General features: G+C 70.6%; 48 protein-coding genes and 4 pseudogenes (1 of these 52 cut by a window edge). 23 read left to right on the top strand and 29 right to left on the bottom strand.

The window, feature by feature from the left end; all coding sequences use genetic code 11:
- Window positions 1–918, top strand: partial view of an RNA-guided endonuclease InsQ/TnpB family protein gene (locus ACYVO6_RS38700; protein ID WP_461069741.1) — the 3' portion only. Its footprint begins 291 nt before the window's first position; 918 of the gene's 1,209 nt are visible here — the last part of the coding sequence; its start codon lies off the left edge, out of view; the stop codon is at window positions 916–918.
- A gap of 42 nt (window positions 919–960) precedes the next feature.
- On the opposite strand, the pseudogene ACYVO6_RS38695 reads toward ACYVO6_RS38700, so the two are convergent.
- Window positions 961–1,119: pseudogene (locus tag ACYVO6_RS38695) on the bottom strand (amidohydrolase); the annotation flags it as partial.
- Between the two features lie 312 nt (window positions 1,120–1,431).
- Here ACYVO6_RS38695 and ACYVO6_RS38690 point away from each other — a divergent pair.
- Complete coding sequence (locus tag ACYVO6_RS38690; protein ID WP_461069739.1) at window positions 1,432–2,817, top strand: FAD-binding oxidoreductase; 1,386 nt, start codon at window positions 1,432–1,434, stop codon at window positions 2,815–2,817.
- Between the two features lie 350 nt (window positions 2,818–3,167).
- On the opposite strand, the gene ACYVO6_RS38685 is transcribed toward ACYVO6_RS38690, so the two are convergent.
- Window positions 3,168–4,652 carry an FAD-binding oxidoreductase gene (locus tag ACYVO6_RS38685; protein WP_461069737.1) on the bottom strand — a complete coding sequence of 495 codons (1,485 nt, stop codon included), beginning with the start codon at window positions 4,650–4,652 and terminating at the stop codon, window positions 3,168–3,170.
- A gap of 176 nt (window positions 4,653–4,828) precedes the next feature.
- On the opposite strand from ACYVO6_RS38685, the gene ACYVO6_RS38680 reads away from it, so the two are divergent.
- Entirely contained in the window at window positions 4,829–5,638 is an 810-nt protein-coding gene (locus ACYVO6_RS38680) for an alpha/beta fold hydrolase (RefSeq protein WP_461069735.1), read from the top strand.
- Window positions 5,639–6,341: 703 nt separating this feature from the next.
- A pseudogene (locus tag ACYVO6_RS38675) lies at window positions 6,342–6,446 on the top strand (transposase family protein); the annotation flags it as partial.
- Between the two features lie 86 nt (window positions 6,447–6,532).
- Here the strand turns inward: ACYVO6_RS38675 and ACYVO6_RS38670 are convergent.
- A complete protein-coding gene (locus tag ACYVO6_RS38670) occupies window positions 6,533–6,976 on the bottom strand; it encodes a hotdog family protein (RefSeq protein ID WP_461069733.1) in 444 nt (147 codons plus the stop codon).
- Window positions 6,973–7,452, bottom strand: coding sequence for an FAS1-like dehydratase domain-containing protein (locus tag ACYVO6_RS38665; protein WP_461069731.1), 480 nt, complete (start codon window positions 7,450–7,452; stop codon window positions 6,973–6,975). The genes ACYVO6_RS38670 and ACYVO6_RS38665 overlap by 4 nt, the downstream gene beginning before the upstream one ends.
- 124 nt (window positions 7,453–7,576) lie before the next feature.
- Between ACYVO6_RS38665 and ACYVO6_RS38660 the strand changes: the two genes are divergently transcribed.
- The 3 genes from ACYVO6_RS38660 to ACYVO6_RS38650 are packed head-to-tail and all read left to right on the top strand — an operon-like array spanning window position 7,577 to window position 12,322.
- Complete coding sequence (locus tag ACYVO6_RS38660; RefSeq protein WP_461069729.1) at window positions 7,577–8,443, top strand: alpha/beta fold hydrolase; 867 nt, start codon at window positions 7,577–7,579, stop codon at window positions 8,441–8,443.
- Window positions 8,444–8,471: 28 nt separating this feature from the next.
- Window positions 8,472–10,796, top strand: coding sequence for a CaiB/BaiF CoA-transferase family protein (locus ACYVO6_RS38655; RefSeq protein ID WP_461069727.1), 2,325 nt, complete (start codon window positions 8,472–8,474; stop codon window positions 10,794–10,796).
- Entirely contained in the window at window positions 10,793–12,322 is a 1,530-nt protein-coding gene (locus ACYVO6_RS38650) for an AMP-binding protein (protein ID WP_461069725.1), read from the top strand. The genes ACYVO6_RS38655 and ACYVO6_RS38650 overlap by 4 nt, the downstream gene beginning before the upstream one ends.
- 122 nt (window positions 12,323–12,444) lie before the next feature.
- Here the strand turns inward: ACYVO6_RS38650 and ACYVO6_RS38645 are convergent, their stop codons facing one another.
- The 5 genes from ACYVO6_RS38645 to ACYVO6_RS38625 are packed head-to-tail and all read right to left on the bottom strand — an operon-like array spanning window position 12,445 to window position 17,700.
- On the bottom strand, window positions 12,445–13,482 hold the full coding sequence (locus ACYVO6_RS38645; RefSeq protein WP_461069723.1) for a Gfo/Idh/MocA family protein: 1,038 nt from the start codon (window positions 13,480–13,482) through the stop codon (window positions 12,445–12,447).
- The gene (locus ACYVO6_RS38640; protein ID WP_461069721.1) at window positions 13,479–14,504 is read right to left on the bottom strand and encodes a Gfo/Idh/MocA family protein; all 1,026 of its coding nucleotides are present in this window, start codon (window positions 14,502–14,504) and stop codon (window positions 13,479–13,481) included. Before ACYVO6_RS38640 ends, ACYVO6_RS38645 begins: the two co-directional genes overlap by 4 nt.
- Window positions 14,505–14,543: 39 nt before the next feature.
- Window positions 14,544–15,386: a carbohydrate ABC transporter permease gene (locus ACYVO6_RS38635; protein ID WP_461069719.1), complete on the bottom strand. Its 843-nt coding sequence runs from the start codon at window positions 15,384–15,386 to the stop codon at window positions 14,544–14,546.
- Complete coding sequence (locus tag ACYVO6_RS38630; protein WP_461069717.1) at window positions 15,383–16,363, bottom strand: carbohydrate ABC transporter permease; 981 nt, start codon at window positions 16,361–16,363, stop codon at window positions 15,383–15,385. Before ACYVO6_RS38630 ends, ACYVO6_RS38635 begins: the two co-directional genes overlap by 4 nt.
- Window positions 16,360–17,700 carry an ABC transporter substrate-binding protein gene (locus ACYVO6_RS38625; protein ID WP_461069715.1) on the bottom strand — a complete coding sequence of 447 codons (1,341 nt, stop codon included), beginning with the start codon at window positions 17,698–17,700 and terminating at the stop codon, window positions 16,360–16,362. Before ACYVO6_RS38625 ends, ACYVO6_RS38630 begins: the two co-directional genes overlap by 4 nt.
- Before the next feature lie 336 nt (window positions 17,701–18,036).
- Here ACYVO6_RS38625 and ACYVO6_RS38620 point away from each other — a divergent pair, with 336 nt between their 5' ends.
- Entirely contained in the window at window positions 18,037–19,377 is a 1,341-nt protein-coding gene (locus tag ACYVO6_RS38620; RefSeq protein WP_461069713.1) for an ROK family transcriptional regulator, read from the top strand.
- A 173-nt stretch (window positions 19,378–19,550) separates the two neighbouring features.
- Here the strand turns inward: ACYVO6_RS38620 and ACYVO6_RS38615 are convergent, their stop codons facing one another.
- The 4 genes from ACYVO6_RS38615 to ACYVO6_RS38600 are packed head-to-tail and all read right to left on the bottom strand — an operon-like array spanning window position 19,551 to window position 24,457.
- Complete coding sequence (locus ACYVO6_RS38615) at window positions 19,551–20,732, bottom strand: XdhC family protein (RefSeq protein WP_461069711.1); 1,182 nt, start codon at window positions 20,730–20,732, stop codon at window positions 19,551–19,553.
- Entirely contained in the window at window positions 20,725–22,905 is a 2,181-nt protein-coding gene (locus ACYVO6_RS38610; protein ID WP_461069709.1) for a xanthine dehydrogenase family protein molybdopterin-binding subunit, read from the bottom strand. The genes ACYVO6_RS38615 and ACYVO6_RS38610 overlap by 8 nt, the downstream gene beginning before the upstream one ends.
- Window positions 22,902–23,894: an FAD binding domain-containing protein gene (locus ACYVO6_RS38605; protein WP_461069707.1), complete on the bottom strand. Its 993-nt coding sequence runs from the start codon at window positions 23,892–23,894 to the stop codon at window positions 22,902–22,904. The genes ACYVO6_RS38610 and ACYVO6_RS38605 overlap by 4 nt, the downstream gene beginning before the upstream one ends.
- Window positions 23,891–24,457 (bottom strand): 2Fe-2S iron-sulfur cluster-binding protein, encoded by a 567-nt coding sequence (locus ACYVO6_RS38600; RefSeq protein ID WP_461069705.1) that lies wholly within the window; start codon window positions 24,455–24,457, stop codon window positions 23,891–23,893. The genes ACYVO6_RS38605 and ACYVO6_RS38600 overlap by 4 nt, the downstream gene beginning before the upstream one ends.
- Before the next feature lie 313 nt (window positions 24,458–24,770).
- Here ACYVO6_RS38600 and ACYVO6_RS38595 point away from each other — a divergent pair, with 313 nt between their 5' ends.
- From ACYVO6_RS38595 to ACYVO6_RS38585, 3 genes are all read left to right on the top strand, one after another.
- Complete coding sequence (locus ACYVO6_RS38595) at window positions 24,771–25,346, top strand: TetR/AcrR family transcriptional regulator (RefSeq protein ID WP_461069703.1); 576 nt, start codon at window positions 24,771–24,773, stop codon at window positions 25,344–25,346.
- A 481-nt stretch (window positions 25,347–25,827) separates the two neighbouring features.
- Complete coding sequence (locus tag ACYVO6_RS38590; protein ID WP_461069851.1) at window positions 25,828–27,882, top strand: discoidin domain-containing protein; 2,055 nt, start codon at window positions 25,828–25,830, stop codon at window positions 27,880–27,882.
- 134 nt (window positions 27,883–28,016) lie between these two features.
- Window positions 28,017–28,628, top strand: a complete 612-nt coding sequence (locus tag ACYVO6_RS38585) for a TetR/AcrR family transcriptional regulator (RefSeq protein ID WP_461069701.1) — start codon at window positions 28,017–28,019, stop codon at window positions 28,626–28,628.
- Between the two features lie 123 nt (window positions 28,629–28,751).
- On the opposite strand, the gene ACYVO6_RS38580 is transcribed toward ACYVO6_RS38585, so the two are convergent.
- The 5 genes from ACYVO6_RS38580 to ACYVO6_RS38560 all read right to left on the bottom strand — a co-directional run bounded on the left by ACYVO6_RS38580 (window position 28,752) and on the right by ACYVO6_RS38560 (window position 34,862).
- Complete coding sequence (locus ACYVO6_RS38580; protein WP_461069699.1) at window positions 28,752–30,377, bottom strand: alpha-amylase family protein; 1,626 nt, start codon at window positions 30,375–30,377, stop codon at window positions 28,752–28,754.
- A 15-nt stretch (window positions 30,378–30,392) separates the two neighbouring features.
- Entirely contained in the window at window positions 30,393–31,229 is an 837-nt protein-coding gene (locus ACYVO6_RS38575) for a carbohydrate ABC transporter permease (RefSeq protein WP_461069697.1), read from the bottom strand.
- Window positions 31,226–32,239, bottom strand: a complete 1,014-nt coding sequence (locus tag ACYVO6_RS38570; protein ID WP_461069695.1) for a carbohydrate ABC transporter permease — start codon at window positions 32,237–32,239, stop codon at window positions 31,226–31,228. Before ACYVO6_RS38570 ends, ACYVO6_RS38575 begins: the two co-directional genes overlap by 4 nt.
- A gap of 2 nt (window positions 32,240–32,241) precedes the next feature.
- The gene (locus ACYVO6_RS38565; protein ID WP_461069693.1) at window positions 32,242–33,546 is read right to left on the bottom strand and encodes an ABC transporter substrate-binding protein; all 1,305 of its coding nucleotides are present in this window, start codon (window positions 33,544–33,546) and stop codon (window positions 32,242–32,244) included.
- Between the two features lie 74 nt (window positions 33,547–33,620).
- Window positions 33,621–34,862: an aminotransferase class V-fold PLP-dependent enzyme gene (locus ACYVO6_RS38560; protein WP_461069691.1), complete on the bottom strand. Its 1,242-nt coding sequence runs from the start codon at window positions 34,860–34,862 to the stop codon at window positions 33,621–33,623.
- 229 nt (window positions 34,863–35,091) lie between these two features.
- Between ACYVO6_RS38560 and ACYVO6_RS38555 the strand changes: the two genes are divergently transcribed.
- Complete coding sequence (locus ACYVO6_RS38555; protein ID WP_461069689.1) at window positions 35,092–35,826, top strand: FadR/GntR family transcriptional regulator; 735 nt, start codon at window positions 35,092–35,094, stop codon at window positions 35,824–35,826.
- Window positions 35,827–36,135: 309 nt separating this feature from the next.
- On the opposite strand, the gene ACYVO6_RS38550 is transcribed toward ACYVO6_RS38555, so the two are convergent.
- Window positions 36,136–36,669 (bottom strand): polysaccharide deacetylase family protein, encoded by a 534-nt coding sequence (locus tag ACYVO6_RS38550; RefSeq protein WP_461069687.1) that lies wholly within the window; start codon window positions 36,667–36,669, stop codon window positions 36,136–36,138.
- A gap of 360 nt (window positions 36,670–37,029) precedes the next feature.
- Between ACYVO6_RS38550 and ACYVO6_RS38545 the strand changes: the two genes are divergently transcribed.
- From ACYVO6_RS38545 to ACYVO6_RS38515, 7 genes and pseudogenes are all read left to right on the top strand, one after another.
- Window positions 37,030–37,944 (top strand): DUF2199 domain-containing protein, encoded by a 915-nt coding sequence (locus ACYVO6_RS38545; protein ID WP_461069685.1) that lies wholly within the window; start codon window positions 37,030–37,032, stop codon window positions 37,942–37,944.
- A 55-nt stretch (window positions 37,945–37,999) separates the two neighbouring features.
- Window positions 38,000–38,470 (top strand): annotated as a pseudogene (locus ACYVO6_RS38540) (oligopeptide/dipeptide ABC transporter ATP-binding protein); the annotation flags it as partial.
- Complete coding sequence (locus ACYVO6_RS38535) at window positions 38,467–39,351, top strand: ABC transporter ATP-binding protein (RefSeq protein ID WP_461069683.1); 885 nt, start codon at window positions 38,467–38,469, stop codon at window positions 39,349–39,351. The pseudogene ACYVO6_RS38540 and the gene ACYVO6_RS38535, both read left to right, overlap by 4 nt.
- Before the next feature lie 155 nt (window positions 39,352–39,506).
- Window positions 39,507–40,181, top strand: coding sequence for a lytic polysaccharide monooxygenase auxiliary activity family 9 protein (locus ACYVO6_RS38530; protein ID WP_461069681.1), 675 nt, complete (start codon window positions 39,507–39,509; stop codon window positions 40,179–40,181).
- Window positions 40,182–40,267: 86 nt separating this feature from the next.
- On the top strand, window positions 40,268–40,888 hold the full coding sequence (locus ACYVO6_RS38525) for an L-threonylcarbamoyladenylate synthase (RefSeq protein WP_033319247.1): 621 nt from the start codon (window positions 40,268–40,270) through the stop codon (window positions 40,886–40,888).
- A gap of 108 nt (window positions 40,889–40,996) precedes the next feature.
- Entirely contained in the window at window positions 40,997–42,661 is a 1,665-nt protein-coding gene (locus ACYVO6_RS38520) for an alkaline phosphatase D family protein (protein ID WP_461069679.1), read from the top strand.
- 146 nt (window positions 42,662–42,807) lie between these two features.
- A pseudogene (locus tag ACYVO6_RS38515) lies at window positions 42,808–44,180 on the top strand (carbohydrate-binding protein).
- A 91-nt stretch (window positions 44,181–44,271) separates the two neighbouring features.
- Here ACYVO6_RS38515 and ACYVO6_RS38510 read toward each other — a convergent pair.
- From ACYVO6_RS38510 to ACYVO6_RS38500, 3 genes are all read right to left on the bottom strand, one after another.
- The gene (locus ACYVO6_RS38510; RefSeq protein WP_461069677.1) at window positions 44,272–44,649 is read right to left on the bottom strand and encodes a DoxX family protein; all 378 of its coding nucleotides are present in this window, start codon (window positions 44,647–44,649) and stop codon (window positions 44,272–44,274) included.
- A gap of 175 nt (window positions 44,650–44,824) precedes the next feature.
- Window positions 44,825–45,316: a peptidylprolyl isomerase gene (locus ACYVO6_RS38505; protein ID WP_461069675.1), complete on the bottom strand. Its 492-nt coding sequence runs from the start codon at window positions 45,314–45,316 to the stop codon at window positions 44,825–44,827.
- A gap of 72 nt (window positions 45,317–45,388) precedes the next feature.
- A complete protein-coding gene (locus tag ACYVO6_RS38500; protein ID WP_461069673.1) occupies window positions 45,389–46,357 on the bottom strand; it encodes an alpha/beta hydrolase in 969 nt (322 codons plus the stop codon).
- A 191-nt stretch (window positions 46,358–46,548) separates the two neighbouring features.
- Between ACYVO6_RS38500 and ACYVO6_RS38495 the strand changes: the two genes are divergently transcribed.
- Complete coding sequence (locus tag ACYVO6_RS38495; protein WP_461069671.1) at window positions 46,549–47,016, top strand: MarR family winged helix-turn-helix transcriptional regulator; 468 nt, start codon at window positions 46,549–46,551, stop codon at window positions 47,014–47,016.
- A gap of 114 nt (window positions 47,017–47,130) precedes the next feature.
- Window positions 47,131–47,496: a cupin domain-containing protein gene (locus ACYVO6_RS38490; RefSeq protein WP_461069669.1), complete on the top strand. Its 366-nt coding sequence runs from the start codon at window positions 47,131–47,133 to the stop codon at window positions 47,494–47,496.
- Window positions 47,497–47,525: 29 nt separating this feature from the next.
- Here the strand turns inward: ACYVO6_RS38490 and ACYVO6_RS38485 are convergent, their stop codons facing one another.
- From ACYVO6_RS38485 to ACYVO6_RS38475, 3 genes are all read right to left on the bottom strand, one after another.
- Complete coding sequence (locus ACYVO6_RS38485) at window positions 47,526–48,071, bottom strand: DUF6886 family protein (protein WP_461069667.1); 546 nt, start codon at window positions 48,069–48,071, stop codon at window positions 47,526–47,528.
- Window positions 48,072–48,115: 44 nt separating this feature from the next.
- The gene (locus ACYVO6_RS38480) at window positions 48,116–48,535 is read right to left on the bottom strand and encodes a CBS domain-containing protein (protein WP_461069665.1); all 420 of its coding nucleotides are present in this window, start codon (window positions 48,533–48,535) and stop codon (window positions 48,116–48,118) included.
- Between the two features lie 96 nt (window positions 48,536–48,631).
- Window positions 48,632–49,093 carry a TIGR03668 family PPOX class F420-dependent oxidoreductase gene (locus tag ACYVO6_RS38475; protein ID WP_461069663.1) on the bottom strand — a complete coding sequence of 154 codons (462 nt, stop codon included), beginning with the start codon at window positions 49,091–49,093 and terminating at the stop codon, window positions 48,632–48,634.
- 148 nt (window positions 49,094–49,241) lie between these two features.
- Here ACYVO6_RS38475 and ACYVO6_RS38470 point away from each other — a divergent pair, with 148 nt between their 5' ends.
- Window positions 49,242–49,460, top strand: coding sequence for a hypothetical protein (locus tag ACYVO6_RS38470; protein WP_461069661.1), 219 nt, complete (start codon window positions 49,242–49,244; stop codon window positions 49,458–49,460).
- Window positions 49,461–49,496: 36 nt separating this feature from the next.
- Here the strand turns inward: ACYVO6_RS38470 and ACYVO6_RS38465 are convergent, their stop codons facing one another.
- The 3 genes from ACYVO6_RS38465 to ACYVO6_RS38455 are packed head-to-tail and all read right to left on the bottom strand — an operon-like array spanning window position 49,497 to window position 52,092.
- The gene (locus ACYVO6_RS38465; RefSeq protein WP_461069659.1) at window positions 49,497–49,979 is read right to left on the bottom strand and encodes a hypothetical protein; all 483 of its coding nucleotides are present in this window, start codon (window positions 49,977–49,979) and stop codon (window positions 49,497–49,499) included.
- Complete coding sequence (locus ACYVO6_RS38460; protein ID WP_461069657.1) at window positions 49,976–50,650, bottom strand: RNA polymerase sigma factor; 675 nt, start codon at window positions 50,648–50,650, stop codon at window positions 49,976–49,978. The genes ACYVO6_RS38465 and ACYVO6_RS38460 overlap by 4 nt, the downstream gene beginning before the upstream one ends.
- Complete coding sequence (locus ACYVO6_RS38455; protein WP_461069655.1) at window positions 50,647–52,092, bottom strand: S8/S53 family peptidase; 1,446 nt, start codon at window positions 52,090–52,092, stop codon at window positions 50,647–50,649. Before ACYVO6_RS38455 ends, ACYVO6_RS38460 begins: the two co-directional genes overlap by 4 nt.
- 132 nt (window positions 52,093–52,224) lie before the next feature.
- Here ACYVO6_RS38455 and ACYVO6_RS38450 point away from each other — a divergent pair, with 132 nt between their 5' ends.
- Window positions 52,225–54,828 carry a CHAT domain-containing protein gene (locus ACYVO6_RS38450; RefSeq protein WP_461069653.1) on the top strand — a complete coding sequence of 868 codons (2,604 nt, stop codon included), beginning with the start codon at window positions 52,225–52,227 and terminating at the stop codon, window positions 54,826–54,828.
- Between the two features lie 35 nt (window positions 54,829–54,863).
- Here ACYVO6_RS38450 and ACYVO6_RS38445 read toward each other — a convergent pair whose 3' ends face one another.
- Window positions 54,864–56,732: a LuxR family transcriptional regulator AbsR2 gene (locus ACYVO6_RS38445; RefSeq protein WP_461069651.1), complete on the bottom strand. Its 1,869-nt coding sequence runs from the start codon at window positions 56,730–56,732 to the stop codon at window positions 54,864–54,866.
- Window positions 56,733–56,898: the final 166 nt, after the last annotated feature.

The following is a 56,898-nucleotide window of genomic DNA, read 5'->3' as shown; positions in this document are numbered from 1 at the left end:
GGCCAGAAGCCCGGCTACCCGCGCTTCAAGGGCGTCGGCCGCTTCGACACCGTCATCTTCCCCAAGGACGGCGACGGCTGCCGCTGGGACTCCACCCCGCACGACCCCGTCACCCGCGTCCGGCTGCAGGGCATCGGGCACATCCGCGTGCACCAGCACCGGCCCGTACAAGGCCGGGTGAAGACGATCGCCATCAAGCGGGAGGGCCGCCGCTGGTATGTGGTCCTGTCCTGCGACGAGGTGCCCGCCGAGCCGCTGCCCGCCACCGGCCAGGCCGTCGGCATCGACCTGGGCGTCACCCACTTCCTGACCACCTCGCACGGTGAGCACATCGCCAACCCCCGCTTCCTCCAGGAGGCGGCCGAGGAACTCGCCGCAGCGCAGCGGCACCTGGCGACCTTCCCCAAGCGCACCAAGCGGCGCACCAAGGCACATCGCGCCGCCGCCCGGAAGGTCGCCAAGATCCACGCGAAGATCCGGCGCCAGCGCCTGGACCACGCCCACAAGACCGCGCTCACCCTCATCCGCGACCACGACGCGATCGCGCACGAGCAGCTGAACACCGCGGGCATGACCAAAGCGCCCGCACCCAAGCCCGATCCCGAACAGCCCGGTGTGTTCCTGCCGAACCAGCGGGCCGCGAAGGCCGGACTCAACCGCAGCATCCTCGACGCGGGTTGGGGGGTGTTCCTCGCGATCCTCACCAGCAAGGCTGAAAGCGCCGGTCGGACCGTTATCGCGGTGGACCCCCGCAACACCTCCCGCACCTGCCCGTCCTGCGGGCACGTCGCGAAGGAGAACCGCCTCACCCAGGCGGAGTTCCAGTGCACGACGTGTGGATTCGCGGCCAACGCGGACCACGTCGGCGCGTTGAACGTCCTCAACAGGGCCGGGCTGGCCCTCTGCGAAGCTGCCTAGTCAGCGACACAGGAAGCCCGCGCGTTCACGCGTGGGTGGAGTCACGACATGGGCGCCGGTGAGGCCGGTGGCCGCCATGGCGGCCAGCAATTCGGCCAGCCGGGCGCGCCGTTCGACGGGCGACGGGCGGGGCATGACCGCGGTGACCAAGTCCATCGCTGCGTGCTCGACCAAGTGCCCGGTCAGGTGCCCCCCCGGGTCGGCAAAGCAGGATCACGCCAGGCGCCGTTGCCTTCCGTGCCGCCACGGGCACGCAGAGCACACCAGGCAGGAGCCCGCGCTGTGAATACGCCGGGCTCCTGGCGAGCAGCGATCTGTAGGAATTGCAGGGCTCGGTAGTCGGCGGGACGCTGGACAAGTCAGCCTTGCGGCATCCGATGAGCCGACGCCCGCGAAATCCCGGGTTCAGAGACAACTTGGTGAAGTCCCGGTCCAAGCAGCGGGTGATCGAGGTGACAGCCGTGGAAGGCCGAAGCCGGGGGCAAGAAATCCGCGCCTCTCGAGGAGATCACCATGGACAGTGTGACCTTGGATGCGATGCAGACCTCTCTGCGGGGGCCGGTCATAGGCCCGCAGGATCCCGAATATCCCGAGGCTCGCAGCATCTACAACGCGATGATCGACAAGCGCCCCGCCGCCATCGTGCGGTGCGCGGACGCCGCGGATGTCATGGATGCGGTCAACTTCATCCGCGACAACGGCCTGGAACTCGCCGTCCGGGGTGGCGGGCACAGCGGTCCCGGCCTGTGCCTCGTGGACGACGGCGTCACCGTCGACCTGTCGCCGATGCGCTGGGTACGGGTCGATCCCGCCGCGAGGACCGCCCAGGTGGGCGGCGGCAGCCAGCTCCGCGATCTCGACCACGCCACCCACGGCTTCGGCCTCGCGACGCCCACCGGCATTGTGTCGATGACGGGCGTGGGGGGCCTGACCCTCGGCGGTGGCCATGGATACCTCACCCGCAAGTACGGCCTGACGGTGGACAACCTGCTGGCCGCGGACGTCGTGCTGGCCGACGGCAGCTTCGTCACCGCGAGCGAGACCGAGCACCCGGACCTGTTCTGGGCCCTGCGCGGTGGCGGCGGCAACTTCGGCATCGTGACCTCGTTCACCTACCGCCTGCACCCGGTGGACACCGTCGGGGTAGGCATCACCGTGTGGCCGGTCGACCACACCCGCGAGGTGCTCACGTGGTACCGAGACTTCCTCCCGCAGGCCCCGGAGGACGTCTACGGCTTCTTCACGCTGTTCACCATCCCGCCCGGCCCACCCTTCCCCGAAGAGATCCACGGCCGGAAGGTGTGCGGCATCGTGTGGTGTCACACCGGTGACCCGGACCGCACCGAGGACGCCCTCGCGGTGGTGAACGAGCCCGCGCCGCCCGCCTTCCACTTCACGGCACCGATGCCCTATCCCGCGTTGCAGAGCCTGTTCGACGAGCTGATCCCCACCGGGTACCAGTGGTACTGGCGCGGCGACTTCTTCGACCGTATCCCGGACGCCGCCGTGGACGTGCACCTCAAGTACGGCGAGAACCTCCCCACCCCGCTGTCGCTGATGCACCTCTACCCGGTCGACGCGGCCGCCCACCGGGTGGGCCGGGAAGACACCGCGTGGAGCTACCGGGACGCCGTCTGGTCCGGCGTCTTCGCCGGCGTCGACCCCGACCCGGCCAACGCCGAGACCATCAAGCAATGGTGTGTCGACTACTGGGAGGAGACGCATCCTCACTCGATGGGCGGCTCGTACGTGAACTTCATGGGGCAGGGCGAGGACCAGGAGCGGGTCCGGGCCACCTACCGCGACCACTACGACCGGCTCGCACAGGTCAAGCGGACGTACGACCCGGACAACCTCTTCCACGCCAACCAGAACATCAAGCCCGCCCAGCAGCACTGACGGCCGGACCTTGCCGTCCGCGTCCACGGTGCTTCGGGGTGCCGCGGTCTCTGCGCACCCGCACGATGCCGGCGGGGCGTACCGCCCCCGGTGTCGCCCTGGTGGGCTGAGAAGAACCGGCCGGAGAAATCTGTGGTGGCCTGGCTGAGAAGGAGATCCGTGAGCTGTACCCATTCCAGGAAGCGGGCAGTGCGGCGATGCCCAGGAGAAATGAGCCCTCTGGGCAGCCACGGGCCGGGGCCGAAAACCAGAAAGTCAAGGCGGCTTTGGCGGAGGTGACCGGCACAGCGTCTGGACCCCGAAGCGAGTCGGACGGTGACATGATCACCGCCAGGTGATCGACGCGGGGCTCAGCTCGTCGGCTGGATGTTCGCGTTGAGGCGGAACAGATTGCCCGGGTCGTACTTCGTCTTGACCGCCGACAGCCGTTCGTAGTTCCCGCCATAGCCCTCCCGCAGGAGCTGCTCGCCCTCTTCCAGGAAGCCGGGGAAGTTGAGGTAGACACCCCCGGTGGAGAAGTGGCGCAGGTCGGCGAAGGTGTCGCGGACCCAGGCCAGGTTCCGCTCCGAGTCGGCCTGGCGGTCCCAGTTGCCCTCGATGCCGAAGAGGTAGGGTTCGCCGCGGTTGGCGAAGGCGGTCGCCTGTTCGCCCACCCGTGCCATCGCGCCGCCCTGGTACCAGACGTCGATGGTCGAGTCGGGCGAGGGAGCCGCGGCGGCGTGCTGGGTCAGGCGCTCGATCAGCTTGTCGCTGAGCTCGGGTGCGTTCACGGACTTCCAGTAGTAGAGCCTGCCGTCCGGGTAGTCGTCGTCCAGGAACTTCTGTGCTTCGGTGTAGGCGGTGTGCTCGCTGAGGTCGCAAAGAGGCTCGGTGACCTCTCGGAGCGGCCGCAGCGCGCGCTCCCCCTCTTCGGCCGCGTCCTCACCGGCACCGGTGGACACGGCGAGGATGGCTACGAAGGGTTGTCCGTGCACCGCCGCCGGATACGCCTCGGCCCTCGGTATCCGGCCGAGAACGGCGAGAGGTGCCGCCTCCTCGGGCACCTCCGCGACGTAACGCTCGCAGGCCCTGATCACCTCTCCCGCGCGTTCCAGGGGGTAGTACACGTGGCAGAGGAACACCTCGGGCCCCACGGGGTGCAGGCGGTAGTCGAAAGCGGTCACGACGCCGAAGTTTCCGCCGCCCCCGCGGATCGCCCAGAAGAGGTCCTGGTTCTCGCTCCCACTCGCGGTGAGCAGCTTCCCGTCGGCGGTGACCACCCTGGCGGAGATGAGGTTGTCGCAGCTCAGCCCGTACTTGCGCCGGAACCAGCCCATGCCGCCCGACAGGGTGAGCCCGGCGATGCCAGTTGCCGAGACCACCCCCACGGGTGCGGCGAGCCCGTGTCGCTGGGTCGCGCGGTCGAGGTCTGCCAGGGTGCAGCCGCCCTGGGCGCGGGCGGTGGAACCCTCGGGGTCGACGTCGGTGTCCGTCATCTCCGAGAGGTCGACGACCAGTCCGCCGTCGCAGACGGCCTGGCCTGCCACTCCGTGCCCGCCGCCGCGCACAGCGAGCGGCAGCCCGTTGTCACGGGCAAAGTTCACCGAGGCGACCACGTCGTCGTCACCGCGGCACCGTGCCACGAGCGCCGGCCGCCGGTCGATCATGCCGTTCCACAGCGCTCGCGCCGGCTCGTAGTCCGGGTCCTGGGGCAGGATGAGGCGTCCGTTCAGCCGTGAGGCGAAGTGGTCCAGGAGCGGGCGCGGCAGACCGGGATCGCCTGGCTTCCGGTGCTGCTCCCCGCTGATCGGCCCGCTCGATGCCGGATCCGCGCCGTGGGGGTACGTCTCGTTCATGGTGGTCACCTCCCGTCTCTTCAGCATCGCGCCGGGCGGAAGGCGACGCCATCCGGGACAGAGGAGGGCCCGGGCTGCTCAGGCCGTCGCAGCACAGGCAGCCGTCCGAGACCTGTGGGACGGTTGTGAGTACGGGGGTGTGGGCTTTCCACGGAGACCGTTCCAGGAGGCCGGGCATGGGCGAAACGATCGAAACCGACGTCGGCGGGATCTGGGTCGAGCGCCGGGGCGAGGGGCCCGACGTCCTGCTCATCGCGGGGCTCAGCGACCCCGCCGAGGCGTGGCAGGCACAGCTCGACGGGCTCGCCGACCGCTACCGTCTCACCGCCTACGACAACCGCGGCACCGGGCGTACGCCGCTGCCCGAGGGACCTCTGTCGGTGCCCGGGATGGCGGAGGACGCCGCCGCGGTGCTGCGTGCGCTGGAGATCCCGGCCGCGCATGTCATGGGCTTCTCGGGAGGCAGCCGCATCGCGCAGGAGCTGGCGCTCAACCATCCCCGGCTCGTCCGCAGCCTCGTCCTGATGAGCACATGGGCACGTCCCGACGCCTACTTCCGTTCGATGACGGACTTCTGGCACTGGATGGCCGAGCGAGCACCGAACGAGCGCGCCATGCAGGAGGCGTTCCTGCTGTGGATCTACACGCGGCGGGCGCACGACGACGGCACGGTCGACCGGATCATCGAGGAGACGCTGGCCTTCCCGCATCCGCAGTCCGTCGAAGCCTTCCAGCGCCAGCTCGCACCGTTCAGGACGCACGACACGCTCGACCGCCTGTCTGAGATCACCGCGCCGACACTGGTACTGGCCGGTGAACTCGACATCGCCACGCCACCGCGCCTCGGGCGCGCGGTGGCCGAGAGGATCCCGGGGGCGCAGTTCGAGGTGCTGCCCGGCGAGGCCCACCAGCCATTCCAGGAGGTCCCCGACGCCTTCAACGCACGGGTCGACGCCTTCTGGCAGGAAGTCCAGATCCGGGGTTGAGGAACGCCCGGCGGCCGGATGCCGACCCTGCCGGTCGGTCCAGCTGCCGGAGCCGCATCCGTATCGGCCTGGCCCCCTGCCGGTCAGGCACACAACCTGCTCACGGCCGTCTCCCATGTCGGCTGCTATGACCGGGCCCGCGGTCGTCGGCTGGTGAGGTCTTCGCGGGCAAGAGGAGGTGGTGTGGGTCGCCGGTCGCTTCCGTTCCGCGCGGCTTGTGTGTCCGTCACTGTGCGCCCTGCCGCGTGCCGGCGGGCAGGGACGAGTCATCAAGTGGCACTGTGAGGCAGGGATGGCGAGCGGCGAATTCGTGCTGTTCCAGCAGTCCGACGATCGACGGCATCCGCGACCTCCCGGGGAGCGACGACACGACAGGCCACCACTCCCACAGAATCACCGACCCTATGCCTGACCAGCGAAGACGCCGTCCTCAGGTTCGGTACGACAACAGCTGTTCAGCATGGGCGGGGCGGCAGAGACCGCGCTTCAGGCTTGCGGAGCCCGCCAGTCCCAGCGGCGCCGCGCCGGACCGGACAAACATTTCCTGAACATCATCCCTGTGCGGGAGTCCTTGGTATGCAAGGGCTCAGCGGACGCCGTCGTTTCCGTCCGCGCGCTGGAACGCTCCAGCTCGCCCGCGTCATCGATCACCGCCACCAGGTCGGCGCCGGCCAGCCGTGCGCGCGGGATACCCGTCTCCGCGAGGACGAACTTGACGATGCGGCAGCTCGCCCCACTGTTCGGCGTCTCGAAGTCCGCAGCTGACCGCGTCATCGACCACCTTGGCCCCATGCTCGGGCCGTTCCCTTGCACGGTCGGGGCCCTCTGGGCTCTGGCCCGACGGCGACTGCCCACCACATGTGCACGTGACGGTTGGTATGGAAGATGTTGGTGTCAGGCGAGCACGACCACGGCATGGCCCCGGCAGCAGATGGTGCCGGGGGCTTCGCCGCCCGGGGCTCCACACCGCTCCACGAGGTCGAGCGTGACCTCACCGCGTGCGGGATCGACCTCTCGTACCGTGCCCGTGACCACGAGCCGGTCCCCCGCGTGCGCGGGCGCCCGGTTCTGCCAGGCGACCTCGCGTACCCGCCCGGTTTCGCCGGCGAAACCCGCCGCGGCCCGGTGGAAGAGGCAGCCGTGCAACTGGGCCATGACGACCGGGCCGGCCAGCCCTTCGGACTGGGCGAAGGCGGTGTCGTAGTGGATGCGGTGAGTGTTGCGTGTGACGGCGCCGAAACGCAGCAGGGCGACCGCGTCGGGCGTGCACTCCACGGGCGGTACCGGCTGCCCGACGGTGACGGAATCGATGTGCTTACCGACCTGACTCTGACTCACCTGACGATGAACCTCTCCGTGACCTCGACGAGTGCTCCGCGCGCCGCGCTGTACGTCTTGTCGACCGTGAGCAACAGGAACCCGTCCCCTGCCCCTTTGCGCTCAACTGCCCTGAGAACCCGGAGCAGTTCGATCGTGTCCCCGGGCCGCACCTCGCCCGTCCAACGCGCCTGCTGGCCGCCCGCCATCAGCCGGACGTCGAGCCCGTCGGTGCCGGGGACCTCGTCGCGGTACATGCCGTCCGGCCGGACCTCGTCCGGGCCGGCTCCGGGCGCCCCGCGCAGCAGGCTGACGACGTACATGGGGTGGACGGTGAACCGGGAACTGCCCGGATCGACCAGGTGCGGCGCGGTCTCACCGGCCGCCCGGGCGAACTCCGCGGCGTCCTCGGCCCGTACGACACCCAGGTGCCGCCGCTCCCACCGCCCGACCAACGCCCGTGCCCGCTCCTCGGCCAGATCCAGCCCGTTCGCCATGCGCCGCCTCCGCACTCGGATGACCTGACGCTAGCCAGGGCCGCCCCATGCCACCACGGAACCGGCCCGCTCAGCGGACCGTTCCGCTTGGGCCGGGCTCCCCTCGCCGGACACCATGCGGGGCATGGAGCTCATGGACATTCAGCCGCCTCCGCCGGGCACCTACGTGGAGACGGACGGCGTCACGTATCACTACATCGAGATGGGCGAGGGAAGCCCCATCATCTTTCTGCACGGTGGCGGCCCAGGGTGCACGGGCTGGTCGGACTTCGGACAGGTGGCGCCGCTGTTCGCCGCGGACCGCCGGTGCTTCCTCGTCGACATCCTGCAGTACGGGAAGTCCGCGAAGCCGGTCATCAAGGGCCCCATGTGGGACTACCACGCCGCCAAGACCGTGGCGCTGCTCGACTCGTTGGGCGTGGAACGCGCCGACTTCATCTGCAACTCGTGGGGCGGGACCATCGCCCTCAACCTGGCCGCCAAGTACCCCGAGCGGGTGCGCTCCCTCGTCGTCACCGGCAGCATGCCGGTCTTCTACGGGCCCCTCGCGCCGCTTCCCGAGGGGGCCCGCCGCGGTCGCAACGCCCGGGATGTGTACTACGGCGGCGACGGCCCCTCGCCGGAGAAGATGCGCGAGCTGATGGCCCGCCTGGAGTGGTACGACGCGGACGCCATCCCCGAGGGCACGGTGAAGCTGCGCCACGAACAGAGCCTCGACCCCGAGGAGATGGCGCTCGCCGCCGCCTCGGACAACCCGCGCGGCGACTGGCAGGACCTCACCGGAGAACTGGGCCGGATCGAGGCGCCGTCGCTCTTCATGTGGGGCATGTACGACGCCTTCCTGACCCCGGACTACCCGCTGATGCTTGCCCGGATGGTCCCCCGGGGCAACCTCCACGTGATGAGCCGGACGTCGCATCACCTCCAGGAGGAGCGACCGTACGACTACTACACCGTCGTCACCGGTTTCCTGAACCAGCAGCACGACTGATTCCCCACCGACACTCACCGGAGGAAACGTGAGCGAGGCGGCTCCGCGCGTCGTCGAACTGTCCAGTCCCTTCGCCCGTTTCGCGGGCAGGCTCCTGGTGGGCCTCGGTCACGAAGTGGTGCTGGTCGAGCCGCCGGGAGGCGATGCGACCCGGCACGAACTCGACGGCGACGCCTTCGCCCACTGGCATGCCGGGAAGCGCTCGGTGACGCTCGATACGGGCACGCCCGAAGGTGCTGCTGAGCTGCGCCAGCTCCTTGAGGGCGCGGACGCGCTGCTCGACGGGAGCACCGAGGGCGCCGAGCCGGTCGCCGCCGGTCTCGGCCATCTCGTACATGTACGGGTCACCCCGTTCGGCCTCGTCGGCCCGCGCAGCTATTGGCAGGGCACCGATCTGGTGGTGGCCGCGCTCGGCGGCATGCTGGCGCAGGTCGGCGATCCGGACGGCCCGCCGCTGCGGCTGCCGGAGAACCAGGCGGAGCAACTCGCGGGTGTCAACGCGGCGATCGCCGTCTTGCTCGGCCTGCGGGCACGGCGCAAGGGCCCGGGGCAGCTCATCGACGTGTCCGCGCAGGCGTGCGTGGCCGCCGCGCTGGAGGCGGGCGCCCTCGCCTACCTGCACGAGGACCGGGTTCCGTCGCGCCCCGGGCGGGTGCATCCGCTGGTCCCGCACGGGTTGTTCCGGGCCGCGGACGGTCATCTGGGCGGAGGGCTCGGCGGCAGCCCCCGTATGTGGGACGCGCTGCTCGCCTGGCTGCGTGAGGAAGGCGCGGAGGCCGATCTGGCGGAGCCGCGGTGGCAGGATCCCGTCGAGCGCAAGAAGCACCAGGAGCATGTGTTCAAGGTCGTGCAGGACTTTGTGGGTACGTGGCCGAAGGCCGAGTTCGCGGAGCGGGCGCAGGCCAGGAAACTGCCGTGGGCCGCCGTCGACCTGCCCGACGAACTGCCGGACAATCCGCAGCTCGCCGCGCGCGGCTTCTTCACTCAAGTCCGAACGGAGAAGGGAGACCGGACCGACCTCGGCTTCCCGTTCGCGTTCCCCGAAGGCCGCCGCGTCACGTCGCTCACCGTGCCGGGAGCCGGTGCCGACCAGGCGCTCCTCGACGCACCTCGTCCACCGCGCCCGGTCGACGGCGACTCCGCCGGCCTTCCCTCACTGGACGGCGTACGCGTCCTCGATCTGACCTGGGTGCTCGCGGGCCCGTACTGCACAAAGATCCTGGCCGACCACGGCGCCGACGTCATCAAGGTCGAGTCCATCCGGCGCCCCGACCCGACCCGCTTCGCGCCCTTCATGCACCTCTCCCGGGGCGGCCACACGGACCCGAACACGAACGGCTACTTCAACGAGGTCAACCGGAACAAGCGCAGCATCGCACTCGACACGCGGACCGAGGAGGGCGTCGCGGTGCTCCGCGAACTCATCGCCTCCTGCGACGTCCTCGTGGAGAACTTCAGTGCCACCGTCATGACCGGGCTCGGCCTCGGCTACGAGGCGCTGCGCGAGATCAACCCGGGCCTCGTCTACGTGAGCATGTCGGGCATGGGCCACACCGGCCCGCGGTCCGGCTGGGTGTCGTACGCGGACACCGTCTCGGCCAGTGGTGGGCTGACCGGGCTCACCGGCTGGGACCCGGACGACGTGGTGGGCGTGATCTACGGGCACGGCGACATCGTCGCGGGACTTCAGGCCGCGCTGGCCACGGTGGCCGCGCTGGAGCACCGTGCGGAGACGGGCCGCGGACAGCACGTCGACCTGTCCCAACTCGAGGCGATCGCCGCCCACATGGGGACGAGCCTCCTCACGTCATCGCGGTCGCCGATGGGCAACGCACATCCGCGGTGGAGTCCTCAGGGTGTGTACCGGTGCCTGGGCGCCGACCGCTGGCTGGCCGTCAGCGTCCGGTCGGACGAGGAGTGGACGGCTCTCTGCCATGCGATCGGACGTCCCGAACTGGCCGTTGACGAACGGCTGTTGACCGCTGAGGGCCGCAGGTGGGAGAGCGCGCTGATCGACGGCGTACTCGGCGACTGGGCGCGCGGGATGCCCGCCGATGCCGCTGCCGAGCTGTTGCAGGAGCGCGGGATTCCGGCCGGTGCGGTGCAGGACGGTCGCGAACTCGTCGAGCACGACCCGCAGTTGAGGGCACGCGGCTTCTACGTCCGTGTTGAGCACCCGGCCGCAGGCGCCTTCCTCCACGAGGGCGTGCCCATCCGCCTCACCGGCACACCGGGCGGAGTACGTAAGCCCGCGCCCCTGCTCGGTGCCGACACCGACGAGGTGCTGAGCGAGGTGGCAGGCATCGGTCCCGAGCGGCTTCGGCGACTTCACGAGGCCGGAGTTCTGCGGTGAGTGGCATCGCGGATGCCCTGACAGTGCCGCAACTCGTCGACGCCGCCGCCGAGAAGTTCGGCGAGCGGACTTTCCTGCGTATGGGCGACACGACGCGGACGTACGCGGAGACTCGCGAGGCCACCGCCACCATGGCCGGGGCACTCGCGGCACGGGGCTGCCGACCGGGCGACCGGATCGCGGCCCTGTTGCCCAACCGGATCGAACTCATCGACCTGATCCTGGGCTGCGCCTGGCTCGGCGCGGTCGTGGTGCCGTTGAACACCGCTCTGCGCGGCCGCTCGCTGCGGCATGTGTTGCACGAAGCTCGGCCGCAATTCCTCTACGCCGAGGCCGAGTTGGCGGAACGTGCTGTCGAGGCGGGCCATCGGGGCACGGTGTGGGTGGCGGGCGAGGAGGACGTCCCCGCGCCCGGCACGACCGGAGCGATTCCGCCCGCCCCGGTGCGTCCGCAGGACACTGCCGCCGTTCTCTTCACCTCGGGAACCACGGGCGCGTCGCGCGGTGTTCGCTGTCCGCAGGCCCAGTTCGTGTGGTGGGGCCGCAACGTCGCGGACTCCCTGCGCCTCACCTCCGACGACGTGCTCTTCACCTGTCTGCCGCTGTTCCACACCAACGCCCTCAACACGCTCGCCCACGCCATGACGGTGGGCGCGAGCTGCGTCGTCGGCGGGCGGTTCTCCGCCACGCGGTACTGGGCGCAGGTCGCCGAATCCGGTGCGACCGCGGTGTACCTGCTCGGTGCGATGGTGCCCATGCTGCTGGCGCAGCCGCCGGGCCCCCAGGACCGGTCGCACCGGGCGTGGCGCGGGCTGTCGCCGGCGACCCCGGCCGCCGCGTGGGAGCCGTTCCGCGAGCGTTTCGGCATCGCTCTCGTCGACGGGTTCGGCTCCACGGAGACGAACCTCGTCATCGGCTCCACACCCGAGGAGGCCCGTCCCGGCTGCCTCGGCACCGTACGCGCGGGCTTCTCCGCCCGGGTGGTCGACGAAGGCCTCGCTCCTGTTGCGGACGGGACGCCCGGTGAACTCGTCGTCCGCAGCCACCGGGAGCACGCCTTCTCGACCGGCTATGTGGGCGACGCGGTGGAGCCGTCCGACTCCTGGCGCCGGACCGGCGACCGCGTGATCCGCGGGCCGGACGGCTGGTTCCGTTTCGTCGACCGGATCAAGGACGTCATTCGGCGCCGCGGTGAGAACATCTCCTCGTCCGAGGTGGAGTCGGCGGTCCGCACCCATCCGGCGGTCGCCGAGGCCGCCGCGTTCCCGGTCTCCTCCGAACTGGCCGAGGACGAGGTGATGGTCGCGATCGTCCTCCGGCCCGGCACGGTGCTGGACCCGGAGGACCTGAGCCGGCACTGCGCGCTGGAGCTGCCCGCGTTCGCCGTGCCCCGGTACATCGAGACGGTCCCGTCCCTGCCGCTCACCGAGACCGGCAAGATCCGCAAAGCGGCCCTGCGGGAACGCGGCGTCACCGCCGGCACCTGGGACCGGGCGCGCACCGCGGGACGCGCCGCCCGGACCTGACCCTGGTACTGACTGTGCCCCCCGGGCGGTGGCCCGTCAGTGGCGGACGGCATCCAGGTCGCCTCCGCCGTCCTGGACTCTCCACTGCCGACAGCCACCGTCGACGGCCATCCGCTGGGAGTTCAGCCACCGGTCATGCCATGGGCATCCGTCAGTGCGACCGGCTGTCCGGTGCGCAGCGACTCATAGGCGGCCAGCACGATCCGGAGGGTGCGCAGGCCCGTCTCACCGTCGGGAGACGGCCGCCGTCCGGTGCGTACGGTGTCGAGGAACTCCTCGAGCATGGCGGCGTCCAGGTCGGCCCCGCCCGCCTCCCAGCGGTCGCGACCGGTGACGGAGTCGAATCCGCCGAGCAGCGGGGGGAAGGCGTCGAACTCCACGATCGCCTTCTCGCCGACGCAGGTCATGGCGAGCCCGCCCCAGGTCGGGTGGTCCGGCGGATGGCTCCAACTGGCGTCCACAGCGGCGACCAACCCGCCGGGGTAGCGGATGGTGACCAGGCCCGCGGTCTCGACGGCCGGTGCGGAGCCGCCGTCGTCCAGGATGCTGTTGGCCTGGGCGTACACCTCCGCCGCCTGCTCGCCGTCCAGCAACGCGTCCACGAGGTCGGCGATATGGACGGTGTGGTCGGCCAGCGCTCCGCCGCCGGCCAGTTCCGGGTCGGCGAACCAGGGACGTGAACGGGCCGGGTTCGAGCCGTTGTTGGCTCCGTGGACGCTGATCAGCCCGCCGAGCGAGCCGTCGGCCAGCGCGCGGCGCAGGGCGGTGAAGGCGGGGCTGAACCGTACGGGATAGGCGGTCATCAGCCCGACGCCGGCGCGCTCACAGGCGTCGATCATGGCTCGTGCGTCCGCCTCCGTCGTCGCGAGGGGCTTCTCGCAGAGCACATGCGCCCCGGTCGCGGCTGCCCGCTCGACCAGGTGCCGGTGCCGGGCGTTCTCGCTGGTGACCACCACGGCGTCGGGGTGGAGGGCGAATACCTCTTCCCAGGTGTCGACGTAGGCGGCACCCAGGCTTTGTGCGAGTTGACGACCCCGTGTGGGGTCGCCCGGCGGGGCGTCGGGGTCCGCGGTGATCAGTTCGATGCCGTCGCGGTCGCGCAGCAGCCCGATGTAGGTCGCGGCGTGCACATGGGCGAAGGACAGTACGGCGACTCTCACTGGTCAATTCCCCCTGTGAGTACGGTGGTTGGCTGCGGGGTGAGCTCGACGGTCCGTCCGGTACGCGCGGACTGAGCCGCAGCCTCGGCGATGCGGACGGCCGCCACGCCGTCCTGGCCGCTCACCCGTGGTTCCGGACCGCCCGCGAACGCCTCGGCGAACTCGCGGATCTGGGTGAAGTACGGCGACTCCCCGAAGTCTCCGACGGGTATGCCGTCCGCCGGACCGCCGGACACGACACCGGTGATCCGCAGGTCGAGATGGGCCTGGGAGTCGTGCTGGACGGTACCGCCGGTGCCCGACACATGGAACGTGGTGCGGAACGGCGTTGCCGGCGGCCCCCACACCCCTACGACCTGTGTGATGGCGCCTCCCGCGTGAGTGAGTACGGCGGTACCGGTGGCGACCGCCCCTTCCGGGGCCGGGGCGGTGAGATGCCCTTGGTGCCGGGCGTGGACCCGTACGACCTCGCCGAAGAGCCAGCGGGCTATGTCCATGTCGTGGATCATCTGGTCCGTCAGAATCCCGCCGGAACGTACCGGGTCGGCGAACCAGCCGCTCCAGGTGGGATAGCGGCCGGTGCGGGTGAACCGGGCGACCGCCACCCGGCCCAGGCCGCCCCCGGCGACCAGGTCGCGAAGCCGGGCGTAGGCGGGGAAGAAGCGCACGACATGTCCCGGGTACAGCCTCACCCCGGCCTCTTCCGCCGCGTCGGCCATGTCCCCCGCCTCGGCCGCGCTGAGCGCCAGCGGCTTCTCGCACAGGACATGGGCCCCGGCCGCGACGGCGGCAAGAGTGATCTCCCGGTGGGTGTCGGTCGGGGTGCACACATCCACCACGGCGGCCCCGGCGATCGCCTCACGCAGGGAGCCCACGGACGTCGCGCCGAACTCGCGGGCCAGGGCGGGGGCGCGACCGTCGGGTGCGTACAGGCGTACCCGCGCGCCGAGGGCGACCCACGCGGGCAGATGCGTGCGGGCGATGCCGCCCGCACCGATCAGCGCGACTTCGAGTTCTGCCATGGAATTCTCCGACCTCCTGTGGGTTCAGGCCTTGTGTGGTCAGCCCTTGAGGGCGCCGCTGAGTACGCCACTGATGAAGTGCCGCTGGAAGAACAGGTAGACGAGCACCACCGGGGCGATCACGATCAGGGTGGCCGCGGCGAGCAGCGGCACATCGACGCCGAACTGCCCGGTGAAGAAACCCAGTCCGGCCGGGGCCGTACGGCGGGCCGGGTCCTGGATCAGGATGAGCGGGAGCAGGAACTGGTTCCAGCTCCAGACGAAGTACAGAACGCCCAACGTGGTAATCGCCGGGCGGGAGTTGGGCAGCAGGATCCGCCAGAGCGTCGCCCATGACGAGGCGCCGTCCAGCCGTGCGGCTTCCATCAGGCTGCGTGGCATGGTCGAGAAGTGGGCGCGCATCCAGAAGACCCCGAACGGCATGAACGCGGCGATCTCCGCAAGTGCCAGCCCCGGCACGGTGTTGGTCAGGCCGATGGCGCGCAGGTCGTAGTAGAGCGGGATGATGGTGCCCTCGGTGGGGATGGACAGGCCGAGCAGCAGATACGCGTAGAGCCTTCCCCGGCCGGGGACGTCCAGGGTCGCGAGCGCGTACCCGGCGAGGGTCGCGCACACCACCGCGGCCGGCACCACGCACAGCGCGATGACCACGCTCGACCGCAGCAGTGTGCCGAAGCCGGCCGCGGACCAGGCGCGTGAGAAGTTCTCGAAGTGCAGGCCGTCCGGCAGGGCGAAGCCGGTCAGCGGTGCGCCCGCGGGCTGAAGTGATGCCAGCAGCAGGGAGGCGAACGGCACGAGCACGGCGGCCATGAACAGCGTGAGCACGACGGGTGCCGCCAGCCGCCCGGTGACCGCTCTGGTCGACGAGGTCGGTGAGGTCACGGCGCCTCCCTGGACAGCCGGTTGATCACCAGGACGGCGAGGGAGATGACCACCGTCAGAACGATCGCCAGCGCGCTGGCCACACCGACGGCGCCGCCTCCGAAGGCCAGGCGGTAGATGAGGATTCCGGGGACGACGGTGCTGTTGCCCGGGCCCCCTCCGGTGGTGATGTAGATGAGGTCGAAGCTGGACAGGGCGGCGATCACGGTGATGGACAGTGCCACCGCGAACTCGGGTCGCAGCAGCGGGACGGTGATCGCCGTGAACTCGCGTATCGGGCCCGCCCCGTCCATCCGTGCCGCCTCGTAGATCTCCGGGTCGATGCGCTGGGTCCCGGACAGGAACAGCACCATGCACAGGCCCGAGACGACCCAGCTGCCGATCAGTCCGACGGCCGGCAGGGCCCAGGTGAAGCTGCCCAGCCAGGCGTCGGTGAGGCCGCCCAGGCCGATCGCCCGCAGCGCCTGGTTGAGGGTGCCGTCCTCGGCGTACACCCAGCGCCAGAGGATGCCGACCGCGACCAGCGGGATGACCTGGGGCAGGAACAGCACCGTGCGGACCAGGGTGGTGCCCCGGCGCCCGGCACGCCGGGACACGATCGCCGCCGAGACCAGCCCCAGGCAGATGGGCAGGACGGAGAAGAACAGGATCAGCGCACCGGCATGCCAGGCGGCGGCGCGCAGTTGCGGGTCGGTGGCGATACGGCCGTAGTTGTCGAGGCCGACGAAGGACGGGAGGGTCACCCCGTCCCAGTTGAACAGTGAGAGATAAGCGGTGTGCAGCAGCGGCAGTACGGCGAAGAGCGTGTAGGGCAGCAGAGCCGGCAGCAGGTAGAGCAACGCCACGGCCCGGCGCCGGCGGCGGCCGGACCGCGCCGGGCGGGGGTGCTTGCGTGCGGTGCCGTCCGCCGCGCGCTCCACCCGGCTCTGGGCTCCGGGAGCAGGGGCGGGGTCGGTCAGTCGGTCGGCAGTGGTCATTTGTGGTAGTTCTCGAAGTCCGTCTGGAGACCGGCCAGGAACTTCTCGGCGGTGACCTTGCCCCCGGCGAGCAGCTGCAGCTGGGTGGTGAGGGTGTCGCCCATCGTCGGGCTGGAGGAGTTCTGGATGAACGGCTGCAGACCGGCGTCCTTGACGATCGTCTGCCAGCCCTGCTGGACATCGCCCAGCAGCCCGCTCTGGCTCGGCATGGCGCCCGCGTCGGGAGCCATGAAGCCCGCCTTGGCGGTGATGGCGGCGGCCTCCGCGCCGGCGGTGAAGTCGAGGAACGCGGCGGCCGCGGCAGCGTTCTTCGACTTGCTGGACACGCAGTAGTACACCCCGGCGCCGGTGGTGCGTACCTTCCCGCCGGAGGTGACGGGCGGCATGTTGAAGTAGCCGGCCCCCTCGCCCAAGCCCTTGGCCACCGCCGCCGCGGCCCAGTTGCCGCTGATCCGGAAGACGCCCTCGCCCTTGGCGAACGCGGCGGTGGCGTCGTTGTCGCTGACGCCGTTGACCTTGGGGGTGACATACCCCTCGTCCACCCACCGCTTGAGCGTCTCGGCCGCCTTCTCGGCCTCCGGCAGCACGATGGTGGCGCTCTGGTGGCCATAGGCCCACGCCTCGCGGTCCTTCGGCGTCAGATAGGCCGAGAGCAGCACGTTGAAGGCGTGGTTGAGGCCGCCGTCGAGGTTGCCGGCGACCAGTGCGGTCTCACCGGCCGCCTTGGCCTTGGCGAACAGGGCCTCCAGCTCGTCCAGGGTGGCCGGAGGGACGGTCAGGCCCAGCTTCTGCGCCTTGGCCTTGTTGTAGTAGACGCCTTCGAACGACAGGCCCGCACCCACCCCGTACAGGTCGCCGGTGCCGACGGTCTTGCCGTCCGGGGTGAGGGTGATCTGGTCCAGGCCGGGGAACTTCTCCGCCCAGCCGTACGCCTTGCCGTACTCGCCGACCTTGAGCAGCAGCCGTCCGGGGACGAGGTTCTGCATACCGGAGGTGAACTGGGCGATGTCGGGGGCGCTGTCGGCCGACATGGTGGTGTTGATGCTCTTGAGGTAGTCGTCCCAGCCGGTGTAGTTGCGCTTGACGGTGATGTTGGGGTGCTTCTCGCGGAAGGCCGCGATGAGACCCGGGGTCATGGTGGTGTCGTCGGCGTCGGCGACCACCAGCGTGAGCTTCTCGTCGGCCGGTACCGCCGTGGAGACGGGGCCGGAGCTGCTCTTGTCGGACGACGATGCGCCGGGAGTCAGATCGCTGCACGCGGTGAGCGCCGCGGCGCCGACCGCGCCGGTGGCCGTGAGGAACGTACGTCTGGACAGGGACGACGGGCTGGGGCTCATGGGGTCTCCTGGGCGTGACGGGACAGGGAGAGCCGACGGCGGGGCCGGCCGGCGGTGGAGACGTGGTGCATGAGGCCGCGATGGTGCGCGGCGCGGCGGAGGCGGCGCGAGGAGGGTGGGAAGACGCCGTGGACGGGGCCGGATCGCGGTGGGTCCTGCGAGCGGCGAGGTTTCGACAGCTCAATGAACTCGATCAGTGAGCTCGATAGTTCGATAACGCAGTTGCGTTTTATAATCGGAGCGAGCCTGGCATGCGTCAAGGACTCATGGCTGGATTGTTATCGTCAGGGCGGTCCGCACCGGTCCCCGCCGGGCCGCTCCACAGGAGGTTGACCATTGGCCACGTCCAGGGACCGCTCCCCGTCCACGGCCCCCGCCCCGCGGGCGCTGTGGCCGCTCGGCGGGCTGCCGGAGCCGAACTCCCCCGGGCGCGAACTACCTGCGGTGGTGGGCGTCGCGGACCTGCGTGCCACGAACGCCGCGGCCATCCTCGCCGCCGTCCGCTCCGCCGACCCGCACCCCCGGCTCTCCACCCTGGCCGAGGCAACCAAGCTCTCCCGCCCCACCGTTGAGGCGATCGTCGAGGAACTCATGGACTGCGGCCTCATCGAGGTCGCCCCGGCCGTCTCCGCCCGTGGCCAGCGTTCGCCCGGCCGCCCGGCCCGCCGGTTCCGCTTCTGCCCGCGCGCGGGCTTCGTCATCGGCGTGGATGTACGGGCCCGCTCGGTGAGCGCCTGCCTGGCCGACCTCGACGGCCGGCCGGTGGCCGTCGAACGCAAGGCAGTGCGCGCCGACTTGGGCGGACGGGCCCGCGCCCGCGCCGTGACCGCGGTGGTGCAGCGCGCGATCGACCGCTCCGGAGCCGACGCCCGGCGGGTGTGGGCCGCGACGGTGGGCACCCCCGGCCTGGTGGACCGGAGCAACACCCGTATCCGGCAGGCCGACAACCTCAAGGGCTGGGCCGAGGCGGACATCGTCACCACCCTCCGAGACACCCTCGGCTGCCCGGTCGCCGTGGAGAACGACGCCAACCTCGCCGCGCTCGGCGAGCAGTGGCGCGGGGTCGGCGGCTCGGCCGACGAGATGGTCTTCGTCCTTCTCGGTGAACGCCTCGGTGCCGGTGTCATCACCGGGGGGCGCCTGCTGCGCGGACACCGCGGTGCGGCCGGTGAGATCGGCTTCATCCGCTTCCCCGGCAGCACCTCGTCGCAGCCCGGCCTCGAACCCCTGGTACCGGACAGCGTTGCCCCGGACCAGGCCGACCCCGGGCGTCGCACAGGCGCCGACGTCGTCCGTGGCGCCGCCTCGGGGGATCCGGAAGCGGTCGCGGCCATCACGTCGTACGGGCGGAGGCTGGCCGCCGGGATCGCCCCCGTGCTGCTGGCGCTCGACCCGGCGCTGGTCGTGCTCGGCACCAGCCTCTTCCCTGTCCCCGGCCTGCTTCCGGCGGGGGAACTCCTCCTGAGCGCCGCCGAGGAGGAAGCCGGCAGCCTCCTCGTCGACCTGCCGCAGTGGCGGCTGTCCGCCCTAGGCGACGAGGCCGTGATCACCGGCGCGGTCCGCTTCGCCCTCTCCTCCGTCGAAGAGGTGCTGCGCACCCGGCCCACCAGCCTTCCGTCCCAGGGCGCGCTCGGCCGGCCCACGGGCCTGGAGACGGGGGCAGAAGCCCTCCAGTGACCTGAGTCGGAGATTCGTCGTTGGTTGGGTATGGGTCGCCCAGGTCCGAAGATCCCGCCGTCGTCGTCAACTCCCGCTCAGTGTGAGGTGCTTGAGGGGTGGGTGCGCCGCCGGACAACCGCGCAGGCGTTGGCTTTGCGGTCGCCGGATCGTGCTGGTTGCCCGGTGGCCGCTCAGGCGGCCGCCACGGCGCCCCGCTCTGCCCCTTCGCGGTGGATCGGCGTCCCCGAGCCGGTCAGCGGAAGGCCCGTACCACCCCGCCGGACCGCGATGATCTCCGCGGCGATGGACAGGGCGGTCTCCTCGGGCGTACGGGCGCCGAGGTCGAGGCCGATCGGCGAGTGGAGGCGGGCCAGTTCGGCTTCGCTGACGCCGACTTCACGCAGCCGCCGGTCGCGGTCCGCGTGGGTGCGGCGTGAGCCCATCGCGCCGACGAACGCGACCGGCAGCCGCAGAGCCGCCTTCAGCAGGGGGACGTCGAACTTGGCGTCATGGGTGAGCACGCACAGGACCGTGCGCGCGTCGGTCGCCGTGTGCCCCAGGTAGCGGTGGGGCCAGTCGACCACGATGTCGTCGGCCTCGGGGAAGCGATCCCGGGTGGCGAAGACGCGGCGGGCGTCGCACACGGTCACGTGGAAGCCGAGGAACTTACCCGCGCGCACAAGCGCCGCGGCGAAGTCGACCGCGCCGAAGACGATCATGCGGGGTGGCGGCACGCTCGATTCGACGAGCAGCGTGAGGCCGCCGGGACAGTGCGATAGGTCCTCCGAGAGGCCGACGGTGCCGGTGCGGCCGGCGTCCAGCAGGGCGCGGGCCTCGGACGCCGCCGTCCGGTCCAGCTCGGCGTGGCCGCCGAGAGCGCCTTCGTACGACCCTCCCCCAGACTCCGTCCGGGGGGACCCCCATCTCGCTTCGCTCGGCCGCACGAGCAGGGCCCTGCCGAGGAGTTCAGCCGGACCACGAGCGACCCGGGCGAGGGCCGCCGGCTCGCCCCGGGCGGCGGTGGACAGCGCCGCCGCCAGGACCGTACGGTCGGGGGCGTCCGCGCGCACCGGCGTGACCATGACGTCGATGACCCCGCCGCAGGTCAGCCCGACGGCGAAGGCGTCGTCGTCGCTGTAGCCGAACCGTTCGAGCACTGTCTCGCCGGTCTGGAGCGCTTGGACGCACAGGTCGTACACCGCTCCTTCCACGCAGCCGCCGGAGACCGAGCCGATGGCCGTACCCTCGCTGTCGACGGCCAGGGCGGCGCCGGGGCCGCGCGGCGCGCTGCCGCCGACGGCCACCACGGTGGCGACGGCGAAGTCCCGGCCCTCCTCGGCCCAGCGGTTCAGTTCTTCGGCGATGTCAAGCATCGCGGGCTCCCGTGTCCGCCGCTCCCGTACCCGCTATGAGGACACGGTCGGGCCGGATCGGCAAGTTGCGGTGGCGTACGCCGGTCGCGTGCCAGACCGCGTTGGCGATCGCCGCCGCGGCGCCCACGATGCCGATCTCGCCGATGCCCTTGATCCCGACCGGGTCGTCCGGGTCGGGGTCGTCCACCCAGTCCGCCTCGACGAGCGGCACGTCGGCGTGCGCGGCGAAGTGGTAGCCGGCGAGGTCGGCACCGACGTGGCCGCCCGATGCCTGGTCCCTGACCGCTTCCTCGTGCAGGGCCATGGAGATGCCCCAGGTCATCCCGCCGACGAACTGGCTGCGGGCGGTGAGCGGGTTGACGATCCGGCCCGCCGCGAAGATGCCGAGCATGCGCCGTACGCGTACCTCGCCGGTGGTGACGTCCACGGCGACCTCGGCGAACTGCGCTCCGAACGAGTGCCGTTCCTTCTGCGCCAGGGCGCCGATGGCTTCTGAGGTGTCGGACCGTACCGTGATCCCCTCCGGCGGGATGTCGGCGCCCAGCGCGAGCCGCTCCCGCAGCTCGCCGGCCGCGGCCGTGATCGCCCACGCCCAGGAGCGTGTGCCCGTCGAACCGCCGGCGATGGACCCCGGTCCGAAGTCGCTGTCCCCGATGCGCACTTGCACGCGGCCCGGTGTCACCTTCAGCGCGTCGGCGGCGATCAGGGTGAGCGCGGTCCGCGCACCGGTTCCGATGTCCGACGCGTTGATCCGCAAGGTGAAGGTGCCGTCCGCTTCCGCCGTCACGGCCGCCGTCGACGGCATCGCTCCCGCGGGGAAGGACGCCGCCGCCGTGCCGGTGCCGAGCAGCCAGCGTCCGTCACGGCGCAGGCCGGGACGCGGGTCCCGGTCTTCCCAGCCGAACCGGCGGGCGCCCTCGTGGAAGCAGGCGAGCAGGTTGCGGCTGCTGAACGGCAGCCCGGACACGGGGCCAGTCTCGGGCTCGTTGCGGGCTCGCAACGCGATCGGGTCGATGCCGCACTTCTCGGCCAGTTCGTCGAGCGCCGATTCCAGCGCGAACGACCCTGGCGCCTCGCCGGGTGCCCGCATCCACGTCGGTGTCGGCACGTCGAGCCGTACGACCCGGTTGGCCGTGTGGTGCGCGTCGGCGTCGTACATCACCCGTGACGGCCCGGAGCTCGGCTCGACGAACTCGTGCACGGCCGAGGTGAGGTTCAGGGAGCGATGCTCCAGCGCGCGCAGCCGTCCGTCGGCGTCTGCGCCGAGCCTGATCCGCTGCGCCGTGGGGCTCCGGTAGCCGACGAGCGAAAACATCTGACGGCGGGTCATGACGACCCGGACCGGGCGCTGGAGGAGGGTCGCGGCCATCACGGCGGCCACCTGGTGCGCGCGGACGCCCTTGCTGCCGAAACCGCCGCCGACGTGTTCGGACCGCACTCGCACTGAGGCCGGGTCGAGCGAGAACAGCTTCGCGAGGTCGCCCACGACCCAGGTGGTTCCCTGGTTGGAGTCGACGACGTCGAGTCGGCCGCCGTCCCAGTGGGCGGTCGCCGCATGCGGCTCCATCGGGCTGTGGTGCTCTTCGGGCGTGGTGTACTCCGCGTCCAGGACAACGGCGGACCGGGCGAGTTCGGACTCCAGGTTTCCCTTCTCCGTCACCGCCGGCGGCATGTGGCCGTCCAGCGGGTACGTGTCCGGGCGTCCGCCGGAGAAGGCGACGTCGTGCGGTTCCTCCTCGTAGTGCACGACCAGTGCTTCGGCGGCCTCCCTGGCCTGCTCGGACGTCTCGGCGACGACCAGCGCCACCGGCCAGCCCATGTGCGGAACCCGGTCGTGCTGGAAGAGGGCGACGGTCGGGTCCGGCGGGAAGCCCAGCAGGCCGGTGTAGTCGGTGTCGACCCGCGGGGCGTTCTGGTGGTGCAGGACGGTGAGCACGCCCGGCATCCCGAGGACGGCAGCGGTGTCGACGGAACGGATGCGGCCGCGGGCGATGGTGGACAACGCCAGCCAGCCGTGGGCGAGTTCGGTGAAGGGGATGTCTCCCGAGTAGCGGGCCGCTCCGGTGACCTTGTCCGGGCCCTCCACCCGGGTGTGCGCGATACCGATGGAGCCCTTCGCCGTCGTGCTCTCAGTCGTGGTCCCGGTCGTGGTCCCGGTCGTGGCGGTGGTCATCGGGCGGCCTCCTCGGCGAGTTCGGTCAGCACGGCCACCACGAGGTTGCGCATCAGGGTCACCTTGTATCCGTTGTGGGGCAGCGGCTCGGCGGCGGCCAGTTCGGCGTCCGCGGCGGCGGCGAACGCTTCGGCGTCGGCCGGTGCCCCGGCCAGCACCCGCTCGGCCTCCCGGGCCCGCCACGGCCGGGACGCGACCGCCCCGAACGCCAGCCGCACATCGCGTACGACGCCGTCCTGGACGTCGAGTGCGGCGGCGAGCGAGCCGATCGCGAACGCGTACGAGGCACGCTCGCGCACCTTCCGGTAGCGCGAGCGGGCGGCGACCGGGGCGGGCGGCAGGGTGACGCCGGTGATCAGCGCCCCCGGCGACAGAGCGGTCTCCAGATGCGGGGTGTCACCCACTGGCAGATAGAACTCGGTGAGCGGCAACTCGCCCGGTCCGTCAGACGTTTCGTACGAGACGACCGTGTCGAAGGCCGTCAGTGCAACCGCCATGTCCGAGGGGTGGGTGGCCACGCAGTGCGTGGAGCCGCCGAGGATCGCGTGGTTGTGGTGCTCGCCCTCGACGGCGGGGCAACCGCTGCCTGGGACACGCTTGTTGCACGGTTTTGTCACGTCGGTGAAGTAGCCGCAGCGGGTGCGCTGGAGCAGGTTCCCGCCGACGGTGGCCATGTTGCGCAGTTGCCCGGAGGCACCGGCCAGGACGGCTTGCGTCAACGCCGGGTAGCGGCGGCGGACTTCGGGATGGGCGGCAAGGTCACTGTTGGTGACAGTAGCGCCGATGCGCAGGCCGCCATCTCTCGTCAATTCGATCCGGTCGAGGGGCAGTTCTCGGACGTCGACGAGCCGGGCGGGCCGCTCGACGCCGGTCTTCATCAGGTCGACGAGGTTGGTGCCGCCGCCCAGGAAGCGCGCGTCCGAATCGGCGCCGAGCAGCGCCACCGCGCCCGAGACGTCCAACACGCGCTGATATCCGAACTCCCTCATGCGGCTGCCTCCTCGGCCTCGGCCACCTGCGCCTCAGCCGCCTGGGCGACCGCTTGGACGATCGATGTGTACGCGCCGCAGCGGCACAGGTTGCCGCTCATCCGCTCCCGGATCTCGTCGGCGCTCAGGGGTGACGGCCCCGCTTCCGGGCGGACGTCGTCGGTGACGGCGCTCGGCCAGCCTGCCGCGTGTTCCTCGATGACCGCGACGGCCGAACAGATCTGACCCGGCGTGCAGTAGCCGCACTGGTAGCCGTCCAGGTCGAGGAACGCCTGCTGCACCGGATGCAGCCGATCACCGTCGGCCACGCCCTCGATGGTGGTGATCTCCCGTCCCTCGGCGGCCACCACGAGTTGGAGACAGGCGACGGCCCGGCGTCCGTCGAGCAGGACGGTACAGGCACCGCACTGCCCCTGGTCGCAGCCCTTCTTTGTGCCGGTCAGATCGAGGCGCTCGCGCAGTGCGTCGAGCAGGGTGGTGCGGTGGTCGACGGGCAACGTGTGCTTCTCGCCGTTGATGTTCAAGGTGATGGCGCTGGACGTCGACGAGGGGGCTGGTGCCATGATCAGCCTTCTTTCGCGTATTCGGAGCACGTTGAGGGGACGATCCGACAGGCAGCCGAATCAGGAGACGTATCGGGAGGCGTATCCGGGAGACGTATCGGGAGACAGGGAGATCGGGCACGTAGCGATGCCGGTTCGGGAACATGGCGGATGCGGGGGAATGCCGATCGGGAACGCCACCGGCCGCCCACGCCGACCGCCCCCACGGCTATAGTGAGCTCCAACCGGACACCTGTCCGCTACCGAGAAAACCTAACGGACAGCTGTCCGCTTAGCAAGGCCGGGTTCGGCCACGAGCCCGCGAGGAGGACGAGTGCAGAAGAGGGACGTGCCTCTGCGCTCGGACGCGCAACGAAACCGCGAGCGCATCCTGGAAGTGGCGCTGGTCGAACTGACGCGCTCCGCGGACGCCCCACTGAGCGCGATCGCCAAGAAGGCGGGCGTCGGGCAGGGCACGTTCTACCGCAACTTCCCCAATCGCGAGGCGCTCGTACTGGAGATCTACCGCTACGAGACGCAGCAAGTCGCCGACGCCGCAGCCCAGTTGCTCGAGACTCGGGAACCCGACCAGGCCCTACGGGAGTGGATGGACCACCTCGCCCAGTACGCCATGACCAAGGCCGGCCTGGCGGACGCGATCCGCCAGGCCACCAGCGCACCGGGGAGCCCGGCGAAACCGGGACACAGCCCAGTGATCTCCGCGGCCGAACTCCTGCTCCGTGCCAACGAGAAGGCCGGCACCATCCGCCCGGGACTGACCGGGGACGACTTCCTCCTCGCCATCGCCGGCCTCTGGCAGATCGATCCGCACGGCGACTGGCAACCGCGCGCCACCCGGCTCCTGGACCTCGTCATGGACGGACTGCGCGCGGGAGCACCCGGGCGGTGAGCGCCGCCCGATCGAAGCGGGCTGCGGGGCCGACGGCGGGGCCTGCCTCCCAGCCGTCGCCCTGACGGCCTCCGCTGGCCCGTTCGGGGCCGCCGGACTCCGTTTGGCGGCCCAGCCGTTGGTCATACGCGATAGCAACACCCAAACTCCGATATGGCCCAACGCCCAACGGGTTACTGGTTACTTCTTGGGTGCGAGTGCGGGTGCGCTGTGGCTTGTCGCGCAGTTCCCCGCGCCCCTTCCAGGGCTGCCCGTTCAGCATCCTTCGACGGTCACGCAACAGCGCTCGGAGGCTCGGCACGACCGACAAGCCATCAGGTCATCTGTCCCGGACTCTTGACTCTGTTAACCACAGTCGCGATTCTCATGACATCTGCTTGTACGAGTCATGACAACCATGGGCGTGACCTCGTCGCGCCCATGACCGTCTGTCTGGCTCATCGACGGCGCCATCCGCCGACCGGAGACGTGAGTGATGACCATGACTCGACAGCCACACCGCAGGCGTACCCCCATCACGGTTCTCTCGCTGCTCTTCATCGTGATGACCATGACGCTCGGCCCCACGTCCAGTTCCGCGGCCGAGACGGACTGGTGGAGCCCGGTCGCGCGGCCCGCGCCGGACTCCCAGATCAATGTCACGGGCGAGCCCTTCAAGGGAACGGACTCCCAGGGACAGGTACGGGGCCTTGTCGACGCGCACAACCATCTGATGTCCAACGAAGCCTTCGGCGGCCGGCTCATCTGCGGCAAGCCGTTCTCCGCACTGGGGATCACCGACGCGCTCAAGGACTGCCCCGAGCACTATCCCGACGGCTCGCTCGCGATCTTCGACTACATCACCCACGGCGGTGACGGCAAGCACGACCCGGTCGGCTGGCCGACGTTCAAGGACTGGCCGGCGTACGACTCGATGACCCATCAGGCGAACTACTACGCCTGGATCGAGCGCGCCTGGCGCGGCGGTCAGCGGGTCCTCGTCAACGACCTCGTCACCAACGGCATGATCTGCTCGGTCTACCCCTTCAAGGACCGCAGTTGCGACGAGATGACCTCGATCCGGCTCCAGGCGAAGCTGACGTACGACATGCAGGACCACATCGACAAGATGTACGGCGGCACCGGCAAGGGCTGGTTCCGGATCGTCACCGACAGCGCGCAGGCCCGCGAGGTCATCCGGCAGGGCAAGCTCGCCGTCGTCCTGGGTGTCGAGACCTCCGAGCCGTTCGGCTGCAAGCAGGTCCTCGACATCGCGCAGTGCGACAAGGAGGACATCGACAAGGGCCTCGACGAGCTGTACGACCTGGGCGTGCGCAGCATGTTCCTGTGCCACAAGTTCGACAACGCGCTGTGCGGGGTCCGCTTCGACGAGCACGGGCTCGGTACGGCCATCAACGTCGGCCAGTTCCTGTCGACGGGCACCTTCTGGCAGACGGAGAAGTGCACCGGCCCGCAGAAGGACAACCCGATCGGCGAGGCGTCGTCCGAGGCCGAGGAGGACCTGCCGGCGGGCACCGAGGTCCCGGAGTACGACGAGGACGCACAGTGCAACGTCCGCGGTCTCACCGATCTCGGCGAGTACGCCGTGCGCGGCATGATGAAACGCAAGATGATGCTCGAGATCGACCACATGAGCGTCAAGGCCACCGGCCGGGTGCTCGACATCTTCGAGACCGAGCAGTACCCGGGTGTCCTGTCCTCGCACAGCTGGATGGACCTCAACTGGACCGAGCGGGTCTACTCCCTCGGCGGCTTCGTCGCCCAGTACATGCACGGCTCCGAGGAGTTCAGCGAGGAGGCCGAGCGCACAGACGCACTGCGTGAGAAGTACGGCGTGGGCTACGGCTACGGCACCGACTTCAACGGCATCGGAGAGCACCCCGCCCCGCGCGGCGCCAACACCTCGAACCCGGTCACGTACCCCTTCAAGAGCGTCGACGGCGGCTCCGTCATCGCCAAACAGACCACCGGCGAACGCACCTGGGACTACAACACCGACGGCGCCGCCCACGCCGGCATGATCCCGGACTGGATCGAGGACATCCGGCGGGTCGGCGGCCAGGACGTCGTGGACGACCTCTTCCGGGGCGCCGAGTCCTACCTCGGCACCTGGGGAGCGTCCGAGGACCACAAGGCCGGTGTCAACCTCGCCTCGGGCTCGATCGCCTCGGCCAGTTCCTCGGAGTCGAACCCGTTCACGAGTTACGCACCCTCCAGGGCCGTGGACGGCAAGCCGGACACCCGCTGGGCGAGCGACTGGAGCGGCGACCAGTGGCTCCGGCTCGACCTCGGCTCCGCAAGCCTCGTCAAGCGCGTCACCCTCGACTGGGAGCGTGCCTACGGGAAGGCGTACCGCATCCAGCTCTCCACCGACGGCACGAACTGGCAGTCCGTATGGTCCACTACCACCGGCGACGGCGGCCTGGACACGGCCCGGTTCACCGGCGTGCCGGCCCGCTATGTGCGCGTCCAAGGGCTCGAGCGGGCCACCGAATGGGGATACTCCCTCCGCGAAGTCGGCGTCTACAGCAACTGACGGCACCGAGTCGGTGTCCAGGGGCCGTGGCCGACCGGATCAGCTCGCCTGATCCGGCCGGCCACGGGCCGCCTTCCCCGGCGGAACAAGAGCCGAGACACGAGAGCCGAGACACGAGAGCGAAGGGAATCCACATGGCACGGATGCCGTCGGCCGAGCGGCGCCGACAGCTCACCGAGGCGGCGATCCGTGCGATGACACGAGACGGCGTCCCCCGGACGACGACCCGGTCCATCGCCGCCGAGGCGGGCGTGTCACTGAGCGTCTTCCACTACTGCTTCGACTCCAAGCAGGCCTTGATCGAGTCCGTCATCGAGACGATCACCGGTCACTACGTCACGGTGGTGAAGGAAGCGATCCGGCCGAAGGCCACCCTGCGGGAGACCATCGGGGCCGGCTTCCAGGCCTACTGGGACCATGTGTCCGCCAATCCGGGCGAGCACGTGCTCACGTATGAATTGACTCAGTACGCCCTGCGCCAACCCGGGTTCGAGCATCTGGCACGACGGCAGTACGAGCTGTACTCCGACACCTACGCCGAACTCATCGAACAGCTCCGGCACAGCATGAACTTCGAACTCCGCGTACCCGTCCCCGTGTTGGCCCGCTATCTGGCCGCCATGACCGACGGCCTGACTCTGAACTTTCTCGTCCTCGGCGATGACGCGGCCTGGGCGGACATTCTCGACACGATCACCGACCACGTCGCCGGTCTCGTCCGGGACGAGGCACCCGCGGCGACCTGAACGCCAGGCTCCGCCCCTGGCTGGTAGGGCCGCGGAGTCGATCGGGGCGGGTGCCCCTGATCCTCCAGGGGGACGGGAAACCCGATTTGCGGTAGGAGTCGAGCTTGATCGTGAGCTCCTCGCCTACAGCGGAAGCAGCGGCCACGCTCCCCAGGGCTGCGACCACGAGTACGCGAGGTCCATGTCGCCGGTCCGCCAGCGGCGCGGAGTGGTGGTGGCGAGCCAGTCCAGGGATTCGACGCCGCCCGGCTGCCCGCCGTCCAGGGCGAGGCGGACGGCCGCGGTGAGGTCGGCGTCGGCCTGAGGGGTGCGGGCCGCGGGGTCGACGGAGACGAACAGGGCGGTGCCGGAGCAAGCCACAAGGTCGAGGAACTGACGGTTCAGCGCCCACTCGGTCGCCGGGGTGCACGGCACGCAGTCGGCGTCCACCGCGTAGAAACGGTTGTGCTGGGCGAGGCGGAAGGCGAGGGCGTTGATCCCCATCCGGCGGGTGCGCTCCCAATGCCGGCCGGAGGTGTCGTCACCGGTGCGTTGAACCTCCACCAGGCCGGCGGCCAAGTGCCCGACGGTGTTGCAGCCGAGCACCAGCGCGTCTCCGGCGGCTTCCGCGATGGTGCGGTACAGGGCCACCAGCACCTCCGCGGTCGTACGGGTACGGTCGGCCAACTGCCAGCCGGGACCGGCCATTTCAGGCGGCGTGTCCGAGTGGAAGCGGCCGAAGACGTCGTACGTGCTGAAGTCGTGCTTGATCAGCTCGAAGCCCCAGGCGCGGAAGCGGGCGACGTCGGCGGCGACGGCGGCCAGCGTGGCGTCCGACGACGGGTCGAGCGGGATCCGGCCGGGCCGGCCGACATCCGTGCGCATGCCCTTGGTCTCGACGCGGGACAGCAGCGGCCTGAACCACAGGCCCGGCCGGGCGCCTTGGGCGGCGATGCCGGCGGCCAGGCCCGCCATGTCGTCGAACACCCCCGGCAGGCCGACGTCCCATGGCCCGCCCGGAGCGCTGCCGCCGCCTTCCGTCCAGCCGTCGTCGACGACGCAGAAAGGCCGTACCGGATGGTCGCCCGCGTACTCGGCGATGGTGGCGGCGTCGCGCAGCACGGCGTCGGGACCGAAGTCCTTGCCGTAGGCGTAGTACCAGTTGTTGCAGCCGACCACCGGCTGCTCGGGCAGCAGCGGGTCGGGGGACATGGCGGCACACAGCGCCTGGAGCGCCGCGTACGGGGTGGTGCCGGCGTCGGCCGCCACGCCGACCACGGTGGCGGCGGCCAACTCCCGCTCCCCCGGGAGCACCGGCAGGCCGCCGGAGCGTACGTCCAGCCACAGGGTGGTGCCGTCCTCGTCCACCGTCCAGCAGCACAGCGCGCCGGCACGGGTGCGTACGCCGAACCCCGCGGTAGTGCCGACGACCGGGGCGGTGCCCAGCCAGTACCAGGGCAGCGGCCGCTCCGGCTGGATGCCGCGCCACTGCAACTCGCCGTACGAGCGCTCCCAGGCGTCGCCCAGCACGAGGGCGGGGCGGTGTCCGCCGGGGTGGTGCCGCCAGCGCAGCGCCACCTTCGACAGGCCGTGCGGGCCCGCGGCGGCGAGAGTCAACTCCAGCCCTCTGTCCGGCTGGTGACGTGCCGTCACTTCGGCGCCGGGCACCGTCCAGCGGCCCGGCCCCGCCGGTGTGGCGGAGCGCGGGTCCCCGTCCGCCGCGATGATCACGTGGACGGCATCGGGCAGGGGAACATCGATCACGGACATGACTTGCCGCCTCTCTCAGCCCTTCACCGCGCCGGACGTGAGCCCTTGGACGATGTGACGGCTGGCGAAGGCGAACAGCAGCATCGTGGGCAGGATGGTGAGGACCGCCGCCGCGGACATCGAACCCCAGTCGATGTTGAAGCTGGAGATGAATCCGTTCAGGGCCGTGGGGACGGTCTTGTTGGTGTCGCTGTTCATCAGCGTCACGGACAGGAAGAGTTCGTTCCAGCAGTTGACGAAGTTGAAGATGAACGCGGCCACGATCCCGGGACGCATCACCGGCAGCAGCACCCGGAACAGCGCCCCGAACCGGGACAGGCCGTCGATCATGGCGGCCTCCTCCAGCGCGTCCGGGATGTTCTCGAAGAAGCCGCGGAGCATCACCGTGCAGAACGGGATGCAGACGGCGATGTAGACGAGGATCAGCCCGAGCCGGTTGTCGACCAGCTTGAGGTCGGTCATGAGCAGGTACAGCGGTCCCAGCGCGATGAAGGTCGGGATCATCTGGGTGACCAGGGCGGCCATCAGCAGCGCGGACTTGGTACGGAACTCGAAGCGGGCCAGTACGTACGCCGACAGCATCGAGATCGCCGTGGCGACCGCGCCCGCGACGGTCGCGACGACGAGGCTGTTGGTGAGGTAGACGCCGAAGTCGGCCTTGCCGAACAGCCCCCTGTAGTTCTCGAGCGAGAAGTGCTCGGGCCAGTAGGCGATCGGGAAGGTGAAGATGTCGCCGGGTGCCTTCAGCGACGTGATGGTGATCCAGTAGAGCGGGAAGACGGTGAAGACCAGCCACAGCCCCAGGAAGCTGAACTTGGTGGCCCGGCCGGCCGTGGATTCCTTGCCGATCACGGCTTCACCTCTCGCTTCTCGCGCGTGGCCAGGAGGAAGAAGACCGCGAACACCAGCAGCGTGGCCACCACGATCAGGCCGAGCGCGGAGGCCCTGCCGTAGTCGCCCTGCTGGGTGATCTTGATCATCCAGGTGGTCACGATGTGCGTCTCGTTGTTGGGTCCGCCGCCGGTCATTCCGAAGATCAGGTCGGGGAAGTTGAAGATCCAGATGACCCGCAGCAGCACGGTCAGCGCGAGGGTGACCCGGATGTACGGGATCGTGATCTGGAACAGCGTGCGCACCTTGCCGGCGCCGTCGAGCGCCGCCGCCTCGCACAGCTCCTCGGGGATGGACTGCAGCGCGGCCAGGATCATGATCGTGAAGAAGGTGACCCCGTACCAGACGTTGGCGACCACGACGGCGAACATCGCGGTCTTCGGGTCGGCCAGCCAGGCGACCGGCTCGTCGATCAGCCCGGCCTTCTGCAGCAGGTCGTTGACGACGCCGAACTCGCTGTTGAACAGCCAGCGGAACAGGATGCCGATGAGGAACCCGGAGATCGCCCAGGGGAAGAAGACCAGCGCCTGGTAGAGGCCCCGAAAGCGGAACTTCCGGCGCAGCCACAGGGCGAGGGCGAAGCCGATCATCAGCTGGGGCACGATCGACCCGAACACCCACACAGCGGTGTTGCCGAGCACGGTGCCCCAGGCGGGGTCGGCGAAGACGTCACGAAAGTTCTTCAGGCCCACCCAGGAGGTGTCGCTCAGGTCCGTCAGCTTCCAGTTGCGGAAGGCCATCTGGCTGCCGGCGATCATCGGGTAGTACGTGAAGACCGCCACGAAGATCGCGGCCGGGGCCATGAACGCGGCGATGAGCAGCCCGCGCCGGGCGGTGAACTCCGGCCTGCGGCGGCCCCCTGCCGCGTTGCGGGCGGACGGGGCGCCCCCCTTCCGGGAGGAGCCCGCCGACGCCGCTCTCGTCTTCTGCGTTGTCTTCTTCGATTTCGTCGTTTCGGACGCGGTGGACATGCCTACTGCTCCTGCTGCCGCTTCTCGGTCCAGTACGTGTCCCAGCCGGCCAGCAGTTCCTTGGGCGTCAGCTTGCCGAGCACCATCTTCTGCACGTCGGCGTCGGCCTTCTGCTGCCACTCGGTCCACCAGGCGACGCCGCGCGGCTGGCTGACGTTGAGGTACTTCTCCGGCTGCTCCGTCATGGTGACGTAGCTGGACCAGGGGCCGGTCTTGTAGAACGGGTCCTCGGTGGCCGACTTGAGGATCGGCACCAGGCTGTTCTTCTTGGTGAAGGTCGTCGACGCCTCGCCCTCGGAGAGGAACTCGACCAGCTTGACGGCCTCGGCCTTGTGCTTGCTGCCGTCCGCGACGCCCCACCCGGCGGTGGCCAGCGGCTGGACGGTCTTGCCGCTGGGGCCCGCCACCAGCGGGGCGGTGTCCCACTGGTCCTTCGCGATCGCCTTGGACTCCGAGACCGTGGCGATCACTTCGGGATCCTGCAGGAGGAAGGCCGTGGAGCCGTTGGAGAAGCCCTCGACCATCTCCGGGTAGCCCCAGGACACGGACGACTTCGGGGACGCCTGTTCGAAGAGCTTGAGATAGGTCTCCATGGCGTCAAGGGCCTCGGGCGCGGAGAAGATCGTGCTGCCGTCCTTCAGCTTGAAGCCGTCGGCGGGGTCGATCTCGTCGGCGACGTACGCCTCGATGACGGCGGTGGCGTTGCCGTTGGCGTTGGCCCCGCCGCGGAAGGCGTACCCGTACCGGCGCTTCGCCGGGTCGTGGATGGCGGAGGCCTGCGTCAGCAGTTCCTCCCAGGTGGCCGGCGGCTTGCTGAAGCCTGCCTCCTTGATCAGGTCGGTGCGGTAAAAGACGCTCAGGCCGTAGAAGCCGTACGGGACGAAGTACGTCTCGCCGTCGGCGTCCTGGGAGGCCTCGACCGCGTTCTCCGTCATGGCTGCCCAGCCCTTCCAGGGCTCCAGGTCCTTCTTCATGTCGTAGAGCCAGCCGTTGTTCGACCACGGGCCCACGGTGGTGTCCCGCACCTCGAGGGTGTCCACGCCGCTGCCGGACTGGAGCATCTGCTGGATCTTCTGGTCGGCCTGCTCGGTGGGCGGCGAGACCAGATTGACCTTGATTTTGGGGTTCTGCTGTTCGAAGTCTGCTATGAGGTCCTTCAGCAGATCCGTGCGGGCGGGGTTCGTCAGGCTCTCGACCATGTTGAGAGTGACCGTTCCGCCACCACCACCGCCGCTCATGGCGGAGCAGCCGGTCAGTACCATCGTGGCGGCTGTGCCGAGGGCGAGAGCTGCCGTCCTTCTTCTCATCGTGCCGACCTCTTCCTTGGATACGGCCGCGCTGGCAGCGGCTTCGGGGACAGGGGTTGGAGGGGTCGCGCCGCCTACGACGCGCCGGGCTGTTCGCGGGCCGCGCGGGCCCACTCGCCGAGGACGGGGACGCAGTCCTCGGCGAAGTACTCGTAATCGGCGGCGGTGTTGTAGACGTGGGCGGACAGCCGCAGATAGCCGACACCGCCGAAGCTGGTGAAGGCCGTCTCCACCCCCAGTTCCCGGGCGGCCCGGTCGCGCAGCGCGTCGGCCTCGGCGCGGCTGGCGCCCAGCCCCGCCGGCAGCCGCACCAGCCGCATGCCGGGCACCGGCATGCCCACGTCGACGGCACTGGAGACGCCGGTCAGCTCGGCGAAGGCGGCGCCGACGACGCGCTCGCCGTAGCCGACCAGGTCGTCCATGTACTGGCGGGCCGTCCCCCAGCCCCAGGTGCGCTCGATGAAGTCCAGCGCCGTTGGCGCCGCCAGATAGCCGGTGAGGTCCACCGTGCCCTGCTGGTCGAAGCGGTCGGGATACGGATCGGCGGCGCCCCACGAGTCGATCAGTGGGTAGAGCTGCTCGCGCAACGCTCCGCGAGCGACCAGCGCGGCGGTGCCGCGCGGTGCGCAGCCCCACTTGTGCAGGTTGCCGACCCAGAAATCGCACGTCACACCGTCGAGGGGGGCGGCGATCAGACCGGGGACGTGCGCGCCGTCCACGAGCAGCGGGATGCCGCGCCGCCGGGCCTCCGCGCCTATCCGTTCCACCGGCATCCGGCGTGCGGTCGCCGAGGTGATGTGGTCGAGGACGATGAGATCCGTGGCCTCGCCGATCTCGGCGGCCACGGCCTCGTACGCCTGCTCCTCGTCCGCGTCCAGCGGCACCCGGGCGGTGCGGACCCGGCCGCCCCAGCGGCGTGCCAACCGTTCGGCGCCCATGGTCACAGCCCCGTAGCCGTGATCGGTGACGACGATCTCGCCACCTCGGCGGCGGGAGAGGCCGGCGAAAACGACGCTGACACCGGCACTCGCGTTCGGCACCAGGGCAAGGTCGTCGGGGGCGACCCGCAGGAAGGCGGCGAGCTCGACCCGGGTGGCGGCGATCCGCTGCGGCAGCGCCGGGAACCACACCACCGGGGAGCGGTCCATCTCCGCACGCAGCTGGTTCTGCCACTCCTGCGCCACCGAGGGGACCGCCCCGAACGAGCCATGGTTCAGGTGCTTCATCGCGGGGTCCAGCGACCACGCCCCGGCGGCGGGCCGGCCGTCGGCCAGCAGCAGCGGGCTCGGGGCGGTGGTGACCTCGGTCTCGCTCACATCACTCCATATCTGCCCGGCCTGAGTGCCCGAGACATCAGACAGGGGCTGACCCTTTACCAGATACGTATGATGACTCGGCATCCTGGCATGGCCTTTTCGCGCCTGCAAGGCTCAGGCAGGCGAAAGTCATCAGATGAATCCTGGCCGATACATACAAGACATCTGATGACTCGGTACAGTGCACGAGGGCTTCGGTGATGCCGCCGGTCCGTCAGGGAGGAGTCGAATGTCCGCAGTCGACAAGGCGTTCCACGGCCTACGACACATGATCGCGACGGGACGTCTCGGTGCGGGCGAGCGCATCCCGCCCGAGGCCGAGCTCGGCGAGGAACTCGGCGTCTCGCGGGGATCGTTGCGTGAGGCCGTGCGGATGCTCGCGGCCCTGGGAGTGATCGAGCCGCGGCACGGCTCGGGTACCTACGTCTCCCAGCTCAGGCCGGAGGACGTCATCGGCAGCCTCTCGCTGACCCTCGAACTCCTGCCGCTGCCCGGCCTGTTGGAGGTGTACGAGATCCGGCGGGTCCTGGAGGCTCATGTCGCGGCCAAGGCCGCCGCGCGCCGAACCCCCGAGACCGTGCGGACGCTCTTCTCGCTCATCGAGGCCATGGAGGCCACCGACGACCCCGCCGAGGCCTCGGAGCTCGACCACCGCTTCCACGCGGAGATCGCCCGGGCCGCCGAAAACCCCACCCTGGCCTCCCTGCTCGCGGTCTTCCGCGCCCGCTCCCGCAAGTACCAGGTCTTCACCCTCCCTGAGGGCCCCGAGCTGCGGCGCAAGAGCGACGCGGACCACCGCGTGCTGGCCACCGCGATCGCCGACCGCGACCCTGGCTCCGCCGCGGGCGCGGCCGAGGCCCACGTCACCCAGACGGAGCGGTGGCTGCGGGCCTTCATGCCTCCGGTGGAGGAGGGCGCCCAAGGCCGGGAGAAGAACGACGAGGCTGACGGCGCCCTGAGCTGATGGCACCCGGCCGTCGGCAGGCCGTACCCCGCGGCGCCCGTCACGGGGCGGGCCGGCCGGCCGGCCAGAGGGAATCGACGCGACAACCAACTGTGGTGGCCCGGAGACGAGTTGGCCGCGCGTCCGCCGCGCACGCCCCGCGCCCCGGCTCTTCTTCGCCAAGAGCATCTGCAGGTGGAAACGGGGATGCGCCGGCAGCCACTGCTTGACCGCCGGGGTCTTGTGTGTCGTGTAGTTGTCCCGGTTCAGATGCACCTGAAGGTCCGCGGGGATCTCTTTGTCGAGACTCAGGTCACTAGATCCTGGCCGTCAAACTCCCTCATTCCAAGCAGCTCTCACGCTCTCGGGGCGGCCCTCCGATCCCGTCCCCGGATCGGCCACCCGACGCCAGTGCTCCGCCACGTCCCGGCCGGTCGCGAACCAGACGTCCCCCTGTGCGCGGACGTGGTCCAGCAGTTCCTCGAGCAGCAGGGCGCGGCCCGGCTTGCCGATGGACTGGGGGTCGAGGGCCAGGACCCAGCACAGGCCGTAGTCGCGGTAGGCGTCGAAGGAGTCCTTCCAGTCGTTCAGGACGTCCTGGTAGGCGGCGATGCGGGACTCGGCGGGAGGGAAGGCGACCGGGGCGCCGTTGAAGAGGAAGTAGGGGTGGTCGGCGTACTCCCACTGCCAGGGCAACTCCACGACGGGCGTGGGCCGTCCGGCGGTCCACAGCAGGTGGGGGCGGTCGTCGCCGTGCGTGGACGAGGACCAGCCGAAGCCCAGTTCGTCGAGGAGCGCGGTGTGCCCGTCGCCCATGGGGCCCGGGGCGGCGCGCAGCCCGGTCGGCCTGGCGCCGGTCACCATCGTCAGCAGGTCGGCGGTGCGGGACCAGGTCTCCCGGATGTCCGGGGTGGGCGTTCCGCCGGGGACGGGGGGCGCGGTCGCGGCGATCTCGTGTCCCGCGGCGGCGACTTGGCGGACCGCGTCGGTGTGGCGCAGCGCGGTGTGCTCGGGAACGAATCAGGTGGCTGGGAGCCCGTACGCGTCCAGGAGGCGCGGGACGCCGCGGGTTATGGCGTACGTCTCCAGCGAGAGGGTCTTGGGCCGGTGCCGGGCTGAGAGCCTGTCGGGTGGCCGGTTGATTACGCCGCCATGATCACAGCCTCGGCCCGGTCCCCATCCGACAGGCGCTGAGCAAATTTCGGCCACGTTAGGCTGCGTGGCGTGATCTCCTACCCTGCCCCCGCCTGTTCCTGCTGTGGAGCGCCCTCACCCGACGAGAAGCGGATCGACGCCCGGTTCGGGCTGCCGGATGCCGCACTGGCGGTGTCCGAGGAAGCGCGCCACGAGGTCGGTGTCGGCGCCCTCCTGCGGGTGGACGGCGTCGGCTCCTTCATACGCTGCCTGCTGCCGGTCCGGCTCACCAACGGCATCGAGCTCGTCCTGGGCACCTGGCTGGAGATCGGCGCCTCCGACCTGGAGCACGCCCACACCCTCTGGGAGAAGCCCGGCTACGCGGCCCTCACACTGCGCGGGACGCTGGCCAACGCGATCAACCCGTGGGGGGACGCCCTGCTCGGCGCCGCCGCCACCGTCGAGGTCCGCGACCCCGACGAGATCCCGTACGTCGCCGACAGCGCCCACCCCATGCTCCGGAAGGTCCTGGCCGGCCCCTGGGACCGTCACCAGGTCCTGAGCTGCTTCGGCCATGCCCTGCCTGTGGCCGTCCGTACGGACCTGGACGACCACTGGTCCGTCGAACGGTCCCCCGGGCTGGAGGCGCGCGTCGTCGACGGCGTTTCCCAGTTCGGCGGGCCGGACCGTATCGTGTTCGCCGGCCTCTTCACCGACGACGCCGGCCGCAGCCCCGTGGAATTCCTCGGCTCGCTGCTGGAAACCGCCCCCACCGTCCCGCGCGAACAGCAGCTGACCGAACAGCTGCCCGACGGGATACGGCACGCCTTCTGGCTCACCGAGCCTGAGCGGCACGAGCTGTACGGGTTCACGGTCCACGCCGACGGCACCGCGGCCGGGATCGTCTGCCGGTGGAGGGAGCAGGAGGACCTGGTGTGGGCCCAGCACGTGTGGCGCTCGGCACGCCGAAGCGCACCGGACGAGAGAGAAGACCGGCAGGTGTGAGCCGCCCGCTGCACGGCACGTGGCGGCCTCAGCGCCTGTCGGGTGGCTGGTCATGACGAGCGCGCTGGACGCGACCACCCAGGCGGAGGTGCTGGCCCTGCTGCGCGGCATCCAGGAGGAGCGGCGGCAGGCCGGCAGTGGTCTCGGAACGCTGTTCATCACCCACGATCTGCCGCTCGCCGCCGCCTACTGCGACCGCGTGTACGTGATGTACGCGGGCCGCGTGGTGGAGCACCAGCCCGCCCGTGGCCTGTTCGCCGACCCCCGGCATCCCTACACCCGCGGACTGCTGGACTGCTCGCCCGCGCTGGGCGACGAGCGTGAACTGCGCCCCATCCCCGGCCGCCCGCCGTCACTGTCCGACACCTTCACCGGCTGCCCGTTCGCCCCGCGCTGCCCGCGCGCCGAGGAGGAGTGCGAGAGCTGGACGCCTGTGGCGGTCCCGTTCGGCGACGGCGGCGCATCGGCGGAGAGCGGATCGGCAGCCTGCCGCCGTCTGGAACTCGTAGCGAGGAGCAGCGCATGACCGAGCCCGAACCCGCACTCGTCGTACGGGGCCTGTGCAAGAGCTATCCGCTCCCGGGCGGCGGCCGTACGGCGGCCGTGGACGACGTCTCGTTCTCCGTGGCAGCCGGCGGTTCGCTGGGTGTCGTCGGCGAGTCCGGCTCCGGAAAGACCACGGTGGCCCGGATGCTGGTGGGCCTCGTACGGCCGGACGCGGGAACGATCGCCGTGAACGGCCGGGAGCGGACACCCGGGGAACGCGGCGGCGGAAAGCTGCCCGGGCTGAGTCGGCCGGGCGGGGGCAGGGCGGCACGACTGCGCCGCGCCCGCGAGATCCAGATCGTCTTCCAGGATCCGTATGTCTCCCTGGATCCCCGCCTGACGGCACGTCAGTGCCTGCACGGCGCATTGCGGCTGCACGGCCGGTACGAGGGTGAGGCCGCCGTGACGCGGGTCGGCGAACTGCTCGATCAGGTGGGCCTGGGCAAGCGGGAGGCCGATGCCCGGCCACGTGGACTGTCGGGCGGGCAGCGTCAGCGGCTGGCCATCGCGCGTGCGCTGGCCGTGGATCCCCAGGTGCTGGTTCTGGACGAGGCGGTGGCGGCGCTGGACGTGTCCATCCAGGCGCAGATCCTCCGGCTCCTCGCCGATATCCGCCAGGAGACCGGGGTGGCCCTGGTCTTCGTCAGCCACGACCTGGCCGTCGTACGGCACATCACCGACGACACGCTGGTGATGCGACGCGGCCGCACGGTCGAGACCGGCCCGACGGCCCGCGTCCTGGACGCCCCGGCGGACCCGTACACCCGGCTCCTGCTCTCCTCGGTACCACGCGAGGGCTGGGACCCCGCCCAGACGGTACGGCTGCGCGGCGAACTCGCCGAAGCGTCGCGGGCGGACTGACGTCCCGTCGAATGCATCGAACGCGCCATCAGGGGCGTGGAAGCGGGCGCAGAAGTGGCGCAATCGAACGTTGCGGCTCTGTTGACCGAGGAAGAATCTGGAGGATGCGGGAGCGCTCCCATACCGGAATTCACCATCTCGGAAAGAAGGAGCCCGTGTCTTGTCATGATCGCACCAAGTTAGCCGCCCGGCCTCGGGTGACACTCGCCCTGAGCCTCCTCACCGCGGCCCTGCTCTGCCTCATCCCCTGGAGCGGCACCGCCGCCGCCCACGGCTCCGTCATCGACCCGGCGTCCCGCAACTACGGCTGCTGGGACCGCTGGGGCGACGACTTCCAGAACCCGGACATGGCGCAGGAAGACCCGATGTGCTGGCAGGCCTGGCAGGACGATCCGAACGCCATGTGGAACTGGAACGGCCTGTACCGCAACGGCTCCGCCGGCGACTTCCAGGCAGTCGTCCCCGACGGGCAGCTGTGCAGCGGCGGCCAGACCGAAGGCGGCCGTTACAACTCCCTGGACACCGTGGGCGCCTGGCAGACCACGGACATCGGCAGCGACTTCACCATCGAGCTGTACGACCAGGCCAGCCATGGCGCGGACTACTTCCTGGTCTACGTCACCCGCCAGGGCTTCGACCCCACCACCCAGCCGCTGACCTGGAACGACCTCCAACTGGTCGCCCGGACCGGCGAGTACGCCCCGAGCCAGAACTACTCGATCGACGTGAGCACCTCGGGCCTCACCGGCCGCCACGTCGTCTACACGATCTGGCAGGCCTCGCACATGGACCAGACGTACTTCCTGTGCAGCGACGTGAACTTCCGCTGACACACCGCCGTCCCGCCGGACGCACCGCGTCCGGCGGGACACCCGGCCTGCGCAAGCTTCACCGGACAAGCGCATAAGCTCGGCAGATGGCCAAGTACTTCGACGTGCACCCCGACAACCCCCAGCAGCGCACCATCGGCCAGGTGGCCGAGAGCATCCGCTCAGGTGCCCTGGTCGTCTACCCGACGGACTCCTGTTTCGCGCTGGGCTGCCAGCTGGGCAGCCGTGACGGCATCGACCGGATCCGGTCCATCCGGCAGCTCGACGACCGGCACCACTTCACACTCGTATGCCAGAACTTCGCGCAGCTCGGCCAGTTCGTGCACATCGACAAGGACGTGTTCCGCGCCATCAAGGCCTCCACGCCCGGCAGTTACACCTTCATCCTCCCCGCGACGAAGGACGTGCCGCGCAGGATGCTGCATCCGAAGAAGAAGACGGTCGGAGTCCGCATCCCCGATCACACCGTCGCCCAGGCCCTGCTCGCCGAGCTGGGTGAGCCGCTGCTCTCCAGCACCTTGCTGCTGCCGGACGAGGAGGAGCCCATGACCGTGGGCTGGGAGATCAAGGAGCGCCTCGACCACGTCGTGGACGCGGTGGTCGACTCCGGGGACTGCGGCACCGAGCCGACCACCGTCATCGACTTCTCGGGCGGCGAGGCCGAGATCGTACGCAAGGGAGCGGGCGACACCGCGCGCTTCGAGTGACGCGCCTGACGACGGCCGCGCGGGAGTTCCACGAAGAAGGACGGCACGAGGGATGTACAGGCTTGCGCCTGCCGGAATTGTGATCTTTGTCCGTTTAATATGCGGACGATGAACCCCACAGGCCGTCACAGACCACCGCTCCAGCACGCGTCTTCCCTGCACGACCCCCAACTGCGCAGCGCCGCCCGGCACTTCGGGCGGCGCCGTTTTCTCGACCTCACCGCCGCGGCAGCCGTTCTCGCCTTCGCCACCCATCTGCCGGCCACAGGCGCGGCGGGCGCCGCCGAGCTCGATGCGGCGAGGATCTCCGAGGATCCCTTCACGCTCGGCGTCGCCTCCGGAGACCCGCTGCCCGACTCCGTACTGCTGTGGACCCGGCTCGCGCCCGCTCCGTACGAGCCGGGCGGCGGACTGGCGCAGCAACGGGTCGAAGTCCAGTGGGAGGTGGCCGCCGACGAGTACTTCCACCTGACCGTCCGACGCGGCACCGCCCAGGCCCACCCCGAGTACAACCACACGGTGCACGTCGACGTCGACGGCCTCTTGCCGGGCCGGGAGTACTACTACCGCTTCCGGACCGGCAGCTGGATCAGCGAGACGGGCCGTACCCGCACGGCACCCGCCACCACTGCCGCCGCCTCGGCGCTGACCTTCGCCGCCGTCTCCTGCCAGGCCTACCACGACGGCTACTTCACGGCGCACCGGCATCTGGCCGAGGACGATGTCGACGTGGTCTTCCATCTCGGTGACTATCTGTACGAGTACGCCGTCAACTCCGCGGGCGGGGCCCGCCAGTACACCGACCGTCAGCTGCCCGAGCTGTTCAACCGCGAGGCCAGGACCCTGGAGGAGTACCGGCTGCGGTACGCGCTCTACAAGAGCGACCCGGATCTGCGCGCGGTCCATGCGGCGCATCCCTTCGTCGTCACCTGGGACGACCACGAGACCGAGAACAACTACGCGGACGCCGTCGACGAGGAAGGCAGTCCGCCCGAGGAGTTCCTGCTGCGCCGTGCCGCCGCCTACCGGGCGTACTGGGAGAACCAGCCGCTGCGCGGCGCCCAGTTGCCACAGGGGCCCGATCTCCAGCTCTTCCGCCGGCTCCAGTGGGGCACGCTCGCCCAGTTCGACGTGCTCGACACCCGGCAGTACCGCTCCGACCAGGCGTACGGCGATATGCCGCACGTGCCAGGACCCGAGTCGGACGACCCGGCGCGCACCATCACCGGGGCGACACAGGAGCGCTGGCTGATCGACGGCTGGCATGCCTCGAACGCCCTGTGGAACGTGCTGCCCCAGCAGGTGTGCTTCTCCCAGCGCAAACTCGATCTGAACCCAGCGGCGGTGGTGTCCATGGACACGTGGGACGGCTACCGAGCCTCACGCGAGCGGGTGCTGGCCGGGGCGAAGTCGGCCGGGATCCAGAACCTGATGGTCCTCGCGGGTGACGCCCACGTGGGCTACGCCTTCGACATCAAGGAAGACTTCGACAACCCGGCCTCCAGGACCCTGGGCACGGAGTTCGTCACCACGTCCGTCGCCAGTGGCAGGGACGGCGTGGAAAGGCCCGCCAACTGGGACACGTACACCAGGGCCAATCCGCATCTGCGGTTCTACGACGGGCGGCGCGGCTATGTGCGGATCGAGCTGGGACGTGCGGCGGCGCGGGCCGACTTCCGGACCGTGTCCGCCGTGACCACGCCGGGTGCGCCCATCACAACGGCCGCGTCCTTCGTGACCGAGGCGGGCGATCCGAGACTCGAGCCCGCGTGAAGCCGATGCCAGAGCGTACGGGTGCGGCCCGTAACCCCGTTCCCTGTTCGGCTAAAGAGGCGAGGAGCTGGACATCTTTTGCGCCGGTTGCGGCAAGACCTACGGATTTGATGCCCTTTCACCGTCGAACCCCCGGAGACACCTTGATGGTCCTTCGACCCGTCGGAGCAGGCTGTGCCGCCCTGACCGTGCTCGGCACGCTGGTGCTGACAGGCCGCCCGCGGCCGTGGCGGCCGAGCCCCCCCGTACCGACGACCACGACGTCCGCCGCCGAGACGCTGGGCGCGCACAAGCCGTCGGCCGACGTACTGCGCGCGCTGCGGCGCGATCTGGGCCTGACCGAGACGCAGGCCAAGACGCGGCTGGTGAACGAGGCGGAGGCCGGCACGCGCGCCGGCCGTCTCCAGAACGCTCTGGGCGAGCGCTTCGCGGGCGCCTGGCTGCATGGCGCGACCTCCGCCGACCTCACCGTCGCCACCACCGACGTCGCGGACGTCCCCGTCATCGAGGCCGGCGGCGCCAAAGCCGCGGTCGCCAAGGTCTCGCTGGACGACCTCAGGGCTGCCAAGGTGAAACTGGACGCCGCCGCGGCCCGTACCAAGCCGCTCGACACACCGGTCCGGTACGTCGACATCCGGGCGAACCAGGTGACGGTGCAGGCGACCAGCCGATCCGCCGCGAACGCGCTCGTCAAGGCTGCCGGGGTCGACCGGAAGCTCGTGGGCGTCAAGGTGTCGGCGGACCGTCCGCGTGGCTGTACGACATCCGGGGCGGCGACGCGTTTCACAACATCGAGGAGCAGACCCGGTGCTCCGTCGGGTTCTCCGTCACCATGGACGAGCAGTAGGGCTTCGCCACCGCGGGCCACTGCGGGAGACCGGACGACAGGACCACCGGTTACAACGGGGTCGACCAGGGAAGCTTCCGAGCCTCCACGTTCCCCGGCCGTGACATGGCCTGGGTGCGCGTCAACGACGACTGGACCGCGACCCCCGACGTCAAGGCCGACGGAGGAAGGAACGTCCAGGTCACCGGCTCGGTGCAGGCTCTGGTGGGCGCCGCGATCTGCCGGTCCGGCTCCACCACCGGCTGGCACTGCGGAAGGATCGAGCAGCACGACACCAGCGTCAGCTACGAGGAGGGCACCGTCGACGGCGTGACCGAGACGACGGTGTGCGCCGAGCCGGGCGACTCCGGCGGCTCCTTCGCCTCGGGCACCCAGGCTCAGGGTGTCCTCTCGGGCGGCTCCGGCGACTGCACGCGCGGCGGGACGACCTACTACCAGCCGGTCAACCCGCTGCTCGAGACGTACGGACTCGTCCTCACGACCAGTACGAGCGCCACGGGCACTCCCGGCGGCGTCCCGGCCGAGCCGACGGGTACCTGGGCCGCGGGCCAGGTCTACGGCGTCGGCAGCGAGGTGACCTACGGCGGCGTCACCTACAAGTGCCTTCAGGCGCATCAGGCGCAGACGGCGTGGCCGCCTGCGAGCACTCCGGCTCTGTGGCAACGGATTTAACGAATCCGACGAACCTGACGGCTGATCAGGTTTGTGCGGCGCGAGGTTCCGGTCCTGGGCCTCGCGCCGCGCTGAGCACTCCGCTCGAGTTTCACCCCTGTCGGGTGCCGCGTGCGACGCCCCGGGCCCACAGCACGAGAGGGATCTGCAGCGGCAGGCGGCCGAAGGCCGCGGACCTGAGGGCAGTGGGGCGGTGCCGCCAGTCGAGCGCCATCTGCACATTGGCCGGGAACACCCCGACGAAGAACGCCGCCGTGGCCTGTGCCGCGACGCGTCGTGTGCGGGGATGCGCGAGTCCGGCCGCCAGGGCCAGTTCGGCGGCGCCGCTGGCGTAGGTCCACGTCCGGGGGGTTCCCGGCAGCATGCGGGGGATGGTCGCGTCGTACTGTTTCGGCGCGACGAAATGCGTCACGCCGGCGGTGGCGAGGAGACCGGCGAGCATGAGCGGCGAGCGTCGGGAAGGGGCCATCGTGCCTCCGTAGTCGTGGATACGGCGCAACGCTACGGGAGGGCAGGCGCTGCCGCGCAACGCCTGCGGCGCCAAGTCCCTTGCCCTGTCAGGCGGTTGAGTCCCGACACGGCGTCCCTCCGCCGGCCCCTGGGAGTCGGCGGAGGTCACCGCGGCGCTTGTAGTCCACCGTTGGTTAGGCGACGACGCCGGACTTCGCGATCTTGATCGGCACCCTGGTCGCGCCGGAGCGGGAGCCCTGGGCCTCGACGGCCTTGACGACGTCCATGCCCTCGACGACCTCGCCGAAGACGACGTGCTTGCCGTCCAGCCAGTCCGTGACGATCGTCGTGATGAAGAATTGCGAGCCGTTGGTGTTCGGCCCGGCGTTGGCCATGGACAGCAGTCCCGGCTTGGTGTGCTTCAGCTTGAAGTTCTCGTCGGAGAACGTCTTGCCGTAGATGCTCTTGCCGCCGGTGCCGTCGCCTCGGGTGAAGTCACCGCCCTGGAGCATGAAGTCGGGGATCACCCGGTGGAAGACGGAGCCCTCGTAGCCGAAGCCGTGCTCGCCCGTGGCCAGCTCACGGAAGTTGCGCGCGGTCTCGGGGACCACGTCGTCGTACAGCTTGAAGACGATCCGCCCGGCGGGCTGGTCGTTGATGGTGATGTCGAAGTACACGTTGCTCATGGCTTCATCCTCACATCTTCACCCGCTGCCGCACACCTCGGGCCCCGGTCTCGGGGCCCGAGCGGTGTCGCGTCAGGAAGTGCCGAGGGCTGTGCGCAGGGTGCTGATGGCCTGACCGATGGCGGCGCGGGCGGCATGGGTGTCGGCGAGGGCGTTGAGCATCACGAAGTCGTGGATGATGCCCTGGTAGCGAACCGCGGTGACCGGGACGCCGGCCTTGCGGAGCTTGCCCGCGTAGGCTTCGCCCTCGTCGCGCAGGACGTCGGCCTCGGCGGTGATGACCAACGCCGGGGGCAGGTCGGCGAGTTGCTCGGTGGTGGCGCGCAGCGGGGAGGCGGTGATCTCGGCGCGCTGGGCCTCGTCCGTCGTGTACTGGTCCCAGAACCACTGCATCGCGTCGCGGCGCAGGAAGTAGCCCTCGGCGAACTGCTGGTAGGAGCCGGTGTCGAAGGCGGCGTCGGTGACCGGGTAGAAGAGGACCTGCTGGACGAGGGGCACGTCGCCGCGCTCCTTGGCCATCAAGGTCAGCGCGGCGGCCATGTTGCCGCCCACCGAGTCGCCGGCGACCGCGATGCGGGTGGCGTCGAGGGAGTGGGCGGCGCCGTCGCTGACGATCCACCGGGCGACGGTGTAGTTCTGCTCGATGGCGACGGGGTAGCGGGCCTCGGGCGAGAGGTCGTACTCGGGGAAGACCACCGCGGCGCCGGTGCCGACGGCGAGTTCGCGCACCAGGCGGTCGTGGGTGTGGGCGTTGCCGAAGACCCAGCCGGCGCCGTGGAGGTACACGATCACCGGGAGGACGCCCCCCGCTCCCGCGGGTCGCACGATGCGTACACGGACCTGGCCGGTGGGGCCGCCCGGCACGACGACCCACTCCTCGTCGACGGCGGGCTTGGTGACGTCGCCCGACTGCACCTCGTCGACGGCCTTGCGGCCGTCGGCCGGGCCGAGGTCGAACAGGTACGGCGGGTTCGCGGTCGCCTCGGCGAAGGACAGGGCGGCGGGCTCCAGGACCGGGCGGGGGCCGGCGTTCTCGGTCATGGCGGTCTCCTCGGATCGGATGCCGCGCACGCTCCGGAGGCGGTCTGCGCTGGGGAGCGGCGGCACAACATGAGAGTAGCGCGCCATTTAGTCGTGCACAACTTATTAGTGCTCGATACAATCGAGGGAACGTGAAAGCTAGGGTGGACGTCCTCGTGCAGGGCACAGGACCAGAACAAGGGAGCGAGACCATGACCGCAACCAGGGCAGAACCGAGGCAGGAGGGCTCCCTGCTCCTGGACGACCAGCTCTGCTTCGCCCTCTACGCGGCCTCGCGGGCGGTCACGGCACGCTATCGGCCCCTGCTGGACGAGCTCGGGCTCACCTACCCGCAGTACCTCGTCATGCTCGTGCTGTGGGAACGTGACGCCGGATACGCGGTCTCCGTACGCGACCTGGGGACCGCGCTCCAGCTGGAATCCAGCACCCTCTCTCCCCTCCTGAAGCGCCTGGAGGCGCACGATCTGATCCGCCGCGAGCGCCGTGCGGAGGACGAACGTTCCGTCGCCATTCGTCTCACCGAGACCGGCGTGCGCCTTCGCGAACGGGCCGGCACCGTGCCCGTGGCCATCGGTGACGCCATGGGCCTGACCCGCGAACAGGACGCCATGGCCAAGCAGTTGCTCCGCCTGCTCACCGCGAACGTCTCCGAGGACTGACATCCACAGGGGCATCCTCGCCGGTCCCTCAAATGGCGGCCCCCGGTTGACAGGCAGACGATGGAGTGGAGGCCCGCGAGAGTGCCGGCCGCGGCCAGAGTGGAGGGAAGCACGATGATCGAGGTCAAGACGGTCGAAAAGCCGGATGAGCGGCGCGATTTCCCCAGGGGCCACCTCGAAGCCGTCCACCTCACCGGGCTGGACTTCGCCGTGGCAACCTTCGAGCCCGGCTGGCGCTGGTCCGAGTCCGTGGCTCCGATCGCGGGGACCGAGAGCTGTCAGGTCCACCACAACGGTTATGTCGTCCAGGGACGGCTGCGCGTCCGCATGGACGACGGCGCCGAGAGCGAGGTCGGCCCCGGTGATGTCTTCGTGGTCCCGCCCGGGCATGACGCCTGGGTCGTGGGGGACGAAGCAGTGATCGCGTACGACTTCGCCGGCGGCATGGCCCAGGAGTACGCGAAGGCGGAGGAGGGATAGCCCGCGTCGGTCCCGGATCAGTCACGCGATCAGTTGCGTACGGGTCTGGTCGTCGCGTTGCGCAGGCGGATGCCGCTGAATCCCAGCGTGCTGGTGATCACGGCGTCCCAGAAATCCCAGAGGTTGTCGAGTACCCGCAGCTGGATTCCGGCGTCCCGGTGGAGCTGGAGCAGGTCGCCGACCGGCTCGGGCGGGCCGAGCGGTTCGACGGGCTCGCTCGCCACGAGGGCGTGCGGTACCGGATCGCCGAACGGCCGGAAGGCGGCGGCGGAGAATCGGTAGGCGAACAGCTGGACGTTCAGGAACCGCTCGACCCAGCCGTATTCGATCGCGTGCACGCGCTCGCCGCCGCCCGGACCGAGGATGCGTTCCCGGTCGGACGGCGATGTGCTCGGCACGGTCCAGGCCATGGCGCGCGGGCACTGCCGGGGAAACCAGTAGTCGGGCGCCCGGCCATGGTCGACGGCCCAGACGTAGGCCTCCGTCTGCTGGGCAGTGGCGGCGACGTGCGGGCGGAACTCGGTGATCGTGGAGTCTTCCGAGAAGTGCAGTACCTCTCCAGGTCGTGGACGCATGCACTGGTTTTACCGCAGAGCCACCGCCCAGGGACGGTCGCGCGTCACTCGTTGGGGGCGGCCGCGCTGATGTCGCCCAAGGCGGACTCCGGGTCCCGCTCGATGGCGAGGTCGCCCAGAGCGACGATGCCCACGGGGGTCTTGCCCTCGACGACAGGAAGCCGACGCAGGGAGTGTTCGCGCATCAACTGCACGGCGCGGCCCACCTCGTCGTCAGGGGTGACGGTGACGAGCTCCGGGCTGCACGCGGACTGCACGGTCGTGTCGGCGGGGTTCTTGTCCTCGGCGAGTACACGCACCACGAGGTCCCGGTCGGTGACCAGCCCGCGCAGTTCGTCGCCCTCGGCGACCAGCACCGCGCCGATGTTCTCGTCACGCATCCGGTGCGCGACCTCGCTGACCGCGGTACGCGTGCCCACCGCGACGGGGGCACTCGTCATGATCTCGCGGACTTTCTGAGCCATCGCTGTCCTCCGGTGAACGGGCGGCGACATCCCCAGCCGCCGCTGGACCGACCCAGTACCCGCAGGATCCGCCTCCAAGCACGCTCCCGTGCCCTGTCATCGGCCGGTCGCGTCATCGGACCGGGCGCGCCAGCCGTGCCACCGTCGTACGGAGATGACGATCACCGGCCCGTCGGGGGGCCGCCCACGATACTGGGCGTACTTCTGGCGCAGCAGCTCGACCGCGGCCGCGTACTCGTCGCGCGCGTCCCTTTCCGGAGCGTCCGGCTGTACGACCCGGGCGGTGCCGTCCGCCCGTACCCACCACAGCCGGTCCCAGTCCTCGTCGTACGCGTCCACCAGCAGACAGACCTCCGGGTGGGCGGCGATGTTGTCCAGCCGCTTCACTCGGCCCGGCCGTTTCGGCTTCCAGTCGATGGCGGTGACGATCTCGTCGCCGTGCTGGGCGAACACGAGCGGCACCAGGTGCGGGCGCCCCTCGGCGTCCGAGGTCGCCAGGCGTGCCACCGGGGCCTCGGCGAACCGCCGCCGCGCCTGAGCCTCGTCCATGACCGGCATGAGGAGCCTCCGTCCGGCTTTGTTCGGCTCGGTGTCCGTCCATGGTCGCGCGGGTTCTGGTTCTGGCCGAGCCGGGGGTACGTCCGACGCGGGGACGGGGCGGCCTTACGGTTGGGGTGACGTACCGACCTGAGGAGAAGCACCGCTCGTGCACGACGCACCGATCTACGACCAACTGATCTCCGAACGCGGCGACATTCCGCTCCAGGTCCGCAGCGAAGCCCGCCGGCTCCAGAGCGAACTCGGCTGGATCGCCGACGGGGGACCCTCACCCGTCGGCCGACCACTCGGCTCTCCCACCGCTCCCGCCTCCAACTCCCCTTCCCAGCCGTCCGGTTCGCAGGGGTGGTTCGCCGGACGGGAATGACGGGGACGACGGGGACGCAGCACCCGGGCGCCGGATTCAGACGCGCAGCCACTCCGTCACCACGACCTCCTCGTCGGTCCGCAGCCGTAGGGCGAACGGGCCGGTGAGGAGCAGTTCGCAGAGGAAGCGGCCCATCTCGTCGGCCGTGACCGTGCCGGTTGCCGTCGGCTGCGCGGTGCCCAGGATCTCGATCCGGGCGGGCTGCGGCGGCAGCACCTGGCCCGTCAGCCCCTCGGCGGTCACCTCTATGTCGACGGTGAGATCCCCCGTGCTGAAGGTCAGCATCCTGGGCACGTCCGCACCCCGGACCGGGATGGCGTCGACGAGCGAGTCGAATGTCAACTCGGCGAGCTGTGCGTCCAAATCGCGAAGCGAGTGCAGGGCGTAGGCCTCGACGGCGAGGTGCCGCAGCTCGGCGGGCACCGGGTCCAGGATGGCGGCGGCCTGGCGCAGCTCCTCCTCGAGAGCGTCGTCCTGAGCGGCCTCATCGAAGCTGTCGTTGCCAACGTTGTCGTTCACTGCACCCCCCGGGCGACCAGACGCGCACGCAGCCGCCGCAGGCAGCGCTGACGCAGGGGTCCGATGCTGCCCACGGCGATGCCCAGCGCGCCGGACACCTCCTGGTAGCTGGGCGGCGGGGAGGCCATCAGGACGCGGAGCAACTCCCGGCAGCGGTCGCCCAGTTCCTCGAACTCCTGCCACATCCGGCGAATGCGTTCCGCCTCCGCGGCGGCCTCCTCGGACTCGATCAGCGTCTGCTCGGGCGTACGGTCCTCGCTGATCCCGTCGAGTACCTGGGGATCGTCCGTGGGAGTCAGCCGTCTGGTGCTCTTGATGACCTTCAGGCACTCGTGACGCGCGGTGCTGGCGAGCCAGGACCCGGCCTTGTGCGGTTCGCGGATCCGCCCAAGGTGCTGGGCGAAGCGGAACCAGGCGGTCTGGTACACCTCGTGCGCGTCGGCGTCGGAGAGCCGGTGGGCGCGTACGACCGACCACACCAGCGGGCTCAACCCGTCCACCAGTGCTTTCCAGGCCGCCGCGTCCCCGTCGGCGGCGGACTGGACGAGCGCACCGACAGCATCACGATCCACGGCCCCACCCCTCGTGTACGGCAAGTCATCGTACGCCGCGGAGTGGGGGATTCCGACCGTGATCCGGGACAAGAGCACCGGGCCCGAGCAGGAGGTCATGCCGTCGCGGAGGGCGTGGCGACCGGGACCGGGCTCCAGGTCGGCGGGCGTAGCGCGGGCACGACGGCGCCGCGTACCTCCGCGTGGTCGCGGTTCGCCGACAGCAGCTGCCGCCGGGCGGCCCGGGGGTCGCTCTCCTTGTGCGCCGTCATATGGGCGGCGATCATCGCGGCGGTCACCGGGGTGGCGAACGAGGTTCCGCTCCACTGCGCGAGCCCCTCGAACATCACCTGCTCCGGCTTGGCGGGCGTGGGCTGCTGTTCCTCGCTCAACACGCCGATGTGCTGGGGGTGTTGGCAGGTGCAGGCGTATGCGAAGCCGTGCCGGCAGGCGTCGTACGTGGAGTGCTGGTACAGGTACGGGACGGGGGTGTCGAAGCCGGTGAGCGAACTGGTCAGCCGCTCCCCCGGCGCGTAGATCTTCACCCAGGAGCCGTGGTTGCTGAAGCAGGCGCCGAACTCGCCGTCGCCGCGCAGCGCTCCGACCGACAGCACGGCGTTCTCGTAGCCGGGGACGTCGGCGTAGGCGGCGGGCCAGAAGGGGGTGGCGCTGGCGTTGTTGCCGGCCGCCGCGACCAGGAGCGTACGGGGCTGGTCGCGCAGTTCCTCCATGAAGCGCTCCAGGCCGAGCAGACCGTCGGTGCTGCCGTTCGACGTGCCGGCGGAGAGGCTGATGAGGTCGGGCCAGCCGTTCTGGTCGACGGCCTCGAAGAGCTTGTCGCCGAACTCGGACTCCAGGATGGCGCCGACATCGCCCAGGGTCCCCCGTACGGTGATGTCGGTGTTGGGGGCGACCGCCGCGACGAGGCCCGCGATGAACGTGCCGTGGCCGACGTACTGCTTGAGGAAGCCCTGGTCGTCGGTCTCGGCGAGCGCGCCGTCGCCCTGGACGTGCGCCAGCAGGGGGTACGACCGGTAGTCGTGCATGAGTCCGGTGTCGATCACCAGGACGCCGACGGCGGTCTCCGGGACGTACGCCATTTCCGCCGGCGTCGGGTTGGCGGTGACGGTGGGCTGGGCGGGCACGGGTTCGTCGCCGGGGCAGGCGTTGACCGCGATCGTCACGACGTGGTTGCGGCTCACCAGCCGGCGTTCGGCCCGGCCCTCCGCCTCGCGCATGGCCCGCAGCGCCCCCGCGACGGCGCGGTCGCCCGATCCCGATCGGATGCCTGGTGCCGGGTCGCCCACTTGGATACGGGTGATGCCCGACCGGTTCGTCTCCGGTCCTGCCCTGCGGACGCTGTCCGCGCTGAGGCCCGGGATGTCGGCGGACCGTGCCCGCAGGGTGTCCTCGACGATCCGTGCGTCCTCGCCGTCACGGGCGAGGACGACCCCCTGCTCGTAGAAGAACTCGGCGGAGTCGTCCGGCCCCATCGCCAGGGGGACGTCCGGCATCGCGCGCCGGACCTGGTCGAACTGCTCCTGGAATCGCTGTGGTGCCATGGCGTGTCCCTCCCCTTCGGTCGACGGGTCGTCAATCAGAGCCGGGTGATGGCTGATTGATACAGCAGCCGTGATGACCGATTCGGCGTCATACCTGTCTGCCGTACTGCCCGGAGCCCTACCATCCTTTGGGTGACAGCCGGAAGCGACCCGATTTTCGAGCTGCTCCCGATGGTGTTCGCCCGCCCGGGCGACGCGCTGGCGAGGGCTCAGGCGGTGCTCGACACCGATCCTTCGCCGCTGCACGCCTCTGTCGCCCATCACGTGATCGGTATGTGGCAGCGGGACTTCGGTGATCTGCGGGTCGCGCTGCGGCATCTGCGGCGTGCCCGTGATCTCGCGGCACGGTCGGGTTCGGCCGACCGGGAGGCGGATGTCCTCGGCACGCTCGGGGTGGCGCTGGTCCACGCCGGTCGTACGCGGCAGGGTCTTGCCGCGTTCGAGCGGGGCGTCGCGCGGGGCACGGGGCATACTCGCGCCCGCGTCCTGTACCGGCGGGCGTACGTGTGGTGGGTGTTGGGGCACCATCGTGAGGCGCTGGACGATGTGCGCCGGGCGACGCCCGTGCTGCGGCAGGCGGGCGATGTGATCTGGACGGCGCGCGCCCTGACGTTGCGTGCCACCGTGCATCTGGCGCTGGGCGCGGTGGAGCGGGCGGAGGCCGACTTCACGGCGGCGGAGCGGCTGTGGGACACCACCGGCCAGGAGCACGACAAGGCCGATGTTGTGGAGAGCCGGGCGCTGGCGGCCTTCCGGTCGGGTGACATTCCCGCGGCGTTGCGTCTGTTCGACGAGGCCGAGGAGCGGTACGCGAAGCTCGGCACCCCGGTGTTCGTGTTCTACATCCGGCGTTGCGAGGTCCTGATGGCCGCCGGTCTCGCGCCCGAGGCGCTGGCCGAGGCCGATGCGGCGATCGGTGTGCTCGACCGCATCGGCGGCCAGACGACCCGTAAGGCGGAGCTGCTGCTGGCCGCCGCCCGTGCCGCCCGCCTCGCGGGCGATCCGCACACCGCGATCGCCCGGGCGGCCGATGCCGTACGCCTCTTCGCGGGCCAGCGTCGCGCCTGGTGGGAGACGCACGCCCAACTGGTACTGATCGAGGCCCGGTTGGCGGCCGGGCGTGCCTCGGGGCGGATGGTCGCCGATGCCGCGGCCGTGGCCGAGCGGCTGACGGAATGCGGCTCGCCGGCCGCGCCGGAGGCGTCGCTGCTCGCGGGGCGGATCGCGCTGCGCCTGGGCCGGCGGGCCGATGCCGAGCGGCATCTGGGTGCGGCCGCGCGCAGCCGGCGCAGCGGGCCGCCGCGGGCGCGGATGACGGGTTGGGCCGCGCAGGCGCTGCGGGCCGAGGCGGCCGGTTCCAGCCGGGGCGTACTGGAGGCCTGCCGGCGCGGGCTCGATGTGCTCGACGACCACCGGATGACGCTCGGTGCCTCCGAGTTGCGCGCCCGGGCGACCGCGCAAGGCGCGGAGCTCGCCGCGCTGGCGCAGCGAGCCAGCCTGGTCTCCGGCGGGCCGCGGCGGCTGCTGGTGTGGAGCGAGCGCTGGCGAGCCACGGTGCTCTCGGCTCCGCCGACCCGGCCGCCCGCCGATCCGGCCCTGTCGCGGAATCTCACCGCCTTCCGGGAGATCGCCGCCCGGGCGGAGGCGGCCCGCGTGGACGGGCGGCCGGTGCCGGCGCTGGAGCGTGAACAGCGGCGGCTGGAGCGGGAGATACGGTCCCGGACGCTGCGTATGCGCGGTGCGGTGTCCGGCGACGGGCACCGGTTCGATCCCGGCAGGCTGCTGGAGCGGCTGGGCGAGGGGCAGTTGGTCGAGATCGCCGAGCTGGGCGGCCGGGTTCAGGTGCTGCTCTGCGGCGAGGGCCGCGTACGGCGTTTTGAGGGCGGGCTGCTCGCGGACGCGCTGGCGGAGGCCGAGCATGTGCAGGCCGGGCTGCGGCGGCTGGCCCATCCCGGGGCGGAGGGCAGGCTCCAGGTGCTCGAGGCCGCGGGGCGGCAGCTGGAGGAACTGCTGCTGGGCGCGGCCGTCTCCCACCTGGGCCCGGGTCCGCTCGTGGTGGTGCCGCCGGCCAGGCTGCACCGTGTGCCGTGGGCGCTGTTGCCCTCGCTCCGCGAGCGTGTGGTGAGCGTCTCGCCGTCGGCGAGCAGCTGGCTGCGGGCCGTGGAGACTGAACCGCCGCCGGATGGAGGGCATGTACTGGTCCGCGGTCCTGGCCTTGCGACCGGCGGCGCGGAGGTGCCCGAACTCGCCGACCGCTACGGCGACACGACCGTGCTGGAAGGCGACGAGGCGCGGGTGCCGCGCGTACTGGACTCGCTCGACGGTGCCGTGCTCGCCCATATCGCCGCGCACGGTACGTTCCGCGCGGACAGCCCCCTCTTCTCGTCCCTGCGGATGGCCGACGGCCCGCTCATCGTGCACGACTTCGAACGCCTCAACCGCAGCCCGTACCGCATCATCCTGTCCAGCTGCGACACCGCCCGGCTCGCGTCGGTCGGCGCGGACGAAGTGCTCGGCCTGGTCACGGCCATGCTGCCACTGGGCACGGCGGGCATCGTGGCGAGCAGCGCGCCCGTCAACGACGCCATGGTGGTGCCGCTGATGCTCGCCCTGCACAAGGGCCTGAGCTCCGGCCTCTCCCTGGCCGAGTCCCTGCGCGACGCGCGCGCCGCACTGCCGGGCGATGCGGTGCATCAGGCGACGGGGTGGGCGTTCACGGCGTTCGGGGCGGCCTGAAGCCCCTCCACGGCGCGCGGCGCGCCGAGCACGTGTCACGCCGACCGTGCGGCCGGCATTGCCGCCACCTCCGGGGCGTGCATGAGCGAGGGCAGGGATTCGCGGTCGCCGGCGCCGAGTCGGGTGTAGGCGCTGTAGAGGTGGTTGCCGACCGTGCGGATCGACAAGGTCAGTTGTTCCGCTATCTCGCGGTTGCTCAGGCCGGCGGCGGCGAGGGTGACGATCTGCCGCTGGCGGGCCGTGAGTTCGCCCAGGACCAGGCCGGAGAGTGCCGGAGTGCGGGCTCCCTGGCAGCGCCGGGCCAGGGTGACGGCGCGCGTACGGGACATGCGGGCGGCGCGCGGGTCGTGGTGCGCCGACGCGGCCTGCGCGTGTGCTTCGGCGGCGAAGAGCAGGAAGCCGCGCTGTTCCAGGCGTTCGGCGGCTCGGTCCAGGGCCGGGCCGTCACCGCGGGCGAGGGCGTCCGCGTGCAGGGCCAGCAGGGCCGCGGGTTCACCGGGAAGCCGGGCCAACCGGTCCCCGACCAGGGCGGGTTCGCCGAGGCGCACCGCGTCGTACAGGGCGTAGGCGTCGTCTCCCGTGATCGACTCCAGTGCTCCGGCGGTGTCACCTCGGGCGGCCCTCAGCCAGGTGTCCGCCCGGCCTGGCGACGGATGCGCCCCGAGCGTCTCGCGAGCGGCCGTCGCGTTGCCCAACTGGGCTTGTGCCACGGCCAGTTCGGCACGGCAGCCCAGGTCGTCCGGAGCCGCCCGCATGCCTTCCCGCGCCCACGCCACGGCCTCGCGCAGCTCTCCGCGCAGCCGTGCGTACCGGGCGCGCACCACCGCGTACCCGGCCGGGACCGAGCTGTCCGGGTCCGCGCCCTCCCCGGTCAGCCAGTCCCCGATCGGGGTCGGCACGTCCCGTACATCTGCCTGCTCGACCCGCTGCGTCAACGTGGCGCCCTCCGCGTCGAGGGCCGGGTCGCACCGGGACGGCGTACGGGTCAGGCGCCTGGCCCGCAGTTGTCCGGCTTCGGAGCGGAGCACCGGGCCGTGCAGGGGGTGCGTGAGGCGGACCGCCGAGTGGTCGTCGATGGCCACCAGCCCCTGTGCTTCGAGGAGTTCGAGGATCCGTAGGTCCAGCTCGGCGACATCGAGGGGCAAAGGTTCGCTGAACGCGAGCCGTTCGAGGACCGCCCGTTCGTCGGGGTGGGCTCGGTCGAGGGCCTGCGCGGTCCGTTCGCGCAGGGCCGCGGTCACCGGCACCGGGCCCCGCCAGGCCCACGCGTCGGACACCCGGGTCAGCAGTCCGCGGTCGCGCAGCGCACCGAGCACTGCGCGCAACAGCCGCAGATCCCCCTGGCACAGCCGGTGCAGCCGGTTCACGGTGAGCGGCTCCGCCGCACCGCCGGCGCTCGCTGCCACGAGCTGTGCCAGGTCCTCACGTGGCAGCGGTTCCAGGCACAGGCGCGGCAGCAGCTCTCCGGTCCACAGCCGGGAGATCGCGCCGGGGACCGGCTCGCCGTCCGTCACGACGACGATCAGTCGGGTACGTCCGTGCACGGCCAGTTGGTGGACCAGCGCGGCCGACGCGTCGTCCAGCAGATGCGCGTCATCGACGATCAACAGCCGTACATCCGCGAGCAGTTGGACGGCGCGGTGCAGGGAGACCGGCTCCGGCAGCAGGTGCGCGAACGCGGCGAAGGGCAGCTGCCGGATCCCCGGCGTCCCCGTCACCTTCGCGCAGCCGGTGTCGCGGACGGCCTGAGTGACGAGCCGGGTCTTGCCGCAGCCCGCGGGGCCCGTCACCACGATGCCGTGCCGTCCGGCGGTCAGTGACCTGCGGATCAGGTCCAGTTCGCCTTCGCGTCCGGTGAACGGCCAGGGCAGTTCCAGGGTCTTCGCGTCCCGTTCGTAAGTCATCACGTACAAGAAGAGCCGGGCTACTCATCCCTGATACAGGGTGACTTGAGTACCCCGCGACTCAGGCGCCCGGCAGGCGGCAGGCGGCATCCTGTGCGCAGACCGCAGACCACCTTCCGGCACCCGGGGGAGCGGTCGAGGACGTCGCCTTCATGGGGGAGGGCGA

This window comes from Streptomyces pseudoechinosporeus (genome assembly GCF_054783935.1).
The sequence above is the reverse complement of the archived record's forward strand: the minus strand, read 5'-3'. Positions and strand labels throughout refer to the sequence as shown.

Coding starts and splice junctions, on each gene's coding strand:
- ACYVO6_RS38510 (WP_461069677.1), bottom strand. CDS start 44,649: ATGGCCCCTTCCCGACGCTCGCCGCTCATGCTCGCCGGTCTCCTCGCC.
- ACYVO6_RS38685 (WP_461069737.1), bottom strand. CDS start 4,652: ATGAACGAGACGTACCCCCACGGCGCGGATCCGGCATCGAGCGGGCCG.
- ACYVO6_RS38460 (WP_461069657.1), bottom strand. CDS start 50,650: ATGACCTCCTGCTCGGGCCCGGTGCTCTTGTCCCGGATCACGGTCGGA.
- ACYVO6_RS38490 (WP_461069669.1), top strand. CDS start 47,131: ATGATCGAGGTCAAGACGGTCGAAAAGCCGGATGAGCGGCGCGATTTC.
- ACYVO6_RS38680 (WP_461069735.1), top strand. CDS start 4,829: ATGGGCGAAACGATCGAAACCGACGTCGGCGGGATCTGGGTCGAGCGC.
- ACYVO6_RS38445 (WP_461069651.1), bottom strand. CDS start 56,732: ATGACTTACGAACGGGACGCGAAGACCCTGGAACTGCCCTGGCCGTTC.
- ACYVO6_RS38600 (WP_461069705.1), bottom strand. CDS start 24,457: ATGGCACCAGCCCCCTCGTCGACGTCCAGCGCCATCACCTTGAACATC.
- ACYVO6_RS38690 (WP_461069739.1), top strand. CDS start 1,432: ATGGACAGTGTGACCTTGGATGCGATGCAGACCTCTCTGCGGGGGCCG.
- ACYVO6_RS38485 (WP_461069667.1), bottom strand. CDS start 48,071: ATGCGTCCACGACCTGGAGAGGTACTGCACTTCTCGGAAGACTCCACG.
- ACYVO6_RS38665 (WP_461069731.1), bottom strand. CDS start 7,452: ATGGCGAACGGGCTGGATCTGGCCGAGGAGCGGGCACGGGCGTTGGTC.
- ACYVO6_RS38570 (WP_461069695.1), bottom strand. CDS start 32,239: ATGTCCACCGCGTCCGAAACGACGAAATCGAAGAAGACAACGCAGAAG.
- ACYVO6_RS38535 (WP_461069683.1), top strand. CDS start 38,467: ATGACCGAGCCCGAACCCGCACTCGTCGTACGGGGCCTGTGCAAGAGC.
- ACYVO6_RS38625 (WP_461069715.1), bottom strand. CDS start 17,700: ATGAGCCCCAGCCCGTCGTCCCTGTCCAGACGTACGTTCCTCACGGCC.
- ACYVO6_RS38520 (WP_461069679.1), top strand. CDS start 40,997: ATGAACCCCACAGGCCGTCACAGACCACCGCTCCAGCACGCGTCTTCC.
- ACYVO6_RS38500 (WP_461069673.1), bottom strand. CDS start 46,357: ATGACCGAGAACGCCGGCCCCCGCCCGGTCCTGGAGCCCGCCGCCCTG.
- ACYVO6_RS38615 (WP_461069711.1), bottom strand. CDS start 20,732: ATGCTTGACATCGCCGAAGAACTGAACCGCTGGGCCGAGGAGGGCCGG.
- ACYVO6_RS38505 (WP_461069675.1), bottom strand. CDS start 45,316: ATGAGCAACGTGTACTTCGACATCACCATCAACGACCAGCCCGCCGGG.
- ACYVO6_RS38480 (WP_461069665.1), bottom strand. CDS start 48,535: ATGGCTCAGAAAGTCCGCGAGATCATGACGAGTGCCCCCGTCGCGGTG.
- ACYVO6_RS38455 (WP_461069655.1), bottom strand. CDS start 52,092: ATGGCACCACAGCGATTCCAGGAGCAGTTCGACCAGGTCCGGCGCGCG.
- ACYVO6_RS38555 (WP_461069689.1), top strand. CDS start 35,092: ATGTCCGCAGTCGACAAGGCGTTCCACGGCCTACGACACATGATCGCG.
- ACYVO6_RS38475 (WP_461069663.1), bottom strand. CDS start 49,093: ATGCCGGTCATGGACGAGGCTCAGGCGCGGCGGCGGTTCGCCGAGGCC.
- ACYVO6_RS38610 (WP_461069709.1), bottom strand. CDS start 22,905: ATGACCACCGCCACGACCGGGACCACGACCGGGACCACGACTGAGAGC.
- ACYVO6_RS38525 (WP_033319247.1), top strand. CDS start 40,268: ATGGCCAAGTACTTCGACGTGCACCCCGACAACCCCCAGCAGCGCACC.
- ACYVO6_RS38495 (WP_461069671.1), top strand. CDS start 46,549: ATGACCGCAACCAGGGCAGAACCGAGGCAGGAGGGCTCCCTGCTCCTG.
- ACYVO6_RS38640 (WP_461069721.1), bottom strand. CDS start 14,504: ATGGCAGAACTCGAAGTCGCGCTGATCGGTGCGGGCGGCATCGCCCGC.
- ACYVO6_RS38585 (WP_461069701.1), top strand. CDS start 28,017: ATGGCACGGATGCCGTCGGCCGAGCGGCGCCGACAGCTCACCGAGGCG.
- ACYVO6_RS38630 (WP_461069717.1), bottom strand. CDS start 16,363: ATGACCACTGCCGACCGACTGACCGACCCCGCCCCTGCTCCCGGAGCC.
- ACYVO6_RS38580 (WP_461069699.1), bottom strand. CDS start 30,377: ATGTCCGTGATCGATGTTCCCCTGCCCGATGCCGTCCACGTGATCATC.
- ACYVO6_RS38605 (WP_461069707.1), bottom strand. CDS start 23,894: ATGAGGGAGTTCGGATATCAGCGCGTGTTGGACGTCTCGGGCGCGGTG.
- ACYVO6_RS38590 (WP_461069851.1), top strand. CDS start 25,828: ATGACTCGACAGCCACACCGCAGGCGTACCCCCATCACGGTTCTCTCG.
- ACYVO6_RS38550 (WP_461069687.1), bottom strand. CDS start 36,669: ATGGTGACCGGCGCCAGGCCGACCGGGCTGCGCGCCGCCCCGGGCCCC.
- ACYVO6_RS38565 (WP_461069693.1), bottom strand. CDS start 33,546: ATGAGAAGAAGGACGGCAGCTCTCGCCCTCGGCACAGCCGCCACGATG.
- ACYVO6_RS38660 (WP_461069729.1), top strand. CDS start 7,577: ATGGAGCTCATGGACATTCAGCCGCCTCCGCCGGGCACCTACGTGGAG.